Raw genomic sequence first — 57,203 nt, 5'->3', positions numbered from 1 at the left:
CAGCACCGACAGTCCGAGGCTGCCGCCGATCTGCTGCATCGTCTGGAGCAGGCCGGACGCGGAACCCGCGTCCTTGGGCTGGACGCCGGAGAGGATGAACGTGTTGAGCGGCATCATCGTCCAGCCGACCCCGAAGCCGACCAGCATCAGCGGGCCGAGCAGTCCGGCCGCGTAGCCGTCGGTCGGGCCGAGCTGGGTGATCCAGATCGTGCCCGCCAGGTTGATCGGCAGCCCGATGCTCACCACCGTCTTCGCGCCGAACCTGCCGATCATGCGCGGCGCGAGCCGCGCGGCGACGAAGAGCAGCCCGGCCAGCGGCAGGAATGCGAAGCCGGTCTTCAACGGGCTGAAGTGCAGATACGTCTGCAGGTACTGGGTGCTGAAGTAGAAGACGCCGAACATCCCGGCCGGCACCAGCAGCATCACGCTGTAGGCGATGGCCCGGTTGCGGTCGGCGAACAGCCGCAGCACCACCAGCGGGCGCTCGACCCGCGTCTCGTTGACGAGGAACGCGCCGAGCAGCGCGACCGCGATCACGAACGACGCCAGCGCCCGTCCGTCGGTCCACTTGCTCTCGCCGACCCGGATGAAGCCGTACACCAAGGTGGCCATGCCGAGCGTGCCGGTCAGCGCACCCGCGATGTCGAAGCGGCCGCCGCGGTGGCGCGCGGTCTCGTTGATGAAGCGCGGTGCGAGCACCATGATCAGTGCGCCGACCGGCACGTTGATGAAGAACACCCAGCGCCAGGAGCCCAGGTCGGTGAGGATGCCGCCGGCGGTCAGGCCGATCGCCGAACCCGCGCCGGAGACCGCCGAGAACACGCTCAGCGCCCGGTTGCGCTCGGTGCCCTCGCTGAACGACGTGGCGATCAGGGCAAGGGTGCTGGGCGCGGCCAGCGCGGCGGCCGCCCCCTGGAAGCCGCGGGCGACCAGCAGGGTGGTCGCGTCGTTGGCCAGCCCTCCCGCGATCGAGGCGACGGTGAAGGCGGCGACGCCCCACACCATCGCCGTACGGCGGCCGATCAGGTCGCCTATTCGGCTGCCGAGCAGCAACAGGCCGCCGAAGGCGAGGGTGTAGACGTTGAGCACCCACGACATGCCGGTGGCCGAGAAGCCCAGGTGGGTGCCGATGCCGGGCAGCGCGACGTTCACCACGGTGGCGTCGAGCAGGATCATCAGCTGGGTGCCGACGATGGCACCGAGGACGAGATACGGGTGGCGGCTCGCGGGGGACGACGGCTGCCGGGTGGGGGCGGGGGCGGCACCGGTGGTGGCGCCGCCGGCCTGTTGGGTGTTGTGGGTCGGGTCTGTTCCTCCGGTGCTGTTGGTGCTGTCGGAGTCACGCGTCGTGGGCGTGGACATGGTGAGTAAGCCTCCAGCGGAGAGAGTAAACGGAGGTCTCCTCCGAAAACTATACGGAGGCTTCCTCCGGAACTACAATCGCTTTCGGCGAGATATTCCGGAGTGGAGGCGGGACCGACGATGCGGGCAGACGCGCAACGCAACTACGACCGGTTGCTCGAAGAGGCCCGGCAGGCGTTCATCGTGCACGGCACCGATGTCGCGCTGGAGGACATCGCCCGGCACGCGGGCGTCGGCATCGGCACCCTCTACCGGCACTTCCCCAACCGATACAGCCTGATGAACGCGGTCTTCGTCCGCGAGATCGACGCGCTCGGCGCTCGCTCCGTCGAGTTGATGTCCGCGGACGACCCCACCGAGGCCCTCACCTCATGGCTGTACGCGATGGCGGCGCACTCGTCGGCGTACCGCGGCATGGCCGCGGCCATCGGCGAGGCGTCCGACACGCAGATGCCCGCGTGCAAGTTCAAGTTGCGCGAGTCCGGCGGGCAACTCCTGACCCGTGCGCAGCAGGCGGGCGCCGTACGGGAGGACATCCACATCGGCGACCTGCTCAAGCTGACGTACGCGGTGGTGCAGGCCGCGGAGAAGGACCCCACGGAGAAGGGGGTCTTCCAGCGGCTGATGACCCTCATGATGGAGGGCATCCGTACGAGGCCGTCCGCGGAGGCGTCAGCGGGGTCGCCGGCAGGGGCGACAGCAGGGCCGGCGGTGGCTTCGGCCGGGGAGCGTCGTCCCGCCGCGACGGTCCCGGCCGCGTCCGACGCGCACGCCGGGTCCCGCTGAGCGCGTGGCCTTCCGCGCCTCCGAGCGGCTCTCCTTTCACGGAAGGGGAGCCGCTCAGGGGTGTGGGGCGCGTGGCTCAGGGCTGAGGGTTCAGCGGCGGCGGACGTCGGCGAGCCGGGGCGTGGGGCTCTCCCCGCTCCCGACGGGAGCCGTACCCAACGGCGGGGCGCCGCGCAGCGGGTGGTGCCGCCGCGGCCCGGGCAACCCGCGCCCGGACGCGAGCCCGTCCGCTGCCGCCGCCGCGGCCACCGCCGCGCTGGACCCGCTCCCGGGCAGCGAGGCGACGGTGACCTGCACCCCCCGATCGGCCAGCGCCTGCAACTCCGTGCCGGCGCGCTCGTCGTCCGGCTCGGGCTCGTCGGTGACGAGATGGGTGATCTGGTCGGTCGGCACGGTCTGGAACATCGTGTCGGCGCCGAGCTTCGTGTGGTCGGCGAGCACCACCACCTCCGAGGCGGCCTGCACCAGCGCCCGGTCCACGCTCGCGGCGAGCATGTTGGACGTCGACAGCCCGCGCTCGGCGGTCAGCCCCGCGCCGGACAGAAACGCCCGGGACACCCGCAGCCCGTGCAGCGACTGCTCGGCCCCGCTGCCGACCAGCCCGTAGTTCGAGCCGCGCAGGGTGCCCCCGGTCATCACCACCTCGACACGGTTGGCGTGCGCCAACGCCTGGGCCACCAGCAGGGAGTTGGTGACCACGGTCAGCCCGGCCACCCGCGCCAGCCGTCTGGCCAGTTCCTGCGTGGTCGTACCAGAACCGACCACGATCGCCTCGCCCTCCTCGACGAGGCCGGCCGCGAGATCGGCGATGGCCGTCTTCTCCGCGGTCGCTAGATGGGATTTCTGCGGGAAGCCGGACTCCCTGGTGAAGCCACCCGGCAGCACCGCACCGCCGTGCCGGCGGTCCAGCAGTCCTTCCGCCTCCAGCGCCCGTACGTCCCTGCGCACGGTCACTTCGGACGTCTGGACGACCCGGGCGAGCTCCCGCAGCGACACCGCTCCGTTAGCCCGCACCATTTCCAGAATCAACTGACGACGTTCTGCAGCGAACACGGAACCGACAGTAACGCCAACGACCGGACGGTTTCAGCGTTTTGCGCCCGTTGATGGAAGTCGTGCACAAAACAGACCGTCAAGTGCTATAGCTCGACCGTGCGTTCCCTTCCCCACTTGTCCGGAACCCACCACCCGCCACCAACCCGCCCTACGCGTCACCGAGTTCCCGCAGTCGAACCACGCCGGGTGCGAAGTCCGGGGAGTCGATGGCGACGTCCATGTTCCCGGCGCCGACGTACTCGACCCTCCACAGCCGGCCGGCGAACTCGATCGTGCCGCCGACCGGCACGTCGCGGAAGTAGCCTCCGCCGTCCGTGCCCATGACGGTGCTGATGTCGCACCGCAGCGGACCGTCTGCGATGTCGGTCACCACGATCGACTTCCCGACGCCGCTGCCATCAGTCGAGTTGACTGGCACGTGCCAGCGCAGCGGCAGCACGCCCTCGTACGTCATCGGCCAGTCGGACGTCTTCCCGCCCGCTCCGGTCGGCGCGTGCAGCCCACGACCGGTCAGCACCACGCGGTAGGTGCAGATCTGAGCGACGGTGTACGCGTGTCCCGCCAGCGTGACCTTCTGCGCGACCTTCACCGTCTGCCGGACGGACCCGCTCTCCAGCTCCGCGGTCCGGTCCCTGCCATCCGCGTGCGCGACGTCGTACGCCACCTTTGCCCCTCCGGGCAGCGCGGCCTTGGCGTGGAACACCACGTCCAGCCCTTTCGCCGCGCTCTCCCCCACGCACTCCGGTCCAGGGTCCATCGACGCCGACGCGGAAGGACGGGGCGAATGCTCACTCCCCGCTCCCGTACTGCCGCACGCGGCCGCGGCAGCAAGACAGACGCCCACCACCAGACGGCCAAGCGCCCCCGCTCGACCGTGCGTTCCCTTCCCCGCCATCCGGAAGCCTCCCCCACCCTCGCCAACCCGCCCTACGCGTCCCCGAGTTCCTGGAGCGTGACATGGCCCGGCTTGAAGTCTCTTGAGGCGACGGAGACAGCCATGTTTCCGGTGTCGATGTGCGCCACCTTCCACAGCCGGCCGGCGAACTCGATGGTGCCGCCAACCGGCACGTCGCGGAAGGTGCCGGCGGGTCGGCTGTCGTGCACGACGTGGACGGCGCACCGCAGCGGGCCGGACTCGACGTCGGTGACGACCACCTGGTCGCCGCCGGTACTGCTGTTGGGCGTGTGCCAGGCCAGCGACAGTATGCCGTCCCGGGTCATCGGCCAGTCAGTCATCTTCTCTCCCCGTTCGGTGGGCGCGTGCAGCCCAGGACCGGTCAGCACGACGCGGTAGGTGCAGATCTGAGCGACGGTGTACGTGTGGCCGCCCAGGTCGACTCGCTGCGCGGGCTCCACCGTCAGCCAAGTGGAGCCGGTCGTCAACTCCGCGGTGCGGTGGGTGCCGTCCGCGTGCCCTTCGGCGTACGTCACACTCGTTCCGCCCGGCAGCGCTGTCGCGGCCTGGCTGAACAGGTGCAGCCCTTTGGTGGCGCCGCCCTCGCACTCCGGCCCCTTGTCCACGGCCACTGGCGTCATGGAAGCTGGGGAGGACGGATGATCGTGGCCCCCGCCGGAGGAGCCGCAGCCGACAGGCAGGAGACAGAAGCAGACCAGGCCGAGCCCCCGCATCACCTTCGACCAGGAGGAGATCATTTGCCCACCTGGAGTTGCTGCGGGGTCTCGAAGTACTCCTTGTACTGCTCCGGGGTGACCGTGACGTCATTGCCCGGGCCCCAGGGGTTGCCGAGCAGCATGTTGCCCTGAGTGTCGAACCCCTTCACGTAGTAGACATGCCGCGTGACATAGTTCCCGTCCCAGCTCGGGTCGAGGTTCTTCTTCTTGAGCTCGTCGTCGGACGGGCTCGCCACGATGACCGGGTGGTGCGACTGGTACGCCTCCTTGACGCCGTCGAAGCCGCCGCCGATCGACTTCGACTTGCTGCCGGTGACATAGGGCGGCGCCTTGTCGGTGAAGTCCCATTCGGTGGCGCCGTAATCGCCCCGCTCTGCCCGGTCGTAGAGCGGGTCGCCCTGGTGGTCGTCCGGAGCGCCGCCTGTGTCACCCGCGTACATCAGGGCGAACGCCTTCTCGTAGTAGGCGGGCCAGCTCTCGTCCGCGCCGTAGGCGGACACCGGGTTGTTGTCACTGTCCATCGGAATGTCAGGGGTGACCGTGACCCAGTGCAGTTTGCCGTCCTTGTCCCAGATCCGTACGTCCACCGTCCCGTTGGGGTTCTGCTTGACGCCCTCGGCGATGAACTTCGGGTCGGCCTGCGCGGTCGCCTCCAGTGAGGCCATGTACCAGCAGTCTCCGATCTGGCCCTGATGGGCGCCGGAGGCGTCGACCGTGCCGGGGTTCTTGAACAACGGGTCCTTCGGCGTGCCGTAGTGCATGCCGTGAACGCCCTGTTCCTGCTGGGAGTTCTGGCCCTCGAGCCACGCGTCCGTCGTGTCGAAGCCCGGCTGGACCGGGAAGGCCGCCTCGATCTTGGGCCAGTGCGTGGGGCCCGCCTTCTTCAGCAGGGAACTGGTGAAGTCGCGGTACTCGCCCGAGGGAAGGCCGTTGGAGTGCTGGAAGGGCCAGATGCCGCTGTTGCCGGTGTGGGTGGCCACGTCGTTGAAGTGGGCCAGGTCGCCCGCCGGGACCTTGTCGAGAAACGCGTCGAGCTCGGTCGGGGTGAGGCCGTCGAGGTCGCCCTTGATCCGTTCCAGGTCGGAACGGCTGTCGGTGTCACCGGCGTTCTTGCCGTTGAGCTCGGCGAGGTCGGTCAGCGCGGTGTTGATCTTCTTCTGGTCCGGCGGCTTCTCGTCGTCGAAGTAGAGCGACGGGTCGACGTCGTATCCGTCGTCGACGAGCTTCTGCACACCCCCGAGTTGGGCGCAGCGGCGCTTCATCGACGCCTGGGTGTCGTCGAGTTCACCGGTCAGGGTGCCCGGCATGCAGTGGTAGCCGCCGAAGAAGAGGCCGCCCATCAGGTCGCCGACGAGTGGTTGGAGCAAGGCGCTGGTGGTGACCGGTTTGCTGCCCTTGAGGAGGCCGTTGGCGCGGGTCAGGACCATGGCGACCTGCCGGTGCAGGGGGCCCGCGCCCTGGCTCGCCTTCTCCAGGCCGCCGGCCAGCGTGCCGATCTTCTCGGTGTCGAATCCCGCGAACCCCATCAGCCGCCCCCCTTCGCGGACTGCTGCTTCTTCTTCGCCGCGGCCTGGTCGTCGAGCGCCTGCGCCTCGGTCTCCCAGCGGGACGCGTCGGCGACGAGGTCCGACGCCATCCGGTGGAGTGTGGTCTTGCGCGAGACGAGCATCGAGGTGGTCCTCGAGGCGTACGGCCCGTGCCAGATGCCGGCCTTGGCCTGGCCGACCGCGTTGTCCAGGTAGGGACCCATCGATCCCGCGAGCTTGCGGGCGGTACGCGCGCAGTCCCGCAAGTCGGTGGCGCGTTGCTTCAGTTGCTCGGGTGTCTCGCCCGGATCTAACTGCTTCTGCCCCATGCGTTACCCCCCGGTGTTCGCCATGTGGTGTCACCGTAGGGGCGCGGAAGCGCGGCAAGGGAGCGGTCGGGGGCGGGTGTTACGGGATCGGGACAGCCGTGATCGGCATGTGACGCCGGGTGAGGGGGACTTCAGCCGCCGTGGCCGGTCTTGCGGGTGTGGAGCTGGCGGGCGACCTCGGCGATGGAGCCGGAGAGGGAGGGGTAGACGGTGAAGGCGTTGGCGATCTGCTCGACGGTGAGGCTGTTGTCGACGGCGATCGAGATGGGGTGGATCAGCTCGCTCGCCTTGGGCGCGACCACGACACCGCCGACCACGATGCCGGTGCCGGGGCGGCAGAGGAGCTTGACGAAGCCGTCGCGGACCCCCTGCATCTTCGCCCGCGGGTTGCGCAGCAGCGGCAGCTTGACGACGTTCGCCTCGATCCGCTTGGCGTCGATGTCCGCCTGGGTGTAGCCGACGGTGGCGATCTCCGGGTCGGTGAAGACGTTGGAGGAGACGGTCTTGAGGTTGAGCGGGGCCACCGCGTCGCCGAGGAAGTGGTACATCGCGATCCGCCCCTGCATCGCGGCGACCGAGGCGAGCGCGAAGATGCCGGTGACGTCGCCGGCCGCGTAGACGCCGGGGGCGCTGGTGCGGGAGACCTTGTCCGTCTTGATGTGCCCGGAGTCGGTGAGCTTGACGCCGGTCTCCTCCAGGCCCATCCCGCCGGTGTTGGGGATCGCGCCGACCGCCATCAGGCAGTGCGTTCCGCTGATCATCCGGCCGTCGGCGAGCGCCACCTCGACCCGGTCGCCGACCCGCTTCACGGACTGCGCGCGGGAGCGGGCCATCACGTTCATGCCGCGGCGGCGGAAGACGTCCTCCAGGACGGCGGCGGCGTCCGGGTCCTCGCCCGGCAGCACCCGGTCGCGGGAGGAGACCAGCGTGACCCGGGAGCCGAGCGCCTGGTAGGCGCCCGCGAACTCCGCGCCGGTGACGCCGGAACCGACCACGATCAGCTCTTCCGGCAGCTCGTCGAGGTTGTAGACCTGGGTCCAGTTCAAGATGCGCTCGCCGTCGGGCAGCGCGTCCTCCAGCTCGCGCGGGCGGGCCCCGGTCGCGATCAGCACCGCCTCGGCGGTCAGCCGCTCGCTGCTGCCGTCGGCGGCCTCGACCACGACACAGCGGGTGCCCTCGGCGGTCGGGCAGCCCTCCAGCCGGCCCCGGCCGCGCATCACCCGGGCACCGGCCCGGGTCACGGCGGCGGTGATGTCGTGCGACTGGGCGAGCGCGAGCCGCTTCACCCGGCGGTTCACCTTGCCGAGGTCCACCCCGACCACCCGGGCCGAACGGTCCAGCGGCGGCGTGTCGTCGGCGACGATGATGCCCAGTTCCTCGTACGAGGAGTCGAACGTCGTCATCACCTCGGCCGTGGCGATGAGGGTCTTGGACGGCACGCAGTCGGTCAGCACCGACGCCCCGCCCAAGCCGTCGGTGTCCACGACGGTCACCTCCGCGCCGAGCTGCGCCGCTACGAGCGCGGCTTCGTAGCCGCCGGGTCCGCCACCGATGATCACGATCCGAGTCACGTACCCCATTGTCCCGCACGTGCCAAGCGCTCGCCGCCAGGGTCCTGCCCGTACGGCGGCGGGGCAGTGGTACGGGCGCGCGACACCGCGACGGGGCCACGACGGGCGCCCGCCCCCGGCCCGCCGCCGTACGAAAACGGGCGGCCTCGCGGGTGAGCTCGCGGACTACCTCGCGGCGGCTTCGCGGACCACCTCCCGAGCCACCTCCCGGGCGACGTCGCAGGTCGCGCCGCGGGCACCGGCGAAGGCCCGGCGCAGCCGCCCGCGGCCCGGATCGCCCACGGACGCGGCGTCCGCTCCTTACGCCGCGCGAACCCCGCTCCCGTACTCTCGTGACCATGTCGCTCTACGCCGCCTACGGAAGCAACCTCGACGCGCGGCTGATGACGCGCCGCGCCCCGCACTCCCCGCTGCGCGGCACCGGGTGGCTCGACGGGTGGCGACTGACCTTCGGCGGCGAGCAGATGGGCTGGGAGGGCGCGCTGGCCACGGTCGTGGAGGCGCCGGGCCATCAGGTGTTCATCGGGTTGTACGACATCGCCGAGGTGGACGAGGAGTCCATGGATCGGTGGGAGGGCGTACCGCTGGGCATCTACCGGCGGACGACCCTGCGCGTGCACACCCTCGACGGCGACGAGGCGGCCTGGCTGTACGTCCTCAACGACTACGAGGGCGGCCTGCCCTCCGCCCGCTACCTCGGCGAGCTCGCGGACGCCGCCGAGTCCGCCGGCGCGCCGTACGACTACGTGATGGAGCTGCGCAAGCGGCCCTGCTGAGGCACCCCGCGGGGCCGCCGTCCACGCGCCCGTCCACGCGCCGCCCACGCCCCCGTCCACCGCGCCCGGCCGCCGCACTCCGGCCACCCGGGTGGCCGAGCCCACCCCGGTCGTCAATTGTCGGAAGATCCGATTTCCGGACATCATGTTTCTGCGGCGTCTACGCGCGTAGGGAAACACGGGTTACGCTCATCCGCGTGAACGCTTCCGCAGAACCCGATCCCTACGCCGCGGCCGATGCCGCCGCCGCCCGCCTCCGCGAGCTGACCGGCGCCGACACGCACGACGTGGCCCTCGTCATGGGCTCGGGCTGGGTGCCCGCCGCCGACGAACTCGGCACCCACGACCACGAGGTACCGATCACCGATCTGCCCGGGTTCCCGGCTCCCGTGGTCGCCGGGCACTCCGGGCAGGTCCGCTCGGTACGGATCGGCGAGGTGCGCGCCCTCGTCTTCCTCGGCCGCACCCACCTGTACGAAGGGCGCGGCGTCGACAGCGTCGTGCACGGCGTCCGTACCGCGGTCGCGGCCGGCTGCAAGACGATCGTGCTCACCAACGGCTGCGGAGGGCTCCGCCCCGGGTACCGGCCCGGCCAGCCCGTCCTGATCAGCGACCACATCAACATGACGGCGACCTCCCCGCTGCGCGGGCCGCGCTTCGTCGATCTCACCGACCTCTACTCGCCGCGGCTGCGGGCGCTGTGCCAGGAGGTCGACCCCTCCCTCGAAGAGGGTGTCTACGTCCAGTTGCCCGGCCCGCACTACGAGACCCCCGCGGAGATCGGCATGGTCCGCGCGATAGGGGGTGACCTCGTGGGGATGTCCACCGCCCTGGAGGCGATCGCCGCGCGCGAGGCGGGGGCCGAGGTCCTCGGGATCTCCCTCGTCACCAACCTCGCGGCCGGGATGACCGGGGCGCCCCTCAACCACGAGGAGGTCCTCGAAGCCGGCCGGGTCTCCGCCGCCCGCATGGGCGCCCTCCTCCACCAGGTCCTGGGCCGACTCTGACCCACCCGAGCAGGAACCAAGCCCGCCCGGCGATTTGAGGGCAGACGAACGGACAAAGGAGGACCGACGTGCGGCTCGAGCCCACGCAGTGGATCGCGGAGGACCCCGACCCCGACACCCGGGCGGAACTCGAAGCCCTCGTACGGGCCGCGGACGGCGGGGACGAGGACGCCCGCGCGGACCTCGCGGACCGCTTCCGGGGCACCCTGGAGTTCGGCACCGCCGGGCTGCGTGGCGCGATGGGCGGCGGCCCGATGCGGATGAACCGCGCCGTGGTGATGCGCGCGGCGGCGGGCCTGGCCGCGTACGTACAGGACACGCACCCGGCGGACCGGGGCCCCGGCCTCGTGGTGATCGGGTACGACGCCCGGCACAAGTCGGAACGCTTCGCGCGGGACACGGCCGCCGTGATGACCGGCGCGGGCCTGGCCGCGGCGGTGCTGCCCCGCCCGCTGCCCACCCCCGTCCTGGCGTTCGCGATCCGCCACCTCGGCGCGGCCGCCGGCGTGATGGTGACCGCGAGCCACAACCCGCCGCAGGACAACGGCTACAAGGTCTACCTGGGCGACGGCTCGCAGATCGTGCCGCCCGCGGACGCGGAGATCGCCGAGCGGATCGCGGCGGTCGGCCCGCTGAAGACCGTGCCGACGCCCGAGGACGGCTGGACGGTGCTCGGCGAGGACGTCGTGGCGGCGTACCTGGACCGCGCGGTGGGCGTGGTCGCCCCGGACGGCCCGCGCGAGGTGTCGACCGTCTACACGCCGCTGCACGGCGTGGGCCTGCGGACGCTGCTCGCCGCGTTCGACCGGGCCGGGTTCCCCGCGCCCACCGTGGTGCCGTCGCAGGCCGAACCCGACCCGGACTTCCCCACCGTGGCGTTCCCGAACCCCGAGGAACCCGGTGCGATGGACCTCGCCTTCGAGACCGCCCGCGCGCACCGCCCCGACCTGGTGATCGCCAACGACCCCGACGCGGACCGCTGCGCCGTGGCCGTACCCGACCCGGCCGCCCCCGGCGGCTGGCGGATGCTTCGCGGCGACGAGCTGGGCGCGCTGCTCGCCGTCCACCTGGTACGCCGCGGCGCCGCCGTCCCCGGCCGGGACACCTTCGCGGCGAGCATCGTCTCCTCCTCGCTGCTGTCGAAGATCGCCGCCCGCGCCGGCCTCTGCTACGCCGACACCCTCACCGGCTTCAAGTGGATCTCCCGCGTGCCGGGCCTGCGGTACGGCTACGAGGAAGCGCTCGGCTACTGCGTCGACCCGGCGGGGGTCCGTGACAAGGACGGCATCACCGCCGCGCTGCTCATCGCCGAACTCGCCGCCGACCTCAAGCGGGGCTCCCGCACGCTCGGCGACCTGCTCGACGAACTCGCCCTCACCCACGGGCTGCACGCCACCGACCAGCTCTCGGCCCGGGTCGCCGACCTGTCGCTGATCGGCGCGGCCATGGAGCGCCTGCGGGCGCACCCCCCGACCGAGCTGGCCGGCCTCGCCGTCACCGGGGTCGACGACCTCGCCGCCGGTTCCGAGGAGTTGCCGCCCACCGACGGCCTGCGCTACCGCATGGCCGGGCCCGGGGTCGACGGCGCCCGTGTCGTGGTCCGGCCCAGCGGGACCGAGCCAAAGCTCAAGTGCTACCTCGAAGCGGTGCTGCCCGTGTCCGAGCCCTCGGCCCTGCCCCAGGCCCGCGCCGCCGCAGCCGAGTTGCTCGCCGCCCTCAAGCGCGACCTGGCGACCGCGGCCGGCATCTGAGCGCCGCGGGGACCTGCGTCCGGACCTGGCGTCGGAACCTGGCGTCGGGCTCTCTCCTCAGCCGAAGCGGCCCTGGACGTAGTCCGAAGTGCGCGGGTCCTGGGGGTGGTTGAACATCGCGTCGGTGGGGCCGTGCTCCACCACCGCTCCGGGTGTGCCCTGTTCGGCGAGGAAGAACGCGCACTGGTGGGAAACCCGGGCGGCCTGCTGCATGTTGTGGGTGACGATCACGATCGTCACCTCGTCGGACAGCTCGCCGATGGTCTGCTCGATCCGCCGGGTGGAGGTCGGGTCGAGTGCGGAGCACGGCTCGTCCATCAGCAGCACCCGGGGGCGCACCGCCAACGCGCGGGCGATGCACAGGCGTTGCTGCTGCCCGCCGGACAGCGCGCCGCCCGGCTGCCGCAGCCGGTCGGCGACCTCGCGCCACAGCCCGGCCTTGGTCAGGCACTCCTCGACCAGGGCGTCCCGCGCGGAGCGGTCGGCCTTGACCCCGTTCATCCGCAGCCCGGCGAGCACGTTGTCGTAGATCGACATCGCGGGGAAGGGGTTGGGCTTCTGGAAGACCATGCCGATCTCGCGGCGGGCGTGCGTGATCCGGCGGCCCCGGTCGTAGATGTCATGGCCGTCCAGCAGCACCTGGCCGGCCAGTGAGGCGGTGCCGACCAACTCGTGCATCCGGTTGAGGATGCGCAGGAAGGTGGACTTGCCGCAGCCGGACGGGCCGATCAGCGCGGTGACACGCTGCGCGGGCATGGTGAGCGAGACCTGGTCGAGGACCTTGTGGTCGCCGAACCAGGCGGACACGTCGCGGGCCTCCAGCGTGGCGGAGCGCGAACCCGCCCCGGACGGCGGCGCGAGCACGGCCGCGCCGGCGAACGGCGCGCTGCCGGTGGCCGCCCCCGCAGGTCCCGCAGGCCCCGCAGGTCCCGCCGCCGACGACGCGGGCGATACGGGTGGCGCGGGCGACGCGGGTACGGGCGGCAGCGGAACGGTCTTGTCGGTGGCTGACATCGAGTGGCGATCCCCTCAGACGGAGCGGTGTGCGGGCGGCGCGGACCGCGCCCGGCCCGGGCGGGTCACAGCAAGGCGGGTCACGACAGGGCGGGTCACAGCAGGTTGGGCAGCAGTTCGGTGGCCGCGCCCGACAGCGCGATGACCAGGGCGGTGAGCACCGGCACCCCGGTGATCCAGCTCTGCCAGCTGCCCCAGCGGCGGTGCGCCCAGCTCACCGCGACCGTGGCGAGCAGCAGCGCCTGGAGCCACAGCAGGACCGGCAGCCAGACCGACGGGTCACCGGACAGCGGCAGTTCGGCCGAGGAGACGGCGCCGCCGGCCGCCGGTGCGGGCTGCGCGGTGCCGACCAGGTCGGCGTCGACCCGCAGCACCCCGTGCGGCGTGTAGAGCCCGCCGGTCGCGGTGACCAGCGTCAACCGTCCTCCGCCCGCAGTCAGTTGGGGCGGGGTGGGGTCGCCGGCCCGGCGTACGTCGGTCACCTTGTACTGCGCGTGGCCCTGGCCGGTGGTGACGGTGATCGGGTCGCCGGCGTGCAGCCGGGCGAGGTGGTTGAAGGGGCTGCCGTAGCCCCACTGCCGTCCCATGATCGTGCTGGTGCCGGCCTGGCCGGGCATGGGGGTGTTGCGCAGGTGGCCCGGCCCCGACATCAGCACGCCGGAGGTGGTGCCCTGGAAGACGACTTCGCGCAGGCCGATGGCGGGGATGTGCAGCACCGCGACCGGGGCGCCGCTGCGCACCTCCTTGCCGCGCGCGTCCTTCGGTCCCACCGGGGCGGTGCCCAGGGCGAGTTCGGCGCGCAGCCGGTCGTATTCGGTCTGCTGGGCGCGGGCGTGCTCGATGTGGCCGAGCACCGTGAGGTTCGCGGCGAAGCCGAGCAGCAGCGCGGCCAGGACGGTCAGCGCCGCGCCCGGGATCGCGAGCCACGGGTCCGGCCGGCCGCTGCCGCCCCTGCCGGACGGCGGCTCCGGCGCCGGCTCCGCCCGCGATCGCGGCGGCGGGTACGGCGGCCCGGCCTGAGGCTGCGACGGTGAGACGACGGCCACGGGTGCGCTCCTTCGATGCGGATCGGGCGGTGGGGTGCGGTGGTTGGGGGGCTGGGACGACGGTCGGCGGCGCGGGGGGACCCGTAGGGCGGGCCGATCGCCCTGCGGGGTAGGGAAGTTGGAACCTGCTCCGCCGGGTCAGGGGTGCGGTGGTTGGAAGGTCCCGCCAGCGGTCGGCGTCGCGCGGGGACCTCGTAGAGCGGGCTGATCGCCCTGCCGGATACGGCACTTGGGGCCCTGCCCCGCCGGGTCGGCGCGGCTCGGCCCGGGTCGCCCCGGATCGCGCCGCGCCGGCCCGGCTGAGTGGGTCAGTCCCTCGGGCTCGGGCCGAAGCTGAGCAACTTGCCGTTGCGGCGCACCCGGTGGACGGCGTAGCCGCCGCCCGCGGCGAGCACCAGGGCGAGCCCGGTCAGCGGGAGGACCCCGGTGGCGCCGGTGGCCGCGAGCGTTCCGCCGCCGCCGGAGGTGCCGCCGCTGGTACCACCGCTGTCGCCGGACCCGCCGCCGATGTCGCCACCGGTGTCGCTGCCCGAAGTGCCGGACGTGTCACCAGAGGTGTCACCGGAGGTGTCCCCGGCCGTGGCGCCCGAGGAGTCCCCGGAGGTGTCCCCGGCCGTGCTGCCGGACGAGTCCCCGGAGGTGTCACCCGACGTGTCCCCCGCGGTCGTACCGCTGGTGCTCGCCGCCGCGCCGACGGTGAACGGGAAGTCCACCGCGATGCCGCTGGTGTGCCCGGTGAGCGTCAGCTTGTGGCTGCCTTCGGCAACGGAATCCGGCAGCGTGTAGGCGAGGTTGTCGACGGCGCCGGCACTGTCGGCGGGCGCGGTGGCGGGCGTCGCCGCGGCACCGTCCAGCGTGAGGTCCACGCTCTCCCCCGAACTGCCGGACGGCGCCGGCAGGAACCCGGTGGCCGTCACCGCGATCTTCTGACCGCCCTTCAGGTTCGGCGTGTCGCTCAGCGCGTTGCCGGTGTCGTCGAGCACCGTGACGTCGGGCTCGTCGACGATCGCGTAACTCACCGTCGTGGAGCTCTGCGTGTACTTCGTGTTGTCGTCCGGCACGAAGATCGCCCCGAGCGGCACCAGCGCCGGGTTGGCCAGCGCCGGGAGTTGCGCCGTCGCCGTGCCGTCGGCCACGGTGGCGGTCGCGATCTGGCTGGTGCCGTCCCGCAGGAACTGGACCCGCCCCGCCGCGTCGGCCGGCTGGACCTTCGCGGTGAGGGCGACCTTGTTGTTCACCTGGGCGTGGCCGACCGGGCTCTCGGTGAGGGTGACCGTGGTCTGCGTCGCCGGCGCGGTCTGCTCCACCGCCCAGTTCTGCCCGGTGATCTCGATGGCCATGGTGTACGTCCGCAGCGCCTGGTCGGTGGCCGGGGTGGCGAGACCGCACTCCACGGTGAGCGGGTAGGTGCCGTCGGTGACCGTCCGCAGCGCGGTGCTGATGGAGACGTAGGCGTCACCCGTGGGCGCGGTGGCCGGCAGCGTCACTTCGGCCGGCACGCTCGTGTACGGGGCGCCGTCCTTGACGACCAGCAGGGCCTTCGTCAGGCCGTCCGGCGTGATCAGCGAGACCCGCAGCGCGTCCTGGTAGGGCGCCGGGCAACCCGCCGACAGCGACAGCCCGGTGACGAAGGGCTTGTCGGTGACGGTGCCGCTGCTCGGCGTGAGGGTCACGGTGCCGTTGATGTCCGCGTGCGCGGCCCCCGATGTGGTGAACACCAGTGCTCCGGTGCCCAGGATCAGTGCGAGCACGCTCAGCACTGCGGCGTGCATTCTTCGTTTCATCTCTCCTCGTCCCCTCGGGGGTGCGGTCGGCGGTGCGGTGCCGCCGTGTCCACGGCGGCAGCCGGGCACCTGTGGGGTGCCCGGCCAGTGGTGCGGTTCGTGCTGGTCAGATCGTCATGACCGCCACTTCGTGGTGAAGGTGAAGGTGACCGAGAGGTGGCTGGTCCTGCCCTGGAGGGTCAGCGTGTGGGTGCCGTCGGCGATCAGCCACGGCACCTGGAGGTCGTAGCCGCTCACCGAGCCGGCCGTGTCGGTGGTGACCGCGGGGAAGAGCGCGAGCGCGCCACTGACGCGCGGGTCGACCTGCTCCTGCGCGGCGGGCAGGAAGCCCTGCGCGGAGACCTCGATGTGCTGGCCGGGCACCAGGCGCGGGGTGCCGCCGAGCGGGTCGCCGTCCGCGTCGGTGACCTGGATGCCGGGCGCCGCGGTGAAGGAGTACGAGAAGACCGCCACGTCCTGCGCGTAGCCGATCGGGTCGGACGGCACGAAGGTGGCGACGTAACGGCGTACCGCGGCGGTGCCGTTGGCCGGCGCGGTGACGCTCGCGGTGCCGTCCACCACCGGCACCGGATCGCCGATCGGGGTGGTGTTGTCGGTGGTGAACCGGACCGTGCCGCTCGCCTTCGGGCTGACGTGCGCGGTCAGCGTGAAGGGGCTGCCGGCCTGGACGTGGCCCGCCGGATCGCCGGACAGCCGCAGCGTGGTCTCGACCGGCGCGGGCAGGTCGTCGACGGCGAAGGTGCTGCCCGTGACCTGGATGAAGCCGGTGGCCGACGGCCGGTCGGGGAAGTCCGCGTGGTCGGCGTTGCCGCACACCACGTGGATCGGGTAGACGCCGTCGGCGACGGGCACGTGCACGGTCTGGAAGGCGGAGGCGATCGACCGCACCAGGACACCGGGGCCCGACTGGGCGGGCGGCCGGGTGGTGACGGCGTCGCCGCTGTACGGGGCACCGTCGGTGAGGTTGGCCGCGAGCGCGGATTCGCGGCCGTCGGGCACCACGAGGTACACGGCGAGGTTGTCCTGGTAGCCGGCCGGGCAGGCCCGGGCGACCGAGACGGAACTGAACGGCGAGCTGTCGGTGAGGCTGTCGCTGCGGGCGGTGAGGGTGACCTTCGGCCCGGCCGTCGCGGCCCGGGTCGCGTTCTGCGCGCTCGCGGTGCCGCTCGTGGTGAGCGCGGCGCCGGCGCCCAGGAGCACGGTCAGCGCGCCGACCAGCGCGCCGTACAGTCTTCGGTTCATCGGTGGTCTTCTCCCTGGAGGTCCGGGGGGTGGCCGGGCACCCGCGAACGGGTGCCCGGCCCCGGCGGTGGTGCTACGGGTCAGGTCAGAGGATCAGCGCGCCGGTCACGCTGGTGCTGCCGCAGTCGGTGAGGGTGCCGAAGCCGTACTCCTGGATGACGTCGGTGCTGGCGCAGACGTCGGAGTTCGGGCCGACGAAGGCCTGCGCGATGTCCGGCTCGGTCAGCCGGGAGGTCTGGAACACGTTGTAGACGTCGCGGTGGATCGGGAACGAGGTGTTCAACTTGCTGCTGACCACGGGGGCGACGTTGTCGATCGAGCGCAGTTGGGCGCCGTGGATGCGGTTGCGCACCCCGGTCACCGCGCTGTTGCTCTGCGCGATGTACTGGGCGATGGAGAACGGGGCGATGTCCTCGGCGCCGTCGGCGGCGACGGTGCGCTTCAGCGAGCCGCCGTCGTGCTCCTCGACCGAGACACCGTCCTTGTCGGTGTCCTTGACGCAGGAGGGCAGGGTGGTGGCGTTGAAGCCGAGGGTGGCCGCCCAGAACTTCCGGGTGCCGGAGCCGGCCTGCGGCACCAGCGGGTGGACGGTCACGCCGCCGATCACGGGGAACTGACCGGCCGCCAGCGGGTTGCCGGTCGCCGGGTCCTGGCAGTTGTAGGCGCGGGTGAGCTGCTGCGTGGTGAAGTTCGCCGGCAGGGTGCTGGTGCCGGAGACCGCCACGGTGACCGCGTCCAGGGCGAACGGAACCCAGGTGCCGCTGATGCCGTCGGAGGCGGGGTGGCTGGGTGCGCTGGAGGAACGCGCGAAGTCGAAGTTGTTGGTGCCGGCGGTGATGTCGGCGGCGAGGCCGTTGACGCCCTCGCCGGAGCCGTTCGGCCGCTGCACCGGGGAGTGTCCGGCCCGGGTGGTGATGTTGCCGTGCACCGCGCCGGTGGCGGGGTCGACCGCGTCGTAGGAGGCGATCAACAGCGACGCCGGGTCGAGGTCCGGGTCCTGGACCTCGTTGGCCAGACCGTTGAGCACGTCCTGCGTGGTGTCGGAACCGACGCCGACGAGCTCACGGAAGTTGCTGCCGGTGACAGGGTCGCTGCCCGGGTCGGCCTGCGCGGTGGGCATGGCCAGTCCGAGACTCAGTGCGGCGACGCCCGCGGCGATCGCCGCCCGCTTGGCGAGTTTCACGTTCACTTGCTTCCTCCGTATGAGGCGGATGGAATTTCAGGTGTGACGTGCCGGGAACCACGCAATTCCCCGTTCCCCGGGCAGTGCGCAATTCCCTGGAACATCCGGCCGGGCCGGACACCGAATACTCTGCCCACTTCATCTCCGCGCGGCAACCAAATCAAAAGCCCCGGTAAAGTGAACAGAAGGGCGGCAGAAGTAATCTCGATTTTCCTTCCACGGGGCGCGCAGGTCCCGCGGCGTGCGCGCGTTCCCGCCGGCGGACAGCGGCCCGCTCATGCCGTGCTCCGCCGGAAGCGCGCCGGTATCAGGGAGCGGCCCGCGCCGCGTATGCCGCCCGCGCGCATCAGCAGCGGTCCGCCCAGCGAGGCGGCGATGCCCGCGATCAGCACGATCAGCAGCACCCAGCGCACCGCGCCGAGCACCGCGCCCGGGGTGATGCCGGTCTTGGCCACGGGTGTGCCGTTCGAGGGACCGCCGGAGCCGTTCTTCAGCGCGGCCGGGGACGCGGACCGCGAGGACGAGGGCGTGGCGCCCGCGGTGCCGCCCGCCGTCGCGCCGGCCGTACCGGTGCCGCCGCCCGGTCCGCCGCCGGACCCGCCCGAGAGCCCCGAACCGCCGCCCGACGCGCCGTCGGAACCACCGCCGGAGCCGCCGGGCGAGGCGGGCACGACACCGGTGACCAGCTCGGACGCGGCGGTGAGCGTCTGGTCGCGCAGTGCGGCCGGCAGCGGCGCGTAGCCGGGCGGGAGCAGGCCGGGACCGATGCCGGTCGTCTGTCCGGGGCCGGCGACGTACCGCAGCATGGTGGCGTAGTCCTTGCGCGCGGCGGCGTCCTGGCCGACGGAGGCGGCCGCGTAGGTGACCGTGGCCAGAGGGTAGGCGCCCGGCGTCTTCAGCCCCGGGTCCGCGTCCAGCACACCCTTGGTGGAGCCGGCCTTCCAGCCCGCCACCGCCTTGGTCAGGGAGTCGGTGGTCGGGGAGACCCACTGGCCGGCGGGGTTGAGCAGTTCGGCGACGCCGAGCCGGTAGCGGGAGGCGGTGGCCGCGTCGGTCACACCGAAGGAGAAGAACTTCCCCGGCAGGGACATACCGGTCTGCAGCTTCGGCGGCTGGGCGATGAGGTCCGCGCCCGTCGCGCCGGGCTGCGCCGCGGACAGCACCCTGGTCGCGTCGCCGTGCAGGTCGGCGTTGTACGGATTGGTCGCGGTGCTGTCGATCAGCAGGTTCGGGTACTGGGCGGACGGCGTGTACGACGTCGGATCGGGCCTCGGGTAGTCCGCGATGGCGGACGTGGCCGGTTTCAACGAGAGGAAGTAGGGATTGATCGTCATTCCCCAGGGGTCCGGCTTTCCCGCCAGGAAACTCTTCGCGTCCGGGTCGGAACGCAGCCAGCGCCATAGTTCCGCGGTGAAGTCGCCGGAGCTCTGCGGAAGCGCGATACCCTCGATCTGGCTGGAACCCGGGTCGTTCCCGAGATCCGGATTGAGTTTCAGGAACTCCGGGTCCTTGGAAAGACCCTCCGCGTTCCGCGCCGACAGTTTTCCGCGCGGGATGTCCGGGCCCGGCACGTCCCACTGGTAGGAAAGGGTCAGCATCTTGGCGACCAGCCGGGCATTGAGCCGGATTCTCGGCACCATCTTGGTCGACGCCGCGACCTCGACGTTGTAGCTGATCACCAGGCCGGAGACCGCCACCGGCGCGTACACGATCGCCGCGCCGTCCGGCGGCGGCGAGATCGGCGACTCCATGAAGGCCAGTCCCGCCGAGCCGTCGCTGGGGTGGGCGATCTGGCCGCGGCCGACATCGTCGCTCTGCAACTCGTAGCCGAAGGTGATCTTGTCCTCGGTGCACATCGTCGGCTGCCACGAGGTGATCGCCTCGTCGGCCATCTCGGACCCGGTGGTCATCCGCTCCTTCTGCCCGATCGGGCAGTAGGCGCCGACCGGTGCGAAGTCCAGCCGGAAGACGATCCGCTGGGCCCAGTTCGTCGCCGACAGGGGCGAGGTGACCAGGCCGCCGTCGCCGAGGTCAGGGGTGGAGCCGTCGGGCTCGTGGGTGCCGCGGGGAACCACCACCAGCCAGCACGGCTCGGGCGGCACGCCGTCCTTGAGCACCTGCCCGCAGCCGAGGTAGTCCGCGTCGGTCAGGCTGAAGACGACCGAGCCGGTGCCGTCGGCCGCGGTGGGCGCGTAGTCCTGCTCGTTGCTGGTCAACGTGCTGAAGTACGTGTTCATGTTGGTGGTGGCGGCGCCCTTCACCGGCTGGAACGGCAGGGTCTGCTGCCCGCTGGTGTACGTCGTCTCCTGCGGGTCGTACCGCCCGGTACCGACCGTGAAGCCGACTTCGCGCCTGGCCGTCTGGGACGGGCCGATGCCGCCGGACGGCGTCCCCATCTCGCACTGCTCGCGGGTGGGTCCGTCCGGCGAGTCACCCCAGCACTGCATGATCTGGAGGAAGTTGTAGCCGTACCTGCTGGAGTCGGCCATGGCGGTCGGGGCGCCGCCGGTCCAGTTGACCTTCAGGCCCTGGCCGCGCAGTTCCCTGGTCTGCTCGACGGTCACCTTCAGAGAGGTGAAGTCGTCCCAGGTGCCCTTCGTACCGGACTTCGTCACGGCGGACCCGCTGCCGGCGTCGTCCGCGTGCGCCGTGCCGGCCGCGGGCAGCGGCAGCAGCACCAGGCCGACGGCGGCGAGCAGGGCGCACCCCAGCCCGCCGAGGCGTACGAACAGCCCCCGGTTCGCCCGGGGTCGGGCGTCGCGCGCGGTCATTTGCGCCCTCCTGCTCTGGCGGTGAGCCGGCGGGCGAGGGCCGGCGGGGCGATCACGACGAGGAGCAGCAGCAGCGCGGACAGGCCCATCAGCCAGGTCCGCAGGCCCCAGAACGAGTCGGCGCCCACCGGCACGGTCGATGCGGCGATGTCCTGGCCGCCGTCGCCGGAGCCGCCGGCGTCACCGATCGCCTGACCGGTGTCGGGGTCGACGCCGCCGGAGGTGCCGCCCGCCGTGGCGGTCGCGGTGCCCCCGCCCGAGGTGCCGCCCGCCGAACCCGCCCCCGCGGTGCTCCCCGAGGTGGTCCCCGAACTGCTCCCGGTGCCACCGCTGTTCGCGCCGCCGCCCGAGCCGGAGCCGGCCGTGGAGCTGCCGCCCGACGCGGACGACTTCACCGGCGTCCTGGTCCTGCTCGCACCGCCGGTGCCGTCGGAGCACTGCGTCGGCCCGGCCTTGTCGCAGGACTTGGGGAACGGCGCGTTCTTCGCCAGGGTGTTGGTGCCGTTGGTGGAGAAGGTCGGGTTGTCGCAGCCCTTGAGGTTGATGTTCTGGACCTCGACCCCGGGAATCCGTCTGAGCTGGTCGAAGCCGGCCTGCACCAGGTTGATCGGCAGCGGTGAGAAGCCCAGCGGCTCGGCCTGCCGCTGGCCCTCGCACAGGAAGTAGTAGCCGAACGCGCCCAGCGTCCTGCCCTTGTCGGTGGTGAGGCCGTCCTCCACCTTCGTCGGCAGGATCATGTAGCTGTAGCTGGACAGCGGATACGTGCGCGCGTCCTTGTAGTGGTAGACGTTGTCGAGGATCTGCGTCAGGTACTGCGACGAGCTCTTGTTGTCGTTGATCTGCGCCTGGGTCAGCGCGACCGCGACGTTGGAGGCGGTCGGCTCGGTGTAGTACCCGTCCGCGTTCTCGATCTTGGCGACCGGGAAGCCGGTGGTCACCGCGTAGGAGTATTCGACGTAGGTGATGGCGCCGTCGGCGTAGTTCTGCCGGGTGTAGCCGGAGACCCCGAGCGACCCGGACTGCGAGATGAAGCCGGAGCCGGGGACCGTCGGGAAGTACGACGTCAGGCCGCAGGGCACCGGCTTGTCGACGCGCCGGCAGTAGTCGTTCCAGACGGCGCCGTGCTCCTTGGACATCCACAGCGTGAACTGGGCGGTGGTGCCGGAGCCGTCGGAGCGGACCACGGGGATGATCTTGCGGCTGGGCAGGGTCAGGCCGGGGTTGTCGGCGGCGATCTGCTTGTCCGACCAGTTGGTGATCTTCCCGGTGAAGATCTTGCTGACGGTGTCGCCGCTCAGCCGCAGGTTGGTGACCCGCTTCCCGCCGATCTGCAGGTTGTACATGAACGCGGTGCCACCGGCCACGATCGGCATGTAGGCGTAGCCGCGGGTCGGCGGGGCCTCGCGGACCCCGAACTCGGTCATCCCGTAAGGGATCTCGGACACCCCGAAGTCGACGGTGCCGTTGCGGAACTGCTGGCGCCCGTCGGAGGAGCCGGTGCCGGCGTAGTCGATGGTCATGCCGTACTGCGTGACGTTGCGGCGCCACTGGTCGATGGCGTTCTGGCTCCAGGTGGAGCCCGCGCCGCTGATCCGCGCGTAGGTCGCCGCCGAGGCGGTCGGGCCCTGTCCGAGGACCAGCAGCGAGCAGATCAGCAGCGCGAGAGCCGCTGCCGCCGCCCGAATCCTTCTCACGATCCGTCAACTCCCTGTGCGGTGCCCTGGTCGGGGTGTTCCTGGTCCTGATCGGTGGTGGCTGGTGTGTCGGGGGGACGTGGGGTGTCCGGGCCGCCGGGGTCACCCGGGCCGACGGGCGCGGCAGGACCGGTCGGCGCGGAGGAGGCGCCGTGCGCCGTGGTGTCGCCGGGATCACCCGGGCCGCCGGGTGCGGCACGAACGGCAGGCGCGGCGGAGCCGCCCGGCGCGGTCCGCCACAGCGCCTCGGTCCGCACCTCGCTCGCTTCCGCCCGTCCGCCCGCGCTTCGCGCCGCCCGCCGGGCGAACCGCTCCTGGTCGCGCCGGGACGCGACCACCCGCCGGTGGGTGCCGCGCCGGGTCAACTCGCCCGGCCCGCGCCCGCCGACGACCCGGGCCGCCACGAACAGCGCGAGCACCAGCACCACCAGCACCGACGCGGTGCCGAAGCCGCGGGCGATCATGGCCGGCTGCGGCGACTGCACGAACTCGAAGGCGGCCAGCGGCAGCGACACCATCGGGTTGTGGAACGGCTGGTAGTTGGTGACCGCGGTGAACCCCGCGGTGAGCAGCACCGGGGACGTCTCGCCGACGCCGCGGGCGGTGCCCAGGATCACCGCGGTGGTCAGCCCGGACCGGGCCGTCGGCAGCACCACGTGCCACACCGTGCGCCAGCGCGGCGCCCCCAGCGCGTACGACGCCTCCCGCAGGGTGCCCGGCACCAGCCGGATCACCACGTCGGACGCCCGGATGATGATCGGCAGCATCATCACCGAGATCGCCAGCGCCGCCGCGAAGCCGGACTTGTCCAGGCCGACCGCCAGGATGGCGGTGGCGTAGACGAACAGGCCGGCCACGATGGACGGCAGCGCGGTCATCGCCTCGACCACGGTCCGCACGAAGCGCGCGTAGCGGCCGGGCACCTCGTTGAGGAACACCGCGCACAGCAGGCCGGCCGGCACGGTGAGCACCAGGCCGATGGCGATCTGGATCAGCGTGCCGATGATCGCGTGCCGGATACCGCCGACGCTCAGCGGGTCCAGCGGCCCGGCCTCGCGCATGTCCTGGGTGAAGAAGTTCAGGTGCGGCAGCGCCTTGCGGCCGGACCACAGCGTGTAGACGAGCACGAAGCCCAGCGCGACCAGCAGGAGGACGGCCAGGCTGTGCACGATCGCCGACGCGATCCGGTCGCGCACCGTGGGACCGTCCTCGTCGTACGACACCAGCAGCGCGTACAGCGCGAGGAACAGCGCGTACGCGCACACCACGAAGCCGAGGCCGCCGCTGAACGGCGCGAGGCGGGTGAAGAACAGCCAGGTCAGGGCGAGCGACGCGGCCGCGGCACCGACCGCGGAGAACACGTCGGTCCGGCGCACCGTGCTGGTGGAGCGGCGCCGTTCGGCCGCCGGACCGGCCGGGCCCGGCAGCGTGGTGGTGGCCGCGGGCGGCGCGGCGAGGTCGGGCGGCAGGGCGCCGGGCGGGCCGGGCGCGGCCTCGGTGGCGGCGTTGGTGATGTCCGTGGTCATGCGGATTGCCTCTCCTGACGGCGCCGGTCGTTCGGCTTGCTCGCGTGCCGGGCGGCGCGGCCGGCCGGGCGGCCCGGACCGCGCGGCCGGCTACTCGGCGGTGGCACCGGAACGGCTGCGGGCGACGATCGAGGACGCGGCGAAGTTGACCACCAGCGTCATGAGGAACAGCGCGAGCCCCGCGGCCATCAGCGCGGACATCCCGAACGGGCTCGCCTCGCCGTACCGCAGCGCGATCAGTGACGACACCGAACTGGTGCCGCTCTGCAGGATGTGCGGCTGGATCGCGAACACCGGGGAGATCACCAGGTAGACGCCGATCGTCTCGCCCAGCGCGCGGCCGAGGCCGAGCATGGTGCCGCCGATCATGCCGCCGGTGCCGAACGGCAGGACCACCGAGCGGATCATCCCCCAGCGGGTGGCGCCCAGCGCGTACGCGCCCTCGCGCTCGCCGACCGGGGCCTGCGAGAAGACCTCGCGGATCACCGAGCAGATGATCGGCGTCACCATCATCGCCACCACGATCCCCGCGATGAACGTGGACGCGGTGTAGACGGTGGCGGTGGCCAGCGGGTCGTGCGGGTCGGCGCCGTCGACCTTGAACAGCGGGAACCAGCCGAGGTACGTCGACAGCCACCGGGACAGGCCGATCACCTTGCCCTGCAGGAAGAACAGCCCCCACAGCCCGTAGACCACCGACGGCACCGCCGCCATCAGGTCGACCACGCTGACCAGGGTGCGGCGCAGCCGGGCCGGCGCGTACTCGGCGATGTACAGCGCGGTGCCGATCGCCAGCGGCACCGAGATCACCACGGCCACCGCGGCGATCAGCACGGTGCCGGTGAGCACCGCGGCGATCCCGAAGTGGCCGGCGTCCGGGTCCCACGCGGCGGTGGTCAGGAAGCTGAACTCGGCCCGGCGCAGCGCCTGCCAGGCCCGGTACAGCAGGAAGCCGCCGACCAGCAGCATCACCGCGAGCACCAGCCCGCCGCCGCCGCGGGCGACGCCCCGGAACAGCCGGTCGGGCAGGCCGGAGTCGGCGTGCAGCCGGCGGGCCCGGTCCTCGGCGCCGTCCGGCCCGGCCGGTCGAGCCTGCGTTCGTATCGTCACCGCACGAACGCTCACGGTGTGCCATGGCCGGGCCCGCACGGATGTGTGAACGACAGCACCCGTAGGGGCAACTTCCGTTCACCTGCGTTCGACCCCGGCCGGCCGCCGCCCCGCCCCGCCGGCCGGCCGACTCAGTGCACGTCGCCCCACGGCACGGACTCGACGGTGCCCAGGCCGACCAGCAGCACCCGGAACCGGTCGTACGCGGCCTGGCAGGTGGAGTGGCGCTCGTACGCCCGCGCGGACACCGCCCGCAGGTGCCCGTCACGGTCCCTTAATCGCCAGACCCAGCCGTTGGACTCCGCCGCGTGCTGCACGCTGCCGGTGAGCAGCGCGGCCTGCTCGCACAGCGCCTCGAACGCCGCCCGGCACGCCCGGTCGTCCGGATGGCTGGTGGCGCCGTGCGCGATCACCCGCCCGTTGTTGGCGGTCAGCCGCCACGCGTACCGACCGTCCTCGTCGATGTCGATCCGGCACCGGGTTCCGATGCCACCGACCCCGAATTCCCGGCTGTCGCCGGTCATCGCCCCACCCGCCCCTGTCGGCTCCCCCCGCCCCTGCACCTCACGCACGGCACGGGCCGCACGCAGCACCGCGCACGGCACCGGCAATGTATTTGCGAAAGGTTGACTCAGTGGGGCTTCACAGGATCACCGCGGGATACTTCACCGCGAAGTTGCCCCTCGTTCACGGACCGTAAGGCCCGCACGGTAGGGGCTTTCCGGCCGGGGGCGCCTCGCCTTCCAGGGGCGGCCGGACCTCGGCCGGCGGCTCAGCGGGCGACTCAGCCGGTGACGGCGAGGACGATCAGCACGACCGCGCCAGCCACCGAGGGCGCGATGATCTCGTAGCACCAGCGGATCACCGGGTTCGGACGGTCGTCGTCCTTCACCGGGTGCCGGTCGGCCAGCTCGCGCAGCTCGTTCACCGCCCGGTCGGACGGCGCGCGGAAGGTGCCGTCGGCGCCGGGCTGACCGGGGTGGCGGCGCGGGATCACGCTGACCGACTCACGCGGGTCGCCGGACTGCGCCCGGGCGGTCTGCCGGGCCGCGCTCTTGCGGGCCCGCACCGACACCGGGATCGCCCACATCTGGAACTTGCGGCCACCGGCCAGCAGCTCGGTCGAGTACGCCGAGCGGATGCCGTCCACGCCGGACCACGGGACCGTGATGGTACGGAACGGGTTGCGCACCCGGACCCGGTCGTCGTTCGCGTAGACCACCGGGCGGAGGCTGAACGCGATGATCAGCGGCACCGCGCAGAGCAGGGCGGCCAGCGCCAGCCACGGGGTGTGGCCGGTGCCGCGCGCGACCGCGTCGCCGCCGAGCCAGCCGGCGAGTACGAGGAGCAGCACACCGCCGACGACTCCGGCGACGGACCGGTAGGCCCGGTCGGCGTACTTCGGCTGCCCGTCTCCGGCGGTGGCCGTCCCCGAGCGGTCGTTCTTGGGACTCGTCATAAGTTCCGATTCTGCCTGATCCCCCCACCCCCCGTGCGAACGAGCGCGCCTGACCCCCCGGACTGCCCCGTTCTGTCGGCTCAGGGACCACCCCTGAGTGGTGGGCTGGTCGCGCAGTTCCCCGCGCCCCTTTGGGGTGGTTGCTCACCGCGTCCACAGTCGAGCAGGGTCGTGGCCGGTCGCGCAGTTCCCCGCGCCCCTGGGTAAGTGCGGCTTCCCACGTGCTTGCCCCGGGGGGACCCGCGGCATTGCCAGGGGCACTGGGCACCACCCAGGCGAAGCCCTGGGGGAGGAACTGCGCGACCGGCGACCCACCGGCCGAAGGTCCGGCACACCACAGCACCACGCACCCTCAGCGGCATCCCACTCACCCCGCAGAAGGTCCGCAATCCCGCAGCACCCACCCACAACAGCCGGACCCTCCCACCCCACAGAAGATCCGCGATCCCGCAGCACCACCCGCAACAGCCGGAATCCCCCCCACCCACAGAAGGTCCGGCACCCGGCCGGCACGGCCAGGGACCTTCGGTCCCGCCCGGCCGCCCGCAGGGACTGGCGGGGAGGTTACGCGCGTAGATATGGTGATGTGGTGACCATGTCCTCCGAAGTTCTCCCGCCCCCTTCAGACCTGCACGGCGTGACCTCCTCCCCCCAGGCCCTGCGCAGCTACCTGCACGGCCTGCCCGGCGTGGACGCCGTCGGCCTGGAAGCGCGGGCGGCAGCCCTGGGTACGCGTTCGATCAAGACGACCGCGAAGGCGTACGCGATCGACCTGGCGATCTCGATGATCGACCTGACCACCCTGGAAGGCGCGGACACCGCCGGAAAGGTCCGCGCCCTGTGCGCGAAGGGCGTGCGGCCCGACCCGACCGACCGCACCGCCCCGCGGGTCGCGGCGATCTGCGTCTACGGCGACATGGTCGGCGTCGCGAAGGACGCGCTGGCCGCGGCCGGCGGCCCGGAGGTGCACGTGGCCGCCGTGGCCACCGCCTTCCCCTCCGGCCGCGCCGCGCGCAGCGTGAAGCTCGCCGACACCGCGGAGGCGGTCGCCGCGGGCGCGGACGAGATCGACATGGTGATCGACCGCGGCGCGTTCCTGTCCGGCCGCTACCTGGACGTGTTCGAGGAGATCCAGGCGGTGAAGGCGGCCTGCGTCCGTGCCGACGGCACCCGCGCCCACCTGAAGGTGATCTTCGAGAACGGCGAGCTGTCCACGTACGACAACATCCGCCGCTGCTCGTGGCTGGCGATGCTGGCGGGCGCGGACTTCATCAAGACCTCCACCGGCAAGGTCGGGGTGAACGCCACTCCGCCGAACACCCTGGTGATGCTGGAGGCGGTCCGCGACTTCCGCCGGGCCACCGGCGTCCAGGTCGGGGTGAAGCCGGCCGGCGGCATCCGTACCGCGAAGGACGCGGTGAAGTACCTGGTGATGGTGAACGAGACCCTCGGCGACGACTGGCTGTCGCCGGAGTGGTTCCGGTTCGGCGCCTCCAGCCTCCTCAACGACCTGCTGATGCAGCGGCAGAAGCTCAGCACCGGCCGGTACTCCGGTCCCGACTACGTCACGGTGGACTGATCCCTCATGGCACACCAGAAGTTCGCGTACGCGCCCGCGCCGGAGTCCCGCGCGGTCGTCGACCTCGCGCCCTCGTACGGGCTGTTCATCGACGGCGAGTTCGCCGAGGCCGCCGACGGCCGGGTCTTCAAGTCGGTCTCGCCCTCCACCGAGGAGGTGCTCGCCGAGGTCGCGCACGCCGGCGAGGCCGACGTCGACCGTGCGGTGCGGGCCGCGCGCAAGGCGTTCGGCACGTGGTCGGCGCTGCCGGGCGCCGAGCGCGGCAAGTACCTGTTCCGGATCGCCCGCATCCTCCAGGAGCGCTCGCGGGAACTGGCGGTGCTGGAGACGCTGGACAACGGCAAGCCGATCCGCGAGACCCGCGACGTGGACCTGCCGCTGGTCGCCGCGCACTTCTTCTACTACGCGGGGTGGGCGGACAAGCTGGCGTACGCCGGCTGCGGTCCCGACCCGCGGCCGCTGGGCGTGGCCGGGCAGGTCATCCCGTGGAACTTCCCGCTGCTGATGCTCGCCTGGAAGGTCGCGCCGGCGCTGGCCGCGGGCAACACCGTGGTGCTCAAGCCCGCCGAGACCACCCCGCTGAGCGCACTGTTCTTCGCGGACGTGTGCCGCCAGGCCGGCCTGCCGCGCGGGGTCGTCAACATCCTCACCGGTTACGGCGACGCGGGCGCGGCGCTGGTCGCCCACGAGGGCGTGGACAAGGTGGCCTTCACCGGGTCGACGGAGGTCGGCAAGGCGATCGCCCGTACGGTCGCGGGCAGCCGGAAGAAGGTCACCCTGGAGCTGGGCGGCAAGGCGGCGAACATCGTGTTCGACGACGCCCCGGTCGACCAGGCCGTCGAGGGCATCGTCAACGGGATCTTCTTCAACCAGGGCCATGTGTGCTGCGCCGGGTCGCGGCTGCTGGTCCAGGAGTCGGTGCAGGAGGAGGTGCTGGACGCGCTGAAGCGGCGGATGAGCACCCTGCGGGTCGGCGACCCGCTGGACAAGAACACGGACATCGGGGCGATCAACTCCGCGGAGCAGCTCGCCCGGATCACCGCGCTCGCCGAGGCGGGCGAGGCGGAGGGCGCGCAGCGGTGGGCACCGCGGTGCGAACTGCCCGAGTCCGGTTACTGGTTCGCGCCGACCCTGTTCACCGGGGTGACCCAGGCGCACCGGATCGCCCGGGAGGAGATCTTCGGCCCGGTGCTGTCGGTGCTGACCTTCCGCACACCCGCCGAGGCCGTGGAGAAGGCGAACAACACCCCGTACGGGCTGTCCGCGGGGATCTGGACCGAGAAGGGCTCGCGCATCCTGTCGATGGCGAGCAAGCTGCGGGCGGGGGTGGTGTGGGCGAACACGTTCAACAAGTTCGACCCGACCTCGCCGTTCGGCGGTTACAAGGAGTCCGGCTACGGCCGGGAGGGCGGCCGGCACGGCCTGGCGGCGTATCTCGCCGAGCCGGGCGAGTCGACGAGCGGGCGTGGCGAGGAAGTAGGGGAACTCGACCGATGACGGTGTCCGAGCGTTCTGAAGGCGCGGCGCGGCTGAGCGTCTTCAAGACCTACAAGCTGTACGTCGGGGGCAAGTTCCCCCGCTCCGAGAGCGGCCGGGTGTACGAGGTGACGGACTCCAAGGGTGGCCGGGGCGGCGGGGCGTGGCTGGCGAACGCGCCGCTCGCCTCCCGCAAGGACGCGCGGGACGCGGTGGTCGCCGCGCGCAAGGCGGTCGCGGGCTGGTCGGGCGCGACCGCGTACAACCGCGGGCAGGTGCTGTACCGCGTCGCGGAGATGCTGGAGGGGCGGCGGGAGCAGTACGTCCGCGAGGTCGCCGACGCCGAGGGGCTGTCCAAGGCGAAGGCGGCGGCCGTGGTGGACGCGGCGGTGGACCGCTGGGTCTGGTACGCGGGCTGGACGGACAAGATCGCTCAGGTGGTAGGGGGTGCCAACCCGGTTGCCGGTCCTTACTTCAACCTGTCCACACCCGAGCCGACGGGCGTGGTCGCCGTGCTGGCCCCCCAGGACTCCTCGCTGCTCGGGCTGGTCTCGGTGCTCGCCCCGGTGATCGCCACCGGCAACACCGCGGTCGTGGTCGCCGCCGAGCACGCGCCCCTGCCCGCGCTCTCCCTCGGCGAGGTCCTCGCGACCTCCGACGTCCCTGCGGGTGTCGTCAACATCCTCTCCGGCCGCACCGCCGAGATCGCCGCTCCCCTCGCCGCCCACCAGGACGTCAACGCGATCGACCTCACCGGCGCTTCCCCCGAACTCGCCGCCGAACTGGAGGCCGCCGCGGCCGACAACCTCAAGCGCGTCCGCCGCCCTTCCCCCACCGAGGACTGGACCGCCGACCCGGGCACCTCCCGCCTGACCGCCTGGCTGGAGACCAAGACGGTCTGGCACCCCATGGGGGTGTGACACCTCAGGTTCCGCCCGTGCGGGTCCCTTCGGGCTCGGCAGGACGGCGCCGTGCTTGCCGCGGCGTCAGTGCGTGACGGCTCCGGTGAGGGGGCCGAAGAGGGGGAGAGTGCCCAGGGAGCCGCCGTTGGTGAGGGGGGCGGTGGCGTCGGTGGTGGAGACGGGGCGGAAGTCGGCGACCTGGGAGCCGACTCCGTTGGTGAGCGGGTCGACCGTGGTGTTGTTGAGCGGGTCCAGCTTGAGGTCGCGGACGGGGGCGACGCCGTCGGCGAGGGCGCCGGTCACGGACTGGGTGGGCAGCGCGGAGGTGATCCCGGAGGTGGGCAGCGTGCCGGTGGCGCCCTGGAGGTCGGGCAGCGTCGCCGGGGCGTCCGCGGCGACGGCGGTGGCCGCGGGTACGGCGACCGCGGCCGCCGCGGCGGTCAGCGTGAGGACGAGGGCGGTGCGCAGCGAGGGCATGGAACGGGCTCCTGTCGACGTAGTGGTTGCTGTCGCAGCGTAACGCAATGACCGCGAACGGTAGTTGTCATACCGCGGGTCATCCCTCCGGGCAGGGTTGCGGGAGAATCGTTGTCCGTGAGTCCACCTCCCCGTTCCCGTGTGATCCTGCTGGCCGGGCCGTCCGGCTCGGGCAAGTCCTCGCTCTCCGCCCGCACCGGGCTGCCGGTGCTCGCGCTCGACGACTTCTACAAGGAGGACGGCGACCCGACCCTCCCGCTGCTGCCCGGCGGCGGCGCGGTCGACTGGGACGCGCCGGGCTCCTGGCACGCGGACGCCGCCGTCGCCGCGATCGGCGAGCTGTGCGAACGCGGCAGCGCCGACACCCCGCGCTACGACATCTCGGCCAGCGCGATCAGCGGATGGAGCCGGCTGGACCTCGCCGGGGCGCCCCACTTCGTCGCCGAGGGCATCTTCGCGGCCGAGATCGTCGGGCGCTGCCGCGAACTCGGGCTGCTGGCCGACGCGATCTGCCTGCGCGGCAGTCCCGCGACGACCGCGTGGCGCCGCTTCCTGCGCGACCTGCGCGAGGGGCGCAAGTCGGTACGGTTCCTGGTCCGGCGCGGCTGGCACCTCTTCCGCGCGGAGCGCGCGATCGTGGGGCGCCAGGTCGGGTTCGGCTGCACGCCGTGCGACCAGCGCGAAACCCTCTCCCGTATCGCCGCGATGGGCTCCGCCCGGCCCGCCCGCACCACCACCACGGCGCCGTCCGTCCCCACCTGACCGCTCCCCGGGGTCACCCGCGGGCCACCCGGGAGTCAGGGGCGCCGCACGCACGGGTAAGGGCCGGACGGCACCCCTCCGTGCCGTCCGGCCCAGTCCCCCGTGTCCCCCCGGACTATGCGACGAGCTCCCCGAAAGCGTCCTCCTCGCTGTGCCCGAAGCTCAGCGCCTCGTCCTCACGCATGCGCCGCAGCGACCGCCAGATGCTGCTCTTCACGGTGCCGACGCTGATGTTGAGGATGTCCGCGATCTCCGGGTCGGTACGCCCCTCGTAGTAACGCAGCACCAGCATGGTGCGCTGCTGCTCGGGCAGCCGCGCGAGCGCCTGCCACAGCACGGCCCGCAGCTCGGTCCCGCCCATCTCGTCGGTGTCGCCGACCGTCTCGGGCAGCTCCTCCGTCGGGTACTCGTTGAGCTTGCGCCGCCGCCACGCGCTGATGTGCAGGTTGGTCATGGTGCGCCGCAGGTACCCGCCGACGGCCGCCTTGTCGCTGATCCGGTCCCAGGCGCGGTACGTGGAGAACAGCGCGCTCTGGAGCAGGTCCTCGGCGGCGAAACGGTCACCGGTGAGGTGGTAGGCGGTGGCGTAGAGAGAGGCCCGGCGCTCCTGCACGTATGCGGTGAACGCGGCCTCCGCCTCGGCGGAGTGTGCCGTACCGGCCTGCGCCGGCACCCGCTCCGCGCCGGGCGCGGTGGCGGTGTCGGTGGGCTCCGCCGGGTCGACCGGCGCGATGTGCGCGGGGCGCGGGCGGGGCGCCTGGTAGGTGGTCGCGCGTCCGGTGCTGCGAACGTACCCCCGTCCGCTCGCAGCACCGGACATCTCCGTGGCCCGGAACCCGGGGTGCGCGTGCGCGGTGTGAACTGCGGTTGTGGTGGTGCTGTGCAGTGCGTTCATCATCGCGCCCCCGTTGGTGGAACCTGCCACGTGGTCTTCGGCGTCGAAGCCTTTGTGGCGTCGCGTTCTTCCGATGGGCATAAGACTGCCGGGCCAGTTTCATCGGGCTGTCCGCCGAGTGTCACAGGCCCGTCACAGAGGCTCCTGCGAAGTGGCTGGGCGGACCCGCCCGGGGGTCGGTCCTGTCGGTTGAGGGACCACCTGCCGTTGGGGGGGTTACGCGCTGGGGGCACCCCCTCTGGGGGAGTTCCCCGCGCCCCTGGGTAGGTGCGGGACCTCCCGGACCACCTGTCCCGGTGCCGCTCGGTGGGCTCGACTGACGACGGTGTTCAACCGAGAAACGGGGCACCGTCTGCAACGAGAGCACAACCATGCCGCGAGACCCCTTCCCGCTCACCTGCCCGGGTAGGCAACAATGGCGCCCGTGCCTTTCCTGTTGCTGATCGAGGATGACGACGCCATCCGTACGGGTCTCGAACTCGGCCTGTCCCGTCAGGGTCACCGCGTGGTGGCCGCTGCGACGGGCGAGGACGGGCTGAGACTGCTCAAGGAGCAGCGCCCTGACCTGATCGTGTTGGACGTGATGCTGCCCGGGATCGACGGCTTCGAGGTGTGCCGGCGTATCCGGCGCACCGACCAGTTGCCGATCATCCTGCTCACCGCGCGCAGCGACGACATCGACGTGGTGGTGGGCCTGGAGTCCGGCGCCGACGACTACGTGATCAAGCCCGTGCAGCCGCGCGTGCTGGACGCGCGTATCCGCGCGGTGCTGCGGCGCGGCGAGCGCGACAGCACCGACTCGGCCGCGTTCGGCGCGATCGTGATCGACCGCAGCGCGATGACCGTCACCAAGGACGGCCAGGACCTGCAGCTCACGCCGACCGAGCTGCGGTTGCTGCTGGAGCTGAGCCGGCGGCCGGGCCAGGCGCTGTCGCGGCAGCAGTTGCTGCGGCTGGTCTGGGAGCACGACTACCTCGGCGACTCGCGGCTGGTGGACGCCTGCGTGCAGCGGCTACGCGCGAAGATCGAGGACGTACCGTCGTCGCCGACCCTGATCCGTACCGTCCGTGGTGTCGGCTACCGCCTGGACACGCCTCAGTGAGCCGTGCCCAAGGCAGCCCGTTCTGGCTGTTGCGCTGGACCAGCCTGCGGCTGCGGCTGATCGCGGTGTTCGCGCTCGTGGCGCTGACCGCGGCGGTGTCGGTGTCGGGCATCGCGTACTGGCTCAACCGCGACGCGGTGCTGACGCGGGCGCAGAACAGCGCGCTCGACGACTTCCGCGACTCGTTGCAGCGCAACGCCGCCTCGTTGCCGGTGCAGCCGACCTGCGAGTCGCTGGGCATGGCAGCGAACCGGATCGGCGGCCCGGACACGTATCAGGTCATCCTGATCGACGCCTCGGCCGACGGGCGGTGCGCGGAGCAGTCGGACGGGAGCACGTTCTCGATGGACGACGTGCCCGCGTCGCTGGTGCGGGCGGTGAACACCAAGCACACGAAGGACGACGACCGCTACCACCTGCACTGGGAACGGATCTCGCTGGAGGACCACCCCTACCTGGTGGCAGGCGCGCGGATCAACGACGACGGCCCGACCGGCTACATGCTCAAGTCCCTGGACGCCGAGCGCAAGGACCTCAACTCGCTCGCATGGTCGCTGGGCATCGCCACGCTGCTCGCCCTGATCGGCGCGGCCCTGCTGGCGCAGGCGGCCGGCTCCGCGGTGCTGCGACCGGTGCGGCGGCTGGGCGAGGCCGCCAAGCGGCTCGGCGAGGGGCAGCTGGACACCCGGCTGAAGGTGTCGGGCACCGACGAACTCGCCGAGATGTCGCGGACCTTCAACAACGCCGCCGAGCAGCTGGAGGGCCGGGTCGAGGAGTTGCGGGCCCGCGAGGCCGCCAGCCGCCGCTTCGTGGCCGACATGTCGCACGAGCTGCGCACCCCGCTGACCGCCATCACCGCGGTCACCGACGTGCTGGAGGACGAGGCGGACGCGCTGGACCCGATGATCGCCCCGGCGGTACGGCTGGTGGTCAGCGAGACCCGGCGGCTGAACGAACTGGTGGAGACGTTGATGGAGGTCACCCGGTTCGACGCCGGGACGGCGAAGCTGCGGGTCGACGAGGTCGACGTCGCCGACATGATCATGGCGTGCATGGACGCGCGAGCCTGGCTGGACTCCGTGGAACTGGACGCGCCGCGCGGGCTGCTGGCCACCATCGACCCGCGCCGGCTCGACGTGATCATGGCGAACCTGATCGGCAACGCGCTCAAGCACGGCGGTTCCCCGGTACGGGTCACCCTGCGCCGGGAGGGCGGCGAGGACGGCGAGATCGTGATCGTGGTCTCCGACCGCGGCCCCGGCATCCCCGAGGACGTGCTGCCGCACGTCTTCGACCGTTTCTACAAGGCCGACGCCTCCCGGGCCCGCTCCGAGGGCAGCGGCCTGGGCCTGTCCATCGCGATGGAGAACGCCCACATCCACGGCGGCGACATCACGGCCGCCAACGGCTCGCACGGCGGCGCCGTGTTCACGCTGCGCATGCCGGTACGGCCGCGGGCGGACGAGGGCGAGGACGGCGCGGAGGGCGCGGGCGGCGGTGGGCGCGGCCCGAGCGGCGCCACCGAGGCGAGCCGGGCGGGCGGCGGGAACAGCGGGAGCGACGGACCCGCGGGGACCGGAACCGCCGGCTCGGCCGGCAGGAACGGCGCGGGTGACCGCGCGGGCGGCACCGACGGGCCGGCGGGGAGCGCGTGATGACGGCGAGGAACGCTCCGGCGGGCGCCACACGGCCCGGCGGGCGGCGGGTGCGCCCCGGTGGCCGGATACGCACCCCGCGTGGGTCCGTGGCCGTTCTGGCGGCTTCGTGCGCCGCGCTGACCGCGCTGGCCGGGTGCGGCATCCGCACCACCACCGTGCCGGTGGACGACGGCCCCGCGCCCTCCCGGGTGGCCTGCGCGCCGCCCAAGGCGCCCGCCACCCCCGGACCGGACGCGATGGCCGAGAAGATCTACCTGGTCTGCAACACCCAGGTCACACCGGTCAGCCGCAGCGTCGAAGTGCGCGACGGCCGGATCGAGCGCTTCAACGAGGTCAGGTTGCTCCTCGCCCAGCTCCAGATCAGCCCGCGCACCGCCGAGAGCAAGGCCGGGTTCTCCACGGCGGTGCCCGGCACCCTTGAGGTCTTCGCGACCGGGCAGGGCGACCACAAGGACGCGCTGCTGCTCAACGACCGGCCGCAGGACCTGCCGTCCTTCGCGCTCGCCCAGATCGTCTGCACGCTGGCCGCCGATCCGCTGATCTCGCCCGGCGGTTCGGTGGTCCTCGGCGGCCCCGGGCCGGACAGCAAGCTGCGCTCGTACACGTGCACGCCGGATCTGCGCACCCGCTCCGACGCGGCGGACAGCGCGGGCACGCCCGTCAGTTGACCGCCCGGCGCGGGGCGGCGGGGCGTCGCCCGCCGGGCCCGGGAGCACCTTGTGATCGGGATCACGCAGGTGAAAGGCGTGTCGCAGTAGCGGAACGGGAACCGGCACGCACGGCCCGTACGTCATCGAGAACGTGCGGCACGACGGCTTCGTCTTCAGGGTGCGCGCGGCCGGGCTGCTGCTCACCGCGGCGTATCTGGTGTTGATCGGGTGGCTGCTGCTGCGGCCGCATTACGTGGCCTGGGTGTCCGCGCCCAACCTGCGGCCGCTCGACACGATCCGCGACGACCTCGCGAGAGGCCCGGTCGAGGCCGCCCAGCGGCTCGGCGCGGGGCTCGGGTTGCTGGCGCCGCTCGGCGTCCTGCTGCCGATGGCCGGCGGGCGCGCGGAGGCGTCGGCGCTCGCGTCCTTCGTCCGAACGGTCTTCGCCGGTCTGATGGTGTCGATGCTGCTGGAGTTCTCCCAGACGATGGTTCCCGGGCAGATCTTCGACATCGACGCGCTGATCCTCAACACGGTGGGCGTCGCCGCGGCCCACCTGCTGGTCGTCCCCGCGGCCAGGCGCCGCCTCCTGCGCACGACCGAGCCGGCTCCCCCGGCCCGCGAGCCCGTGCCCGCGAGCGTGCCCTGACCGCCAGGGTCCGCTGACGGCGAAGGGGCACTGACGGCAAAGGCGCGCTGATCGCCAGGGTGCGCGCGAAGCCCTCGGAAAGCTCGGAAAGCACAGCGCTCCGCGCCCCCTGCCGGTGGCCGCCCTTCCGCGGAAGGACGGCCACGAACTCAGGAGCGCGGAGAGCGGCACGAGCGGCCACCGCCGGACGCGAGGTCCCGCAACCGGCGGACCGGGGTGCCCGGGAGGGTCAGGCACCCCGAGAAGCGGTCAGCTCCCGACCGGGAGCCCGCCGAGCAGGCCGGTGGCCGGGCCGAGCGAGTTGCCCGAGACGTGGTTGTTCGACGGCAGCAGGTTGCTCGCCGAACCCGTCGGCAGCGCTGTCGTCCCGTTGCTGAGCGCGGTCTGCGCACCGGACACCGTGGACGTGGCACCGGGCACCAGGTTGGCGGCCGAGCCGACCGGCGCGAGGGCGTCGCTCGACTGCACCAGGCCGGCGGCGGAGGCGGTACCGGCCGCGGCGGCGGTGACGGCCAGGCCGAGGGCGGCGGTCGTGAGGGTCTTCTTGGTGAGGGTCTGCATGACGACGGAACGTAGTCAGCGGAACGCATCGTGTGCAAGCGGCGTGGCGCGGCCGTGACCTTTTGGCGGGTCCACGCCGCGCCACCGCTCCGATCAGCCCCGCCCGGCGGCGGAACCGCTGGCCACGGGCGGTACGGCGACACCCGGTGCGAACAGCCACTCGGCCTTGAGTTCGGCGTATCCGGGCTTGATCACCTCGTTGATCATGGCGAGTCGTTCGTCAAAAGGGATGAACGCGGACTTCATCGCGTTGACGGTGAACCACTGCATGTCGTCGAAGGTGTATCCGAACGCCTCGATCAGGTGGGCGAATTCCTCGCTCATGCTGGTCCCGGACATCAGCCGGTTGTCGGTGTTGACCGTGACCCTGAAGTGCAACCGCCGCAGCAGCCCGATCGGGTGCTCCCGGTAGGAGGAGGCCGCGCCGGTCTGCAGGTTGGAGGTCGGGCACATCTCCAGCGGCACCCGCTTGTCGCGGACGTAGGAGGCGAGCCGGCCCAGGTGCACGCCGTCGTCGTCGACCGTGATGTCGTCGATGATCCGCACCCCGTGGCCGAGCCGGTCCGCGCCGCACCACTGGAGGGCCTGCCAGATCGACGGCAGGCCGAACGCCTCGCCGGCGTGGATGGTGAAGTGGTTGTTCTCGCGCTTGAGGTAGTCGAACGCGTCCAGGTGCCGGGTGGGCGGGAAGCCCGCCTCGGCGCCGGCGATGTCGAAGCCGACGACGCCCAGGTCCCGGTAGCGGTTGGCGAGTTCGGCGATCTCCTGCGAGCGGGCGGCGTGCCGCATCGCGGTCAGCAGGGCGCCGACCCTGATCCGGTTGCCTCCCCCGGAGCCTCCGGCCCGGGAGGTACCCCCATCGCGGGCGCGCCGCTCGCCTTCGCGGAAGCCCTCGTTGACCGCCTCGACGACCTCCTCCAGGGTGAGCCCGCCCTCCAGGTGCTGCTCGGGGGCGTACCGCACCTCGGCGTAGACCACGCCGTCGGCGGCCAGGTCCTCGGCGCACTCCGCGGCGACCCGGACCAGCGCGTCGCGGGTCTGCATCACCGCGCAGGTGTGCGTGAACGTCTCCAGATAGCGTTCCAGGGAGCCGGAGTCGGCCGCCTCGCGGAACCAACGGCCGAGCTTGTCCGGGTCGGTCTCGGGCAGCGCTCGGTATCCGGTCGCTCGCGCGATGTCCACGATCGTGCCGGGCCGCAGCCCGCCGTCGAGGTGGTCGTGGAGCAGGACTTTCGGGGCACGGCGGATCTGCTCCCCCGCGGGGAGGTTCGGTGTGGCGTTCTCCATGACCGAACGATAGCCCCTACGCGCGTAGATATCGTGTTCGGGCCAACTATTTTCCGCTTGGCCATCGAACGCACACCCTCCTGTCTGCCATCGTTGCGCCATGGCTTCGCAAGCATTACCGGCACGTGGCGCGCGACTCGGGCGGCAGGTCGCACCCGGTCTCGTGCCCCGGCAGCGCGAGCAGCGTGCCGAAGTGCCGACCGTACGCGCGGTGGTGCTCGCGCTGCCGGGCGGCAACGCGCTGAGCACCCGCCGGCGTTCACCGATGGCCGCGGCCGCGATATGGCCGCTGGCCCGGCACCTCGTACGGGCCGGCGCGGCCGACGGGGTGGCGGCGCACGTCGTGCACTACCGCTTCCGCGGCTGGAACGGCGGCCACGCGCACCCCGCGGAGGACGCGGAGTGGGCGGTCGGTGAGGCGGTACGCCGCTACGGCGACGTGCCCGTGTCCCTGGTCGGGCTCGACATGGGCGCGCGGGCGGCACTCCACGCCGGCGGGCACTCCGCCGTGCGTTCCGTCGTCGCGCTCGCGCCCTGGCTGCCGGAGGGGCCCGAGCCGGAGCCGGTGAAGCAGCTCAACGGGCGGCAGGTGCTGATCGTGCACGGCACCGACGACGCCACGACCGACCCGGAGTTGTCGTACGGGCTCGCCGAGCGGGCGAAGAAGGTCAACCGCGAGGTGTGCAGGTTCGAGGTGCACACCGACGGGCATGGGTTGCACCAGCACCGGCCGGAAGTCTTCGCCCTCACCGCGGATTTCGTCCTCGGCTCCCTCTTGGAGCGGCCCTTCGCGCGTCCCGTCGCCGACGCGCTCGCGGCTCCGCCGCCCCTGGGTCTGCGGATGCCCCTGGCCTCGGGCTTCGGCCGCTCCCTGAGGGCGTAAAGCCCGCCCCCGACCCACCCGGCTGCCCCGTCCTGCCGGTTCGGGGACCACCTGCCGGTGGACGGTTGCGCGCGCGGTACCCCCCTTGGTATGCGCGGCTCTTGCCGCGTCAAGCACGGTGGGAGCCGAACATATCCAGGGGCGCGTGGGGGTACCTCCCAGGCGAAGCCCTGGGGGGCGAACTGCGCGACCAGCCACGGCGGACCGCGAGGTCCCGTGACGGCGTGGACGGGCAGCCCGGGGGGTCAGCGCACCGTCAAGCGCGGGCGATGCGGTCGAGGACGATCCGTGGGGGGGTGAAGGGGGTGCCGGCGGGGGCGATCGAGAAGGCGTCGTTCAACGCCTCCAGGGCACCCGGGAACTTCTCCGGGGTGTCGGTGTGCAGGGTGAGGAGAGGGGTGCCCGCCACCACGGAATCCCCGGGTTTGGCGTGGAGTTCGATACCCGCGCCCGCCTGGACGGAGTCCTCCTTGCGGGCGCGGCCGGCCCCGAGCCGCCAGGCGGCGACGCCGACGGCGTAGGCGTCGAGCACGGTGAGAACGCCACTCGCGGGGGCCGTCAGGACGTGCTGCTCGCGGGCGACCGGCAGGGCGGCCCCGGGGTCTCCCCCTTGCGCCTTGATCATGCGGCGCCACGCGTCCATCGCGGAACCGTCGGCGAGCGCCTTGGCGGGGTCGGCGTCGGCCAGCCCGGCGGCGTCGAGCATCTCGCGGGCGAGCGCCAGGGTGAGCTCGACGACGTCGGCGGGGCCGCCGCCGGCCAGCACCTCGACGGACTCGCGTACTTCGAGCGCGTTGCCCGCGGTGCGGCCGAGCGGGGTGGACATGTCGGTGAGCAGCGCGACGGTCCGCACCCCGTGGTCGGTGCCGAGCCCGACCATGGTGGACGCCAACTCGCGGGCGTCGTCGAGGGACTTCATGAACGCGCCGGAGCCGACCTTGACGTCCAGGACGAGCGCGCCGGTGCCCTCGGCGATCTTCTTGGACATGATCGAGGAGGCGATCAGCGGGATCGACTCGACGGTCCCGGTCACGTCCCGCAGCGCGTACAGCTTCTTGTCGGCCGGCGCCAGCCCGTCCCCGGCCGCGCAGATCACGGCGCCGACGTCGGCGAGGACCGCGAGCATCTCGTCGTTGCCGAGCGAGGCCCGCCAGCCCGGGATGGACTCCAGCTTGTCGAGGGTGCCGCCGGTGTGGCCCAGGCCGCGCCCGGACAGCTGCGGCACGGCCGCGCCGCAGGCGGCGACCAGCGGTGCCAGCGGCAGCGTGATCTTGTCGCCGACCCCGCCGGTGGAGTGCTTGTCGGCGGTGGGCCGGGCCAGCCCGGAGAAGTCCATCCGCTCGCCGGAGGCGATCATCGCGGCGGTCCAGCGGGCGATCTCGGCCCGGTCCATGCCGTTGAGCAGGATCGCCATGGCCAGCGCCGACATCTGCTCGTCGGCGACCTCGCCGCGGGTGTAGGCGTCGATCACCCAGTCGATCTGCTCGTCACCGAGCCGGCCGCGGTCGCGCTTGGCACGGATGACGGAAATGGCGTCCATGAAACGGGGGTTCCTAGCGGTTGAGGTCTTCGGGTCCGAAGGCGTCGGGCAGGACATCGCTCATCGGCCGTACCCCGCGCGGGGTGTCGACGAGCATTTCGGGGCCGCCGTGCTCCCACAGCAGTTGCCGGCAGCGCCCGCACGGCATGAGCAGGTCGCCGCGCAGGTCGGAGCAGGAGAAGGCGACCAGCCGGCCGCCGCCGGAGGCGTGCAGCGCCGAGACGAGCCCGCACTCGGCACACAGCGCGACCCCGTAGGCGGCGTTCTCCACGTTGCAGCCGACCACCGTGCGGCCGTCGTCGGTGAGCGCGGCCGCACCGACCGGGAAGCCCGAGTAGGGCGCGTACGCCCGCTCCATGGCCTCCCGGGCGGCGCTGCGCAGCGCCTTCCAGTCCACGTCGGGCCCGTGCACCGCCGCGGGGGCCGGCAGCGCGCCGGTCCCCGGCAGCGGCCCGGCCCCGCCGCGCCCGTCGGACCCGCGCTCGGCCGGTCCTCCGGTGTCGTCCGTCATCCGCTCTGCCCCTTCCGGTACGGCAGGCCGTCCGCCTTCGGCATCCGTAGCCGTTGTGCCGACAGGCCCATGACCAGCAGCGTCACGACATACGGCGTGCCCTCCACGATCTCGTCGGGCACGGAGTTGGTCAGCATGTACCAGACTGCCAGCAGCACCGCGAAGCCCAGCGCCACGGCCGCGCCGATCCGCGCGCCGCGGTAGAACTTCCACACCGCCATGGCCAGCAGCAGCACCGCGATCAGCAGCAGCAGCGCGTGCACCGACGGGCCGCCGTTGCGCAGTTGGAGGCTGTCGGCGTAGCCGAAGAGCCCGGCGCCCATGGCCAGACCGCCCGGCCGCCAGTTGCCGAAGATCATCGCGGCCAGACCGATGTAGCCGCGGCCGCCGGTCTGCCCTTCGAGGTAGAAGTGCGTGCTCATGGCGAGGAACACCCCGCCGAGGCCAGCGAGCCCGCCGGAGATGATCACCGCGGCGTACTTGTACGTGTAGACGTTGACGCCCAGCGACTCGGCGGCCACCGGGTTCTCGCCGCAGGACCGCAGCCGCAGCCCGAACGGCGTGCGCCACAGGATGAAGAACGTGGCCACGAACAGCACGATGGCCAGCAGCGTGATCGCGGAGATGTCGGTGACCAGGCCGCCGATCATCCCGGCGATGTCGGAGATGACGAACCAGTGGTGTTTCTCCACGCTGTCCAGCCAGTGCGAGAGGCCGGGCACGGTGAACTGCTTGGCGTTGTCCAGCTGTGGCGACTGCTTGGGCGTGCCGCCCTTGCGCGCGGCCTCGCCGACGTTGAACCAGCGCTTGGCGAGGTAGGAGGTGACGCCGGCGGCGAGGATGTTCATCGCGACACCGGCGACGATGTGGTCCACGCCGAAGGTGATGGTGACGATCGCGTGCACCAGGCCGCCCAGGGCGCCGCCGAGGACGCCGGCCAGCACCGCGACCCACGCGTTGGTCTGCCAGCCCGCCCACGCGCCGAAGAACGTACCGAGGATCATCATGCCCTCGAGGCCGATGTTGACCACCCCGGCCCGTTCGGACCACAGGCCGGCCAGGCCCGCCAGGCCGATCGGCACCGCGCTGGCCAGCGCGCCCGCGACCTGCCCGGAGGAGGTGACGTCCTCCGCGCCGGTGACCGCGCGCACCGCGGAGACCGCGATCAGCGCGCCCGCGATGATCAGCAGGACCACCGGCAGGGTGAGCTTGATCCGCCCGTTCGCCCGGCCCCCGGGCTTCACCCGCGGCGCGGCGGGCGGCGGCGTCTGAGTCGTGGTGGCACTCATGCCGCGACCTCCTGCTTGTCGTCACTGCCCGCGCCGGCCGCGGCGAGTTCCGCGCCGACCTGGCGTTGCTGCCGGGTGAGGCCGTAGCGGCGCACCAGTTCGTACGCGATGACCACCGCGAGCACGATCACGCCCTGGATGACGCCGACGATCTCCTTGTCGTACCCCTGGAACTCCAGGCCCGCGGAGGAGCGTTCGAGGAACGCCCACAGCAGCGCGCCGACGCCGATGCCGATCGGGTTGTTGCGGCCGAGCAGGGCGACCGCGATCCCGGTGAAGCCGATGCCGGTCGGGAAGTCGGTGCCGTAGTCGTAGGACTGGTTGAGCAGCGTCGGCATGCCGACCAGGCCCGCCATGGCGCCCGAGATCAGCATGCTGCTGATCACCATCCGCTTGACGCTGACCCCGCTCGCCTCGGCCGCGGACTCCGAGCGGCCGACCGCCCGCAGGTCGAAGCCGAAGCGGGTGCGGGAGAGCAGGAACCAGTAGACGACGCCGGCCAGCACCGCGAAGACGATGAAGCCGAAGACCGGATCGGTGGCGGTCTTGAAGCTGAACAGGTGGCTGGAGACCGGAATCGGCTTGGTGGACACCATGTTGGCGTCCTTGTCGAGCACGCCGAGCCGGCCGCCCTGCAGGAAGTAGCCGATCACGATGCCCGCGATCGAGTTCAGCATGATCGTGGAGATGACCTCGCTGACCCCGCGGGTCACCTTCAGCACGCCGGCGATCGCCGCCCACGCCGCCCCGACCGCCATCGCGGTCAGGATGATCACGGGCACCTCGACGATGCCCGGGATGGACAGCGCGCCGCCGACCACGGCCGCGAAGAACGCCGCCAGCCGGTACTGCCCGTCGACACCGATGTTGAACAGGTTCATCCGGAAGCCGACGGCGACAGCGAGGCCGGCCAGGTAGTACGTGGTGGCCTTGTTGAGGATGTAGACCTGGCTGTTGGACTTGCCACCGTAGGTGGCCATCACGTTGAACGCGTGGAACGGCTCCTTGCCGGTGGCCAGCAGCACCAGCGCGGTGACCACCAGCGCGCTGACCACGGCCAGCACCGGCGCGGCGATCCCCAGCAGGGCGCGGTCCTTGTCGAACTTCTTCATCGGTCCTCTCCCCCGGCCGGCTCGGCCGCTCCGGCCGGACCGGCGTCCCCGGTCTGCCGCTCAAGGTGGCCGGACGCGGCGCCGGTCATCGCCGAACCCAGTTGCTCCGGGGTGATCGTCGACGGATCGGCGTCCGCGACCAACCGGCCCCGGTACATCACCCGCAGCGTGTCGGACAGGCCGATCAGCTCGTCCAGGTCCGCGGAGATCAGCAGGACCGCCAGGCCCTCGCGGCGGGCCTCGCGGATCTGGTCCCAGATCTGCGCCTGCGCGCCGACGTCCACGCCCCGGGTCGGGTGCGCGGCGATCAGCAGCTTCGGCAGGTGGCTCATCTCGCGGCCGACGATCAGCTTCTGCTGGTTGCCGCCGGACAGCGAGGCCGCGGTGACCTCGATACCGGGGGTGCGCACGTCGTACTCGCGGACGATCCGCTCGGTGTCGCGGCGGGCGGCGGCCGGGTCGATCAGGAAGCCCCGGCTGTTGGGCTGCTCGGTGACGTGGCCGAGGATGCGGTTCTCCCACAGCGGCGCTTCCAGCAGCAGGCCGTGCCGGTGCCGGTCCTCGGGGATGTAGCCGATGCCGTCCTCGCGGCGGCGCCGGGTCGGCACGGTGGTGATGTCCCGGCCGTCCAGCACGAGCGAACCGGCGTCCAGCGCGCGGATGCCCATGATCGCCTCGACCAGTTCGGCCTGGCCGTTGCCCTCCACGCCCGCGATGCCGAGCACTTCGCCCTTGTGGATGGTGAACCCGACGTCGTCCAGCAGGATGCGCTCGACGCCCTCCGGGTCGACCGCGGCCAGCCGCAGGCCGGCGACGCTGAGCATCGCCTCGTCGGTGACGGTGGACTCGCGCGTCTCCGGCGAGGGCAGTTCGCTGCCGACCATCAGCTCGGCGAGCTGCTTGGCGGTGGTGTGCGCGGGGTCGGCGCTGCCGACGGTGGTGCCGCGCCGGATGACGGTGATCTCGTCGGCGACCGAGAGCACCTCGCCGAGCTTGTGCGAGATGAAGATGACCGTCAGGCCCTGGGACTTCAGCCCGCGCAGGTTCTCGAAGAGCGCGTCGACCTCCTGCGGCACCAGGACCGCGGTGGGCTCGTCGAGGATGAGGATGCGGGCGCCGCGGTAGAGGACCTTGAGGATCTCCACCCGCTGGCGGTCGGCCACGCCCAGGTCCTCCACGAGGACGTCGGGCCGCACCCCCAGGCCGTACGCGTCGGATATCTCGGTGATCTTCGCCTTGGCCCGGCCGGCTATGCCGTGCAGCTTCTCGCTGCCCAGCACGATGTTCTCCAGCACGGTCAGGTTGTCGGCGAGCATGAAGTGCTGGTGCACCATGCCGATGCCGCGGGCGATCGCGGCGCCCGGGTCGCCGAAGGAGACCTGCTCGCCGTTGATCGCGATGGTGCCCTCGTCCGGCTTCTGCATGCCGTAGAGGATCTTCATCAGGGTGGACTTGCCGGCGCCGTTCTCGCCCACGAGGGCATGCACGGTGCCGCCGCGCACGGTGATGTCGATGTCGTGGTTGGCGACGACCCCGGGGAAGCGCTTGGTGATGCCGCGCAGCTCGACCGCGGCCGCGCTGCCGGGTTGCGGCGGCTGCGACGGGATCGGCGCGGGTGGACTCGTGGACGCGTTGATGGCGCACTCCCCTCGGGGAAAGCTCGGGCGGGCAGAACGTGGGGGTGAAGGTATCGCGCCGAGGTGAATCTACGCGCGTTGCGGCAGAGATCCACAGCAGGCGGGCAGTCACGGCAACGAGAAGGCAAGGGGACGGCAAGAGGAAGGCCCGGCAAGGGGGGTGCCGGAGCAACCCCCCCTGCCGAGCCACCGCGCTGCGGTCCTGCCGTGGACTACCGGTTCACCCGGAGCGGGTCAGCGAGCGGCCCGGGTGGGCCACCGCGTGACCCCGGAGTGGGTCACGGAGTCGACTTGACCTTGATCGCCCCCGAGACGATCTTCTGCTTGGCGGCGTCGAGCTGCGCCTGGATGTCGGTGATGAAGCCACCCGAAGTGGACAGCGAGACACCGCCGTTGGCGAGGTCGTAGGTGTTGGTGCCGGTCTTCGGCTTGCCGTCGTGCACCGACTTGATCAGGTCGTACACGGCCACGTCGACGTTCTTCACCGCCGAGGTGAGGATCTGCTTGTTGTACTTCGCCAGCGCCGGGTCCTGGTACTGGTCGGAGTCGACGCCGATCGCCCAGGTGCCGGGCTTGCCGGCGATCGTCTGGATCGAACCGTCACCGGACAGGCCGGCCGCGGTGTAGATGACGTCGTTGCCCTTGTCGAGCATGCCCTTGGCCTTGCCGGTGGCGGCGGCCGGGTCGGCGAAGCCCTTGGAGTCGGTCTCGTACAGGTACTGGTCGGTGACCTGGACCGAGGGCTTGGTGTCCTTGACGCCCTGGTCGAAGCCGGCCTGGAAGGTGCCGATCAGGGTGTTGTGCACGCCGCCGATGAAGCCGACCTTGTTGGTCTTGGTCTTCAGCGCGGCGGCCACCCCGGCGAGGTACGAGCTCTGCTCGGTGGCGAAGACCATGCTGTCGACGTTCTTCGCTGCCACCACGGAGTCGACGATGGCGAAGGTGGTGTCGGGGTACTTCTTGGCTATCGCGGTCACCGCGTCGCCGTAGGTGTACCCGACCGCGATCACCGGGTTGTAGCCCGCCCCGGCGAGCTGGTCCAGCCGCTCCTCGCGGTCGGACTCGGTCTCGTCCTGGCTGGCGGTCTGCTCCTTCTCGCCGAGCTTGAACTCCTTGGTGGCCTTGTCCATGCCACGGGCCGCGGAGTCGTTGAAGGAGTGGTCGCCACGACCGCCGACGTCGTAGGCCATGCCGACGCCCTTGTCCTTGCTGCCACTGTCGGTGGAGCTGCTGCCGCAAGCGGTGGCGGTCAGCGCGAGGGCCGCGGACACCACGCCCGCGGCAGCGATCTTGGATACCCGGCGCAAGAGGGTCCCCTTCAGTTCGAAAGCGCCCCATCCGGCGCTGGCTAAGCCGGAGCTTAACGCGCGTAGATCCCAGGTAAAGACCGCATGAAGACCCGTTATCGGATCGACGCATTTCGACCAGGTGAAGCCCCGGTAGCCGGGGCTTCACCGCCAGTCAGGACAGCAGCGCAGCGGCGGTGAACAGTTCCACGCCGACCGCGATGGCGCCCTCGTCGATGTCGAAGTCACCCTGGTGCAGATCACGTTTGGCGGTGTCGCCGACCGGCCGCACGCCGAGCCGGGCCAGCGCGCCGGACACGTGTTCCAGGTACCAGGAGAAGTCCTCGCCGCCCAGGCTCTGTTCGGTGTCCTCCACGCTGTGGGCGCCGAACCGGCCCACCATGGCGTCGCGCAGCAGTTCCACCGACGTCGCCTCGTTGACCACCGGCGGCACCCCGCGCTGGTAGGTGATCTCGCACTTGGCCCGGTACATCGCGGCGACCTGGTCGATCACCTCGTGCACCAGGTCGGGGGCGTCGTGCCAGGCGCCCAGCTCCAGGCAGCGGACGGTGCCTTCGAGTTCGGCGTGCTGCGGGATGACGTTCGCCGCGTGCCCGGACTCGATCCGGCCCCACACGATGCTCAGGCCCGAGCGCGGGTCGACCCGGCGGGCGAGCGCGGCCGGCAGTTCGGTGGCGAGCTTCGCGGTGGCCATCACCAGGTCGGTGGTCAGGTGCGGCCGCGCGCTGTGGCCGCCGGGGCCGTCCAGCGACAACTTCAGCTTGTCCGCGGCCGAGGTGATCGGGCCGACCCGCAGCCCGATCCGGCCGACCTCGACCTTCGGGTCGCAGTGCACCGCGAGGATGCGCTCCACCCCGTCGAGCACGCCGGCCTTGATCGCGTCGAGCGCGCCGCCGGGCATGACCTCCTCGGCGGGCTGGAAGACCAGCCGCACCGGGCGCGGCAGCCGCCCCTGCCGGTCGAGTTCGGCGAGCACCAGGCCGGTGCCGAGCACGATCGTGGTGTGCGCGTCGTGCCCGCAGGCGTGTGCGCGGCCCTCGACGGTGGAGCGGTACGGGACCGCCTTGGTGTCCGGCACCGGCAGCGCGTCGAGGTCGGCGCGCAGCGCGAGCCGCGGCCGGCCGTCGTCGGCGGAGCCGATGTCGCAGACCAGTCCGGTGCCGGCCGGCAGCACGCGCGGGCTCAGCCCGGCCCGCTCCAGGCGGGCTCTGACCTGCTCGGTGGTACGGAACTCCTGCCGGCCGAGCTCGGGGTGGCGGTGCAGGTCGCGGCGGAAAGCGATCAGTTCGGCACGCAGCGCGTCGGTCAGTACGGCCTCGGCATGCGCGCCGGACGGCGCTGCGGGTGAGTCTTCCACCCGGCTCAGGGTATGCCCCACGACCTGCTCCTCATCGGGTGATCGGGAAAAAATGATGTTTGACGGTGTCGGCTGGGAGGAGAAAGAGTCGCCCGATCGGCGCATACCTGGTCATCCTCTGGGGTATGCCCTCCCTTTTGGGGTTCGGGCATGAACACATCCATAGTCGCTCAACGAACGAGTGGACGCGAGGCAACGCGGCACCGTTGATGGCGCCTCACACGTGCGGCCCCACACCTTACGGCTCCGGTGTTACGGGGATGTGGCGGGAACGGGGCGGGGATGGGGGCGCGAACGGGGCCGGACGCGCGTCCGGGCACGGGGGTGGCGCCGGGCTCGGGGTCGGCCGGGGCTCGGGGCCGGGGCTCTGGGTCGGCCGGGTGCCGGCGGGGGTCAGGCCGTAGGGGCGTCGACCGGGTGGGTGGGGGCCAGACGCAGGCCCGGGGTGCGCGCGGCGACCATCACGACCGCGGCCACGCACAGGACGCCGCCGCTGACCAGCGCCGCCGTACCCGACCAGGCGTGCGCGACCAGGCCGCCGCGCATGTTGCCGAGGTCCGGGCCCGCCTGGCCGACGATCTGCTCGGCAGCGCCGACCCGGCCGAGCAGTGCGCTCGGGGTGTGCAGCCGCACGATGGTGCCGCGCGAGATCACCGCGACCGTGTCGGCGGCGCCGGCCACCACCAGGCAGGCCAGCCCCACCCATGGCCGCGTCGACAGGCCGAAGAGCGTCAGCGCGACTCCCCACAGCGCCGACCCGCAGAGCATCACCAGGCCCGGGCGCGGTAGCCGGGTGAAGGACCCGGACAGCACGGAGGCGCCGATCCCGCCGACCGCGACCGCGGTGAGGAACAGCCCGAGGGTGCGCGGGTTGCCGCCGAAGCGTTCGGCGTTGACCAGCGGGAAGAGGCTGATCGGCATGGACAGCACGGTGGCGGCCAGGTCGGTGAGCAGGGCGCCGCGCACCGCCGGGGTGCGGGCGAGGAAGGCCAGGCCGTCGGCGGCGCCGCGCAGTCCGGGCCGGGCCGGTTCGTCGCCGGGGAGCATCGCGGGCAGCCCGATCAGGCCGTAGAGGCCGGCGGTGAAGGAGAGCGCGTCGACCAGGTAGCAGCCGCCGACGCCCCAGGCGCCGATCACCAGACCGCCGAGCGCGGGGCCGAGGAGCATCTGCCCCTGGAACGCGACCCGGTTCAGGGCGAGTCCGGCGGCGAGCGACTCCTTCGGGAGCAGCCGGGGCAGGAACGTGCCGGACGCCGGTCCGGAGAACGCGCCGAACGACGACTGCACGGCGACCAGGCCGAGCACGGCGGCCGCCGGGAAGCGCCCGCCGAGCCCCTGGACGGCGAGCAGCACCGAGCAGGCCGCCTGGCCGACGGCCATCACCAGGCAGAGCCGGCGCCGGTCCACCCGGTCCGCGACCGCGCCGGCCGGCAGGCCGAGGGCCACCACCGGAATCGCCTGGGCCAGGCCGACGGCGCCGGTCCACACGGTGCTGCCGGTCGACTGCCACACCTGGTACATGACGGCGACGAGCGTCATCTGCCCGCCGAAGCCGGACAGCGCGCGGCCGGTCCACAGCCGCCGGAACGCCGGGGAGACGCGCAGCGGGGTGGTGTCGACCAGCAGGTGCCTCACTGCCATGCCGGGTCCTGCGCGAGCAGTGCGGTGATCCGGTCGTGGAAGCCGCGGCGCTCCAGGGCCTGCCCGATGTCGGCCACCACCCGGCTGAGCGGGTACGGCAGTTCGGCTTCCAGCTCGACCAGGGCCTGTTCGGTGGCCTGCCACTCCGCGGCCAGCCGGGGCATGACGCGGCGGGACTTCGCGGTGAGGGCGACCCGTTTCGTGCGGGCGTCCGCCCCGGGCACCGTACGGACCATCCCGGCCTTGCGCAGCGCGGCGACCTTCTGGCTGACCGCGGAGTGGGTCAGGTGCACGGAGGCGGCCAGTTCGGTGATGGTCATCGGGCCGCGGGCGTGCAGCCGCAGCAGTTCCATCACATGGGTGGGCCGGATGCCGTCGAGCGCGGCGTCGGCGTAGACGCGGGCGATGTCGTCGTCCATCGCGCCGAGCAGCAGCCGCAGCGGCCGCCACACGCTCTCCTCGGAGGGGTCGTACGCCGCGGGGCCCGGTGCCGGTTCTCTGCTCGCCATGCCCACGATGTAACAGCACTTATATAAGCACCGTCAAAACATTTTCGGGCGCACGCCGGAGCGCCGCCCGGCCCGGACGGCACGGCCCTGCTCGGTCATCGCGATTCCTCCAACACGCTCATGCGGCGGACCGTGACGAGGTCCGTTCGACTCCGCTCGCCGTTGGGGAGATCGCTCGGGTCTTTCGCGCTCGTACTGTCCTCGTCCGCGCGCCCATCTGTACGTGGCGTCGCGCGCGGCTGAACCTCAGAGGGCAATACGGCTACGAGGGGGGCCTGGTGGAGATGGCGGAGGGGAGGGAGGGTGGCGGGCAGGTGGGGGCGGTCTGTTCGAGGTGCCAGCCGGGGGTGGTCACCTCGACCTGGACGGGTGCCGTGGTGGGTTCGGGTGCGGCTTCGCCCGAGGGCGGGGGCCATGCGGGTACCGACTCGGCCGAGGGGAAGGCCACCACGACGGTGCACGCCAGTTGCCGCATCGCGAGCGGGTCGAGCCGCCGCACGCCGGCGGGCAGCCGGACCGTGACCGTACGGCCCTTCGTCCGCACGTCGGCGGTGACCGGGGGCTGGGGCAACTGTGTCGTGAGGTCGGGCCGCCCCACCGCGGCGGGGCCGGCGAAGAGGAGGTCCACCGCCGCGGTCACCGGATCGGACCCGCCCGACACGTTCAGCCCGGCCGCCTGGAGCCGCTCGCCGTCCAGGAAGAAGGCGACGGCCTCGGAGCGTGCGGCCGGCGCCGTGGCGAGCCCGTTCGCCGGCTCCCCCACGTCGACGACGCCGGTGGTGGGCACCCCGCAGCCGGCGAGCAGTACGGCCGCCGTGGCCCCGAGCGCGGTCCCCGCGCCCGCTCGGCGCCCGTTCACGCGTCCCGCCCGGGGCGCGCGGCGGACCCGTCCCGCGGGCCCGGCAGGTCCACCGTGAAGACGGCGCCGCCCCCGGGCGCGTTGTCGGCGCGAACGAGTCCCCCGTGCAGCCGCACGTTCTCCGCGGTGATCGCCAGCCCGAGTCCGCTGCTCTCGCTCCGGGTCCGCGCCGAACTCGCCTTGTAGAAGCGGTCGAAGACGTGCGGCAGCGCCTCCGGCGCGATCCCGGGCCCGCGGTCGGCCACGACCAGCCGCACCCACCCGCCGCCCCGACCGTCCGGCCCGTAGGAACCCTTCTCCAGCGACACCGTGACCGGGGCCGCGCCGTGCCGCAGCGCGTTGCCGACGAGGTTGGCCACCACCACGTCGAAGCGCCGCGGGTCGACCGGCATCCGCAACTCCCCGGGCGCGGGCAGCCGTAGCACCACCTGGTCCTGCCAGCCGCGCGCGGCCAGCGTGCGCCGCACCGACTCGGCCAGGTCGATCTCGTCGAGGTGGAGTTCGGCCGCGCCGGCGTCGAACCGGGAGACCTCCATCAGGTCGTTCACCAGCCGGACCAGCCGCTCGGTCTCCTCGCTGATGAGCTGGACAGCCTCGGCGGTGCCGTGCTCCAGGCGCGGCGCCTCCTCGTCCAGCACGTCGGTCACCGCCGACATCGCGGCCAGCGGCGTGCGCAGTTCGTGCGAGACGTCCGCGACGAACCGGCGGGCCTGGGCCTCCATCCGGCGCAGTTCCGACACCGACCGCTCCAGCGCGACCGCCGTCTCGTTGAACGCCGTGGACAGGTCCGCGAGTTCGTCCGAACCGTTGACGCTGAGCCGGGTGTCGAGGTGCCCGGCGGCCATCCTGCGGGTCGCCTGGCGCAGCGCGCGGACCGGGCGCAGCACGCCGCGGGCGACGAACAGCGCCAGCAGGACCGCCAGGCACAGCGCGGGCAGCGCCGCGCGCTCGACGGCCCTGACCAGCGCGGTCACATAGCGCTGCTCGGTGGTCTGCGGCACCACGAGGTAGAGCGCCAGCCCGGACCCGACCCGGGTGCCGTCGCCGGCGCCGTAGACGACGGGCAGGCCGACCACGAGCGAGGAGCCGCCGCCGGTGTGCACGCGCTGGAAGACGGCCACCTGGCGGGTGCGTACCGACTGGCGCAGCGACGCGGTCAGTTCGGGGAAGGAGTCGCCGGCCCGGGACGGGGCCCGCAGGTCGCCGTAGGTGGCCAGCACCCGCCAGTTCTGGGAGCGGTGCGTCGAGGCGAGGTTGTCCACCAGCGAGGCCAGTTCGGGCAGTCGGGGCCGGGACGGGATGCCGGGCGTCAACGCGTCGACGCTGTCCCGGAACTGGTTGACGACGGTGTCCTGGCTCTGCTGGAGCACCCCGGTACGGGCCTCGCGGAAGGTCAGGGCGCCGGTGCCGAGCGCGCTCACCACGGCGATCAGCCCGAAGCCGGCGACGAGGCGGAAGCGCAGGCTGCGTACCGCGCCGGGCATCCTGACCATGGGCGTCCGGCCGCCCTCACACCGCGCGGAAGCGGTAGCCGAAACCGCGTACGGTCTCGATGCAGCCGGGGTTGTCGCCGAGCTTGCCGCGCAGCCGCTTCACGCAGGCGTCCACCAGCCGGACGTCCCCGTGGTAGCTGTGCTCCCAGACCTGCTCCAGCAGTTGCTGGCGGCTGAGCACCTGGCCGGGCGAGGCCGACAGGGCCAGCAGCAGGCGCAGTTCGGAGGGGGCGAGCGGCACCGGCTCGCCGCGGTGCGTGACCACCATGGCCGCGCGGTCGACGACCAGGTCGCCGTACGTCCGCGGGACCGGCCGGGTGCTGCCGGTCGTGTCGGGGTCGGTACGGCGCAGCACCGCGCGTATCCGGGCCTCCAGCACGCCGGCCCGCACCGGCTTGACCACGTAGTCGTCGGCGCCCGCCTCCAGCCCGACCACCACGTCCACGTCGTCGCCGCGGGCGGTCACGATGATGATCGGGACCTGGTCGCTCTCGCGTATCCGGCGGCAGACGTCGAGCCCGGGGATGCCGGGCAGCATCAGGTCGAGCACGACCACGTCGGGCCGGTGCGGGCGGAGCAGGGCCAGGCCCTCTTCGCCGGTGGGCGCGGCCGTGACGGTGTGCCCGCGGTGCCGCAGCGCCCACTCCAGGCCCCGCCGGACGGCGGGGTCGTCTTCGATCAGCAGGACGCGGGACACGCGCATCAGTATGTGCACGCCCTCCGGCGGGCGGCCCGGCCGAAGCCCCTTCGAGCGCCAACTGTTGCAGAACGGTCACATGGACCGCGGACCCGCCAAGGGCCCCCAGCAGGCCACATCCGCCGGGCCGTTACGCGTTCGTGACCGCATGGGCCAAGCGTCATCATCTACGGCCGCGAGCCTGAAGTCCGCACGCACGGTGCGCGGTTGCCAAGCCCCCCTCCCCCGTTCGCACCGCCGGCGTGCGCGCCGCAGCACCGTCGATCGGAGAGGACCGGGAATGGGAAGCAGGGCACGGAAGCGGGGGGCCGGCGCGCACGGCGGCGGGAGGACACCCCTCGGCCGCGGGGCGTATCTGCTGTTCGGGCTGATCTTCCTGGCGCTGCTCGGGGTGACGCTCGTCACGGTGCGCTCGGGCGGACAGGCCCACGCGGGTACCTCGGCGACCGCCGGCGGCGCCCCAACCGGCGCGGCCACGGGCGATGCCGCCGGCGAGCCCGCACCGTCGAAGGCCGCTCGCCCCGCGGGTTCCCCCGCCGTGAGTTCCCCGGCCACGCCCGGTACCCCCACGGTCCCGGAACACGGCTCGGGCGACTTCACCACCGCCGACGCCTCCGCGAAGGCGGCCGGGCACGGCAACATTCGCCGCTACGAAGTGCAGGTCGAGGGCGGTACGGGCGTGGCGTCCGCGGCTGCGGCGAAGGAGATCCAGGGCATCCTCGCCGACCCGCGCGGCTGGACCGACGACGGCCACGACGGCTTCCAGCTGGTCTCCTCCGGCCCCGCCGACTTCGTCATCAAGATCGCCACCCCCGACACGGTGGACGACATCTGCGGCGCCGCCGGCCTGCACACCCACGGCGAGGTCAACTGCGACGTCGGCGCGACCGTCGTGGTCAACCTCAAGCGCTGGCTCCTCGGCTCACCCGAGTTCCCCGGCCCGATCCACGACTACCGGGCCCTGATCATCAACCACGAGGTCGGCCACCGCATCGGCCACGGCCACGAGGGCTGCCCCGGCCCCGGCAAACTCGCCCCCGTGATGATGCAGCAGATCGACGGCCTGCACGGCTGCAAGGCCAACGCCTGGCCCTACGACACGGACGGCCACTACATCCAGGGCCCGCCGGTCGCCTGAGAGCGCCGGGGCGAGCCGGGCGGAACTGCCCACCGGGTCAGCGCAACGGGCCGGGCGGACGGTCAGCGCAACAGCCCGGCCACCGGTCAGCGCAACGGGCCGAGCAGCCGGGCGTACAGGTCGAGCAGCGGCGCCGACTCGGTCTGCCAGGACCACTGGCGCAGCACCTCCACCCGGTCGTACGCCTTGCGGTAGCGGCGCGGGTTGGTGAGCACCGCGCCGACCGCGCGCACGAAGTCGGCGGTGTCGCGGGCCCGGAAGACCTCGCCGTTGCCGACTTCGAGGGTGGCCGCGGCCATCGCCCGCACATCGGAGACGACCACCGGCAGCCGGGCGTGCGCGTATTCGTAGTAGCGGGTGGCCAAAACCGTCTGATGATGCGGGAGTTGGTGCACCGGCAGCACGCCGATGTCGGCCGAGGAAAGGAACGCGGGGACGTCCGGCACCGGGACGTACGGCACCACGTGCAGGCGGGCGTGCACGCCGAGTTGGGCGGCGCGGTCGCGCAACTCCGCCAGGTGCGGGTGGTCCGGGTCGGGCACCACGAACGCGGCGTGCAGGTCGTAGAGCTTGGGCAGCGCCTCGACGACCGTGAACGGGCCGCGGTCGGGGGTGACCGGCCCGGCGTGCACCAGCAGCGGCACCTCGGGGCCGAGCCGGCAGCGGGCGCGTACGCCGGAGTCGCGGTGGTCGGCGATCCGGGCCAGCGGCGGGGTGTTGCGGACCACCGTGGGCAGCGTGGACAGGCCGTAGCGCACCAGCAGTTCGCCGGCGAGGCGGTCGCCGACGGTGACCACGCCGTCGGCCTCGCGGGCGTACGAGCGCAGCAGCGCGTCGTCGGCGACGGCGGCCCGGCGGGTGGCGGCGGGGATGCGCGGCGGCGCGTCCCACACCACCTCGATCCGGTGCCCGGCGCCCTCCGCGCGCAGCGCGGCCCGGATCGCCAGGGCCAGCGCGCGGTGCCCGAGCGCGTGGATCAGGTGCGGGCGGACCTCGTCGAGCACCGGCCCGTAGGCGATCTCCTGGTCCAGCAGGCCCGGGTCCAGCCGCCGCCACGCCCGCCGTCCGCGCAGCAGGCGGGCGAGTTCGGCGACGAGGTCGTCGAGCCGTGCGTCCGGGGTACGGCGGCGCTCCACCGCGGCGCGGTGCTGCGCGGACCGCAGCCCGGTCCACCCGGCCCGCACCGCCAGCCACACCGCGGTCAGGCCGTGGCCGGCCCTGGCGAACGCTTGCAGCGGCAACGGGCGGTGCACCACGTCCAGTTCGGCGGCCCGGGTGGCTTGCAGGGAGCGGTGTGCGGCGAGCAGGGCGGTGCGGCGCTCGTACGACTCCGCGCCGCGGTAGGCCAGCGGCCAGCGCAGGCCCGGGCGCGGGCGGCGCTCACGGTAGCCGCCGAGCGGCGAGCCGACGGTCACCTCGCGTACGGCCACGCCCCGCGGGGCCGCGGTCGCCGGGCCCGCTCCGATCAGCGTGACGCCGTACCCCGCGGAGTCGGCTGCCGCCGCCACGCGCATGGCTCGGGAGTCACCGTCCAACACACCATCCGTCACGATTGCCACGCGCAGCGTCGGCCGGGCTGAGGGCTCCGCCATTCCCGTATCCGACCCCATCCAAGTGAACGAACGCATCCCCCCGGGTGACCCCGCCCTGTCGGTTCAGGGACCACCAGCCGGTGAGTGGGGGCTCCCTCCGGGTTGCCCCGTCCTGCGGGCGCCGGGACCTTGCGGTCCGCTGTGGTTACGCGCGCCGTTCTCGCCTGGGAGGTGCCCCCACGCGCCCCTGGGGATGTGCGGCTCCCTCCGCGAAAAGAGGGCCACAAACCCAGGGGCGCGGAGAACTGCGCGCGCAACCACCCACCGGCAGGTGGTCCCGGAACCGACAGAACACACCACCCGGGCGGGTCGGGGCACCCTGGTCACGTCAGGTTGTGGAGGGTGCGGGCTTTGTCCGTGATGTCGGAGAGGAAGGTGTGGGCGCGGGGCGAAGCCGCCGTGGTGAGCCATTCCTGATCGATGTCGCAGACGGTGATCGTCACCCCGGTTCCGGCCAGCGCCAGCGGCAACGTGTGGACGACCGTCGAGGGAAAGGACAGCACGGACCGCCCGATCGGCCCGCGCCGGGCGACCAGTTCGAGCGGCAGGTCCGGCCGCACGATCTCCAGCCCCGTCTCCGCGGCGAGCCGATGCAACTTGGCCGGCGCCTCCCGCCGATGCGCGAAGTACCGCCGGGCACCGTGCCGTTCGGCCAGCCCGCGCACCACCGCGAGATACCGCTCGGGATCGACCACACCGGTCTCGACCAGCGACGTGCCGATCAGGTCGGTACCGGCCAGCGTCCGCGGCGGCCCGAACCGCCCCCGGGTCCAGGCGAACCGGTTGGCCCGCACCGCCATCCCGGGCGGCGGCGTGGCCGGCATCGCGCTGAACAGCTCGATCCGGTGCCGCCGGCCAGGGGTGAGCCGGCGCCGCGCGGTGCGCGCGAAGACGCCGAAGGCCACGTCCGCCGGGGAACGGCGCCGCCCGCTGCGGTGCCAGCGCACCAACTTCCCGCCACGGGAAAGGATTTCGGTGAACTCCATGGTCGCGGTGCCGTCGTCGACCACCGTGA

General features: G+C 72.4%; 50 protein-coding genes (2 of these 50 cut by a window edge). 14 read left to right on the top strand and 36 right to left on the bottom strand.

Annotation, left to right across the window (positions count from 1 at the left end; translation table 11 throughout):
* Nucleotides 1–1,362, bottom strand: the 5' portion of a protein-coding gene (locus tag OG370_RS26510; RefSeq protein WP_328468456.1) for an MFS transporter. Its footprint begins 153 nt before the window's first position; 1,362 of the gene's 1,515 nt are visible here — the first part of the coding sequence; it begins with the start codon at nt 1,360–1,362; its stop codon lies off the left edge, out of view.
* Nucleotides 1,363–1,482: 120 nt separating this feature from the next.
* On the opposite strand from OG370_RS26510, the gene OG370_RS26505 reads away from it, so the two are divergent.
* Complete coding sequence (locus OG370_RS26505) at nt 1,483–2,148, top strand: TetR/AcrR family transcriptional regulator (protein ID WP_328468454.1); 666 nt, start codon at nt 1,483–1,485, stop codon at nt 2,146–2,148.
* Nucleotides 2,149–2,238: 90 nt separating this feature from the next.
* On the opposite strand, the gene OG370_RS26500 is transcribed toward OG370_RS26505, so the two are convergent.
* From OG370_RS26500 to OG370_RS26475, 6 genes are all read right to left on the bottom strand, one after another.
* The gene (locus tag OG370_RS26500; protein WP_443060746.1) at nt 2,239–3,165 is read right to left on the bottom strand and encodes a DeoR/GlpR family DNA-binding transcription regulator; all 927 of its coding nucleotides are present in this window, start codon (nt 3,163–3,165) and stop codon (nt 2,239–2,241) included.
* Between the two features lie 187 nt (nt 3,166–3,352).
* The gene (locus tag OG370_RS26495; protein ID WP_328468450.1) at nt 3,353–3,961 is read right to left on the bottom strand and encodes a hypothetical protein; all 609 of its coding nucleotides are present in this window, start codon (nt 3,959–3,961) and stop codon (nt 3,353–3,355) included.
* A 170-nt stretch (nt 3,962–4,131) separates the two neighbouring features.
* Entirely contained in the window at nt 4,132–4,740 is a 609-nt protein-coding gene (locus OG370_RS26490) for a hypothetical protein (protein ID WP_328468448.1), read from the bottom strand.
* A 113-nt stretch (nt 4,741–4,853) separates the two neighbouring features.
* Nucleotides 4,854–6,362 (bottom strand): C2 family cysteine protease, encoded by a 1,509-nt coding sequence (locus OG370_RS26485; RefSeq protein ID WP_328468446.1) that lies wholly within the window; start codon nt 6,360–6,362, stop codon nt 4,854–4,856.
* Entirely contained in the window at nt 6,362–6,691 is a 330-nt protein-coding gene (locus OG370_RS26480) for a hypothetical protein (RefSeq protein WP_328468443.1), read from the bottom strand. Before OG370_RS26480 ends, OG370_RS26485 begins: the two co-directional genes overlap by 1 nt.
* 131 nt (nt 6,692–6,822) lie before the next feature.
* Nucleotides 6,823–8,271, bottom strand: coding sequence for an NAD(P)H-quinone dehydrogenase (locus OG370_RS26475; RefSeq protein ID WP_328468441.1), 1,449 nt, complete (start codon nt 8,269–8,271; stop codon nt 6,823–6,825).
* Nucleotides 8,272–8,600: 329 nt separating this feature from the next.
* On the opposite strand from OG370_RS26475, the gene OG370_RS26470 reads away from it, so the two are divergent.
* The 3 genes from OG370_RS26470 (at nt 8,601) to OG370_RS26460 (ending at nt 11,796) form a co-directional block, all read left to right on the top strand.
* Nucleotides 8,601–9,038, top strand: coding sequence for a gamma-glutamylcyclotransferase (locus OG370_RS26470; RefSeq protein WP_328468439.1), 438 nt, complete (start codon nt 8,601–8,603; stop codon nt 9,036–9,038).
* A 197-nt stretch (nt 9,039–9,235) separates the two neighbouring features.
* Nucleotides 9,236–10,045, top strand: a complete 810-nt coding sequence (locus OG370_RS26465; RefSeq protein ID WP_328468437.1) for a purine-nucleoside phosphorylase — start codon at nt 9,236–9,238, stop codon at nt 10,043–10,045.
* Nucleotides 10,046–10,113: 68 nt separating this feature from the next.
* Nucleotides 10,114–11,796, top strand: coding sequence for a phospho-sugar mutase (locus OG370_RS26460; RefSeq protein WP_328468435.1), 1,683 nt, complete (start codon nt 10,114–10,116; stop codon nt 11,794–11,796).
* Nucleotides 11,797–11,853: 57 nt separating this feature from the next.
* Here OG370_RS26460 and OG370_RS26455 read toward each other — a convergent pair whose 3' ends face one another.
* The 11 genes from OG370_RS26455 to OG370_RS26405 form a co-directional block, all read right to left on the bottom strand.
* Complete coding sequence (locus OG370_RS26455; protein WP_328468433.1) at nt 11,854–12,810, bottom strand: phosphate ABC transporter ATP-binding protein; 957 nt, start codon at nt 12,808–12,810, stop codon at nt 11,854–11,856.
* A 95-nt stretch (nt 12,811–12,905) separates the two neighbouring features.
* Complete coding sequence (locus OG370_RS26450) at nt 12,906–13,856, bottom strand: sortase (protein WP_328468431.1); 951 nt, start codon at nt 13,854–13,856, stop codon at nt 12,906–12,908.
* Nucleotides 13,857–14,164: 308 nt separating this feature from the next.
* Complete coding sequence (locus OG370_RS26445) at nt 14,165–15,640, bottom strand: hypothetical protein (protein ID WP_328468429.1); 1,476 nt, start codon at nt 15,638–15,640, stop codon at nt 14,165–14,167.
* A 114-nt stretch (nt 15,641–15,754) separates the two neighbouring features.
* Complete coding sequence (locus tag OG370_RS26440) at nt 15,755–16,882, bottom strand: hypothetical protein (RefSeq protein ID WP_328468427.1); 1,128 nt, start codon at nt 16,880–16,882, stop codon at nt 15,755–15,757.
* A gap of 85 nt (nt 16,883–16,967) precedes the next feature.
* Nucleotides 16,968–18,071: a substrate-binding domain-containing protein gene (locus tag OG370_RS26435; RefSeq protein ID WP_328468425.1), complete on the bottom strand. Its 1,104-nt coding sequence runs from the start codon at nt 18,069–18,071 to the stop codon at nt 16,968–16,970.
* A gap of 269 nt (nt 18,072–18,340) precedes the next feature.
* Nucleotides 18,341–20,836 (bottom strand): hypothetical protein, encoded by a 2,496-nt coding sequence (locus OG370_RS26430; RefSeq protein ID WP_328468423.1) that lies wholly within the window; start codon nt 20,834–20,836, stop codon nt 18,341–18,343.
* Nucleotides 20,833–22,530: a phosphate ABC transporter substrate-binding protein PstS gene (locus OG370_RS26425; protein ID WP_328468421.1), complete on the bottom strand. Its 1,698-nt coding sequence runs from the start codon at nt 22,528–22,530 to the stop codon at nt 20,833–20,835. Before OG370_RS26425 ends, OG370_RS26430 begins: the two co-directional genes overlap by 4 nt.
* The gene (gene pstA / locus OG370_RS26420) at nt 22,527–24,056 is read right to left on the bottom strand and encodes a phosphate ABC transporter permease PstA (protein WP_328468419.1); all 1,530 of its coding nucleotides are present in this window, start codon (nt 24,054–24,056) and stop codon (nt 22,527–22,529) included. The genes OG370_RS26425 and pstA overlap by 4 nt, the downstream gene beginning before the upstream one ends.
* Nucleotides 24,057–24,146: 90 nt before the next feature.
* Nucleotides 24,147–25,166 carry a phosphate ABC transporter permease subunit PstC gene (gene pstC, locus OG370_RS26415; protein WP_328468417.1) on the bottom strand — a complete coding sequence of 340 codons (1,020 nt, stop codon included), beginning with the start codon at nt 25,164–25,166 and terminating at the stop codon, nt 24,147–24,149.
* Between the two features lie 131 nt (nt 25,167–25,297).
* Entirely contained in the window at nt 25,298–25,690 is a 393-nt protein-coding gene (locus OG370_RS26410; RefSeq protein ID WP_328468415.1) for a DUF1508 domain-containing protein, read from the bottom strand.
* Between the two features lie 260 nt (nt 25,691–25,950).
* Entirely contained in the window at nt 25,951–26,625 is a 675-nt protein-coding gene (locus OG370_RS26405; RefSeq protein WP_328468413.1) for a PH domain-containing protein, read from the bottom strand.
* A gap of 595 nt (nt 26,626–27,220) precedes the next feature.
* On the opposite strand from OG370_RS26405, the gene deoC reads away from it, so the two are divergent.
* Genes deoC through OG370_RS26390 form a run of 3 tightly spaced genes read left to right on the top strand, consistent with a single transcriptional unit; the run spans nt 27,221 to nt 30,600 of the window.
* A complete protein-coding gene (gene deoC, locus OG370_RS26400) occupies nt 27,221–28,204 on the top strand; it encodes a deoxyribose-phosphate aldolase (protein WP_328468411.1) in 984 nt (327 codons plus the stop codon).
* Between the two features lie 6 nt (nt 28,205–28,210).
* The gene (locus OG370_RS26395) at nt 28,211–29,701 is read left to right on the top strand and encodes an aldehyde dehydrogenase family protein (RefSeq protein ID WP_328468409.1); all 1,491 of its coding nucleotides are present in this window, start codon (nt 28,211–28,213) and stop codon (nt 29,699–29,701) included.
* Entirely contained in the window at nt 29,698–30,600 is a 903-nt protein-coding gene (locus OG370_RS26390) for an aldehyde dehydrogenase family protein (RefSeq protein WP_328468407.1), read from the top strand. Before OG370_RS26395 ends, OG370_RS26390 begins: the two co-directional genes overlap by 4 nt.
* Nucleotides 30,601–30,666: 66 nt before the next feature.
* Here OG370_RS26390 and OG370_RS26385 read toward each other — a convergent pair whose 3' ends face one another.
* Complete coding sequence (locus OG370_RS26385) at nt 30,667–31,059, bottom strand: hypothetical protein (RefSeq protein ID WP_328468405.1); 393 nt, start codon at nt 31,057–31,059, stop codon at nt 30,667–30,669.
* 117 nt (nt 31,060–31,176) lie between these two features.
* On the opposite strand from OG370_RS26385, the gene OG370_RS26380 reads away from it, so the two are divergent.
* The gene (locus tag OG370_RS26380; RefSeq protein WP_443060745.1) at nt 31,177–31,821 is read left to right on the top strand and encodes an ATP-binding protein; all 645 of its coding nucleotides are present in this window, start codon (nt 31,177–31,179) and stop codon (nt 31,819–31,821) included.
* 115 nt (nt 31,822–31,936) lie between these two features.
* Here the strand turns inward: OG370_RS26380 and OG370_RS26375 are convergent, their stop codons facing one another.
* Entirely contained in the window at nt 31,937–32,716 is a 780-nt protein-coding gene (locus tag OG370_RS26375) for a SigE family RNA polymerase sigma factor (protein ID WP_328474424.1), read from the bottom strand.
* A 424-nt stretch (nt 32,717–33,140) separates the two neighbouring features.
* Between OG370_RS26375 and OG370_RS26370 the strand changes: the two genes are divergently transcribed.
* From OG370_RS26370 to OG370_RS26355, 4 genes are all read left to right on the top strand, one after another.
* On the top strand, nt 33,141–33,818 hold the full coding sequence (locus OG370_RS26370; protein WP_328468401.1) for a response regulator transcription factor: 678 nt from the start codon (nt 33,141–33,143) through the stop codon (nt 33,816–33,818).
* The gene (locus OG370_RS26365; RefSeq protein ID WP_328468399.1) at nt 33,815–35,473 is read left to right on the top strand and encodes a HAMP domain-containing sensor histidine kinase; all 1,659 of its coding nucleotides are present in this window, start codon (nt 33,815–33,817) and stop codon (nt 35,471–35,473) included. The genes OG370_RS26370 and OG370_RS26365 overlap by 4 nt, the downstream gene beginning before the upstream one ends.
* An 89-nt stretch (nt 35,474–35,562) precedes the next feature.
* The gene (locus tag OG370_RS26360; protein WP_328468397.1) at nt 35,563–36,144 is read left to right on the top strand and encodes a hypothetical protein; all 582 of its coding nucleotides are present in this window, start codon (nt 35,563–35,565) and stop codon (nt 36,142–36,144) included.
* Nucleotides 36,145–36,277: 133 nt separating this feature from the next.
* Nucleotides 36,278–36,775, top strand: coding sequence for a VanZ family protein (locus OG370_RS26355; RefSeq protein WP_328468395.1), 498 nt, complete (start codon nt 36,278–36,280; stop codon nt 36,773–36,775).
* A gap of 249 nt (nt 36,776–37,024) precedes the next feature.
* Here OG370_RS26355 and OG370_RS26350 read toward each other — a convergent pair whose 3' ends face one another.
* Complete coding sequence (locus OG370_RS26350) at nt 37,025–37,336, bottom strand: ATP-binding protein (RefSeq protein WP_328468393.1); 312 nt, start codon at nt 37,334–37,336, stop codon at nt 37,025–37,027.
* Nucleotides 37,337–37,429: 93 nt separating this feature from the next.
* Complete coding sequence (locus tag OG370_RS26345) at nt 37,430–38,623, bottom strand: adenosine deaminase (protein ID WP_328468391.1); 1,194 nt, start codon at nt 38,621–38,623, stop codon at nt 37,430–37,432.
* Nucleotides 38,624–38,723: 100 nt separating this feature from the next.
* Here OG370_RS26345 and OG370_RS26340 point away from each other — a divergent pair, with 100 nt between their 5' ends.
* Entirely contained in the window at nt 38,724–39,506 is a 783-nt protein-coding gene (locus tag OG370_RS26340; RefSeq protein ID WP_328468389.1) for an alpha/beta hydrolase, read from the top strand.
* Nucleotides 39,507–39,762: 256 nt separating this feature from the next.
* Here the strand turns inward: OG370_RS26340 and OG370_RS26335 are convergent, their stop codons facing one another.
* The 12 genes from OG370_RS26335 to OG370_RS26280 all read right to left on the bottom strand — a co-directional run bounded on the left by OG370_RS26335 (nt 39,763) and on the right by OG370_RS26280 (nt 53,464).
* Nucleotides 39,763–41,046, bottom strand: coding sequence for a thymidine phosphorylase (locus tag OG370_RS26335; RefSeq protein ID WP_328468387.1), 1,284 nt, complete (start codon nt 41,044–41,046; stop codon nt 39,763–39,765).
* Between the two features lie 13 nt (nt 41,047–41,059).
* Nucleotides 41,060–41,458 carry a cytidine deaminase gene (locus OG370_RS26330; protein WP_328474422.1) on the bottom strand — a complete coding sequence of 133 codons (399 nt, stop codon included), beginning with the start codon at nt 41,456–41,458 and terminating at the stop codon, nt 41,060–41,062.
* Nucleotides 41,459–41,553: 95 nt separating this feature from the next.
* Entirely contained in the window at nt 41,554–42,846 is a 1,293-nt protein-coding gene (locus OG370_RS26325) for an ABC transporter permease (protein ID WP_328468385.1), read from the bottom strand.
* Complete coding sequence (locus OG370_RS26320) at nt 42,843–43,958, bottom strand: ABC transporter permease (RefSeq protein WP_328468383.1); 1,116 nt, start codon at nt 43,956–43,958, stop codon at nt 42,843–42,845. Before OG370_RS26320 ends, OG370_RS26325 begins: the two co-directional genes overlap by 4 nt.
* Nucleotides 43,955–45,565 (bottom strand): ABC transporter ATP-binding protein, encoded by a 1,611-nt coding sequence (locus OG370_RS26315; RefSeq protein ID WP_328474420.1) that lies wholly within the window; start codon nt 45,563–45,565, stop codon nt 43,955–43,957. Before OG370_RS26315 ends, OG370_RS26320 begins: the two co-directional genes overlap by 4 nt.
* A gap of 308 nt (nt 45,566–45,873) precedes the next feature.
* Nucleotides 45,874–46,902, bottom strand: coding sequence for a BMP family lipoprotein (locus OG370_RS26310; protein ID WP_328468381.1), 1,029 nt, complete (start codon nt 46,900–46,902; stop codon nt 45,874–45,876).
* Nucleotides 46,903–47,056: 154 nt separating this feature from the next.
* On the bottom strand, nt 47,057–48,364 hold the full coding sequence (locus OG370_RS26305) for a M20 family metallopeptidase (protein ID WP_443060744.1): 1,308 nt from the start codon (nt 48,362–48,364) through the stop codon (nt 47,057–47,059).
* Nucleotides 48,365–48,652: 288 nt separating this feature from the next.
* Nucleotides 48,653–49,900 carry an MFS transporter gene (locus tag OG370_RS26300; RefSeq protein WP_328468379.1) on the bottom strand — a complete coding sequence of 416 codons (1,248 nt, stop codon included), beginning with the start codon at nt 49,898–49,900 and terminating at the stop codon, nt 48,653–48,655.
* The gene (locus tag OG370_RS26295) at nt 49,891–50,409 is read right to left on the bottom strand and encodes a MarR family winged helix-turn-helix transcriptional regulator (protein ID WP_328468376.1); all 519 of its coding nucleotides are present in this window, start codon (nt 50,407–50,409) and stop codon (nt 49,891–49,893) included. The genes OG370_RS26300 and OG370_RS26295 overlap by 10 nt, the downstream gene beginning before the upstream one ends.
* Before the next feature lie 262 nt (nt 50,410–50,671).
* Nucleotides 50,672–51,268, bottom strand: coding sequence for a hypothetical protein (locus tag OG370_RS26290; RefSeq protein WP_328468374.1), 597 nt, complete (start codon nt 51,266–51,268; stop codon nt 50,672–50,674).
* On the bottom strand, nt 51,265–52,752 hold the full coding sequence (locus OG370_RS26285) for an ATP-binding protein (protein WP_443060894.1): 1,488 nt from the start codon (nt 52,750–52,752) through the stop codon (nt 51,265–51,267). Before OG370_RS26285 ends, OG370_RS26290 begins: the two co-directional genes overlap by 4 nt.
* A 25-nt stretch (nt 52,753–52,777) precedes the next feature.
* Nucleotides 52,778–53,464 (bottom strand): response regulator transcription factor, encoded by a 687-nt coding sequence (locus OG370_RS26280; protein WP_443060743.1) that lies wholly within the window; start codon nt 53,462–53,464, stop codon nt 52,778–52,780.
* Between the two features lie 274 nt (nt 53,465–53,738).
* On the opposite strand from OG370_RS26280, the gene OG370_RS26275 reads away from it, so the two are divergent.
* Entirely contained in the window at nt 53,739–54,596 is an 858-nt protein-coding gene (locus OG370_RS26275) for a DUF3152 domain-containing protein (protein ID WP_328468368.1), read from the top strand.
* Between the two features lie 86 nt (nt 54,597–54,682).
* Here OG370_RS26275 and OG370_RS26270 read toward each other — a convergent pair whose 3' ends face one another.
* Both OG370_RS26270 and OG370_RS26265 read right to left on the bottom strand, forming a co-directional pair.
* Complete coding sequence (locus tag OG370_RS26270) at nt 54,683–56,110, bottom strand: glycosyltransferase (protein WP_328468366.1); 1,428 nt, start codon at nt 56,108–56,110, stop codon at nt 54,683–54,685.
* A 401-nt stretch (nt 56,111–56,511) separates the two neighbouring features.
* A protein-coding gene (locus OG370_RS26265; RefSeq protein WP_328468364.1) for a hypothetical protein crosses the window boundary here: on the bottom strand, nt 56,512–57,203 show its 3' portion. The gene runs 367 nt beyond the window's last position; only the last 692 of its 1,059 coding nucleotides appear in the window; its start codon lies off the right edge, out of view — the gene reads right to left on this strand; the stop codon is at nt 56,512–56,514.

The organism is Streptomyces sp. NBC_00448 (assembly GCF_036014115.1).
Lineage (GTDB): Bacteria > Actinomycetota > Actinomycetes > Streptomycetales > Streptomycetaceae > Actinacidiphila.
Note: the sequence above shows the minus strand (reverse complement) of the source record. Positions and strands in the feature narration are given on the sequence as shown.

What these genes read in the sequence shown, in the direction of transcription:
- OG370_RS26505 (WP_328468454.1), top strand. Translation starts at nt 1,483, where the DNA reads ATGCGGGCAGACGCGCAACGCAACTACGACCGGTTGCTCGAAGAGGCC.
- OG370_RS26500 (WP_443060746.1), bottom strand. Translation starts at nt 3,165, where the DNA reads ATGGTGCGGGCTAACGGAGCGGTGTCGCTGCGGGAGCTCGCCCGGGTC.
- OG370_RS26495 (WP_328468450.1), bottom strand. Translation starts at nt 3,961, where the DNA reads ATGGACCCTGGACCGGAGTGCGTGGGGGAGAGCGCGGCGAAAGGGCTG.
- OG370_RS26490 (WP_328468448.1), bottom strand. Translation starts at nt 4,740, where the DNA reads ATGACGCCAGTGGCCGTGGACAAGGGGCCGGAGTGCGAGGGCGGCGCC.
- OG370_RS26485 (WP_328468446.1), bottom strand. Translation starts at nt 6,362, where the DNA reads ATGGGGTTCGCGGGATTCGACACCGAGAAGATCGGCACGCTGGCCGGC.
- OG370_RS26480 (WP_328468443.1), bottom strand. Translation starts at nt 6,691, where the DNA reads ATGGGGCAGAAGCAGTTAGATCCGGGCGAGACACCCGAGCAACTGAAG.
- OG370_RS26475 (WP_328468441.1), bottom strand. Translation starts at nt 8,271, where the DNA reads ATGGGGTACGTGACTCGGATCGTGATCATCGGTGGCGGACCCGGCGGC.
- OG370_RS26470 (WP_328468439.1), top strand. Translation starts at nt 8,601, where the DNA reads ATGTCGCTCTACGCCGCCTACGGAAGCAACCTCGACGCGCGGCTGATG.
- OG370_RS26455 (WP_328468433.1), bottom strand. Translation starts at nt 12,810, where the DNA reads ATGTCAGCCACCGACAAGACCGTTCCGCTGCCGCCCGTACCCGCGTCG.
- OG370_RS26445 (WP_328468429.1), bottom strand. Translation starts at nt 15,640, where the DNA reads ATGAAACGAAGAATGCACGCCGCAGTGCTGAGCGTGCTCGCACTGATC.
- OG370_RS26440 (WP_328468427.1), bottom strand. Translation starts at nt 16,882, where the DNA reads ATGAACCGAAGACTGTACGGCGCGCTGGTCGGCGCGCTGACCGTGCTC.
- OG370_RS26430 (WP_328468423.1), bottom strand. Translation starts at nt 20,836, where the DNA reads ATGACCGCGCGCGACGCCCGACCCCGGGCGAACCGGGGGCTGTTCGTA.
- pstA (WP_328468419.1), bottom strand. Translation starts at nt 24,056, where the DNA reads ATGACCACGGACATCACCAACGCCGCCACCGAGGCCGCGCCCGGCCCG.
- OG370_RS26410 (WP_328468415.1), bottom strand. Translation starts at nt 25,690, where the DNA reads ATGACCGGCGACAGCCGGGAATTCGGGGTCGGTGGCATCGGAACCCGG.
- OG370_RS26405 (WP_328468413.1), bottom strand. Translation starts at nt 26,625, where the DNA reads ATGACGAGTCCCAAGAACGACCGCTCGGGGACGGCCACCGCCGGAGAC.
- deoC (WP_328468411.1), top strand. Translation starts at nt 27,221, where the DNA reads ATGTCCTCCGAAGTTCTCCCGCCCCCTTCAGACCTGCACGGCGTGACC.
- OG370_RS26395 (WP_328468409.1), top strand. Translation starts at nt 28,211, where the DNA reads ATGGCACACCAGAAGTTCGCGTACGCGCCCGCGCCGGAGTCCCGCGCG.
- OG370_RS26390 (WP_328468407.1), top strand. Translation starts at nt 29,698, where the DNA reads ATGACGGTGTCCGAGCGTTCTGAAGGCGCGGCGCGGCTGAGCGTCTTC.
- OG370_RS26385 (WP_328468405.1), bottom strand. Translation starts at nt 31,059, where the DNA reads ATGCCCTCGCTGCGCACCGCCCTCGTCCTCACGCTGACCGCCGCGGCG.
- OG370_RS26375 (WP_328474424.1), bottom strand. Translation starts at nt 32,716, where the DNA reads ATGAACGCACTGCACAGCACCACCACAACCGCAGTTCACACCGCGCAC.
- OG370_RS26350 (WP_328468393.1), bottom strand. Translation starts at nt 37,336, where the DNA reads ATGCAGACCCTCACCAAGAAGACCCTCACGACCGCCGCCCTCGGCCTG.
- OG370_RS26345 (WP_328468391.1), bottom strand. Translation starts at nt 38,623, where the DNA reads ATGGAGAACGCCACACCGAACCTCCCCGCGGGGGAGCAGATCCGCCGT.
- OG370_RS26340 (WP_328468389.1), top strand. Translation starts at nt 38,724, where the DNA reads ATGGCTTCGCAAGCATTACCGGCACGTGGCGCGCGACTCGGGCGGCAG.
- OG370_RS26335 (WP_328468387.1), bottom strand. Translation starts at nt 41,046, where the DNA reads ATGGACGCCATTTCCGTCATCCGTGCCAAGCGCGACCGCGGCCGGCTC.
- OG370_RS26325 (WP_328468385.1), bottom strand. Translation starts at nt 42,846, where the DNA reads ATGAGTGCCACCACGACTCAGACGCCGCCGCCCGCCGCGCCGCGGGTG.
- OG370_RS26320 (WP_328468383.1), bottom strand. Translation starts at nt 43,958, where the DNA reads ATGAAGAAGTTCGACAAGGACCGCGCCCTGCTGGGGATCGCCGCGCCG.
- OG370_RS26305 (WP_443060744.1), bottom strand. Translation starts at nt 48,364, where the DNA reads ATGCGCCGATCGGGCGACTCTTTCTCCTCCCAGCCGACACCGTCAAAC.
- OG370_RS26300 (WP_328468379.1), bottom strand. Translation starts at nt 49,900, where the DNA reads ATGGCAGTGAGGCACCTGCTGGTCGACACCACCCCGCTGCGCGTCTCC.
- OG370_RS26295 (WP_328468376.1), bottom strand. Translation starts at nt 50,409, where the DNA reads ATGGCGAGCAGAGAACCGGCACCGGGCCCCGCGGCGTACGACCCCTCC.
- OG370_RS26285 (WP_443060894.1), bottom strand. Translation starts at nt 52,752, where the DNA reads ATGCCCGGCGCGGTACGCAGCCTGCGCTTCCGCCTCGTCGCCGGCTTC.
- OG370_RS26280 (WP_443060743.1), bottom strand. Translation starts at nt 53,464, where the DNA reads ATGCGCGTGTCCCGCGTCCTGCTGATCGAAGACGACCCCGCCGTCCGG.
- OG370_RS26275 (WP_328468368.1), top strand. Translation starts at nt 53,739, where the DNA reads ATGGGAAGCAGGGCACGGAAGCGGGGGGCCGGCGCGCACGGCGGCGGG.
- OG370_RS26270 (WP_328468366.1), bottom strand. Translation starts at nt 56,110, where the DNA reads ATGCGCGTGGCGGCGGCAGCCGACTCCGCGGGGTACGGCGTCACGCTG.